Below are 57,671 nucleotides of genomic sequence, written 5' to 3'. Positions count from 1 at the left end.
TGTTCATAAACCTTCTCCACAGAGGCTTTGGGAAATTCTTTCTCCAAATCTACCGTCAAAGCCAAAGGTACTCCATTATCCGTACTTGCTGTATTTTTATTATAGGGCTTAGCGTATAGGTTTACCAAATTGAAATGATTATAGGCTCTTAGAGCATAGGCCTCAGCAAGAATTTGTTGTTTTTGAGAGGATTCTGGCATTCGTTTTGCTCCCGAAATAAGGGTTTCGTTGGTATAAAAAATGGATTGGTAAAAAGCCTCGTAAGGGAACGTTTTAGTTTGCAAATCAGTAATTACATCTTCCCAAATATAAATGTTCTTGTATTGAGCGAAATCATCACTATTCTCATTGGCTTTCAGCTCATCAGTACGAAAGGCAACGTCTGACTTATAGGTGGGTACGGAACGGTATCCCGAATTGAGTAATTGGCGAAATTCTTCCGTAGACTGCGGAATGACTTTTCCTTTGGGTTCGATATCCAAAAATTTGTCACAACTTATCGCTGTAACTGACAAAGCTATTATAAAAAATATACGTTTCATAGTTTTATTTTTTTAAAATGAAAGATTAAGCCCAACGGTAAGCGATTTTGCCAATGGTTGTGCATAAATATTACCATAAGTTTCCGGGTCGAAGAATCCTGAATAATCGGTGCTGAGTACCATTAAATTACGACCCTCAATACTCAAACGGAAATTATCAAAACCAATTCTTTTGCTGAATTCTTGCGGAAGTGTATATCCTAATCGGATACTCGAAATACGCAAATAATTCATTTGTTTGACCCAAGTATCCAACGAAGCGATGGTATTCATTCCGTAGGTAGCATCACTACCAGAGAGCCACTTATAGGCCATCCAGTCATCACCTGTCAAGGTACTCTGACCGATAATGCGAGGCATATGGGTTTGCTGATCGTCAGACGTCCAAGCGTTCAAAACATCTCTAGAATAATTTAACCCTCTATCAATTTGTGCTGGATTATAAGGCGCTGTACGTACCATAGTTTGTTCCAGATTGAAGTTAGCATTTATGGTCAAGTCAATATTTCCGTAACGGAATGTATTGATAATTCCTCCGCTGAATTTGGGGTCTCGATCTCCCATAAAGGTATATAATTCACGTATTTCTTTGGGAGTGAGTTTACTCTCTGTCATCTCACCAGGTAGGAACAACTCCCAAGGATCGTACAATTTGAAATGCTCAATAATGGAGGTTGATTTGCCTTCTTTGTCAATAAATTGAGGCAATCCGTTAGCGTCTAATCCGTTGGTTTTTAGCGCAAAAATAGCATTTACTGGTAATCCTTCCCGTGAAGGCATTCTGTCGTTTTCTTTCACTTGTATTCTATCCACGTGGCTTTTATTGTGAGAGAAACTAATAGTTGTCTTCCAATCGAAATTATCGGTTTTTATATTTTGAGTAGATAACGATATCTCGTATCCTTTATTGCTTACTTGTGCCCAATTGACGTTAGTTGAGTTAAATCCATTTTCAAGTGGAAGCGCTCGTAATCCAATCAGGTCAGTACTTTTTCTTTGATACCAATCACCCGCCAAACGGATACGATTGTTGAAAAATCCGGCATCGAAACCAACGTTGTAATTTTCGGTTTTTTCCCAACGGAGTTTATTATTCGGCGGAGAAGTTACATTGATAGTACTTTGGTTGTACCCAGGCAAAAAGGCGTGATTTTGGTAGTTCCCAACTACAAAAGGCGAAGTATTTTTATCGATATTTCCTTGAAATCCGTAAGAGGCTCTCAAACGCAAGTACGGAACAAAGGTATTGTCTTTAAGAAAACTTTCTTCCGAAACTAACCAAGAGCCTGATAACGACCATAGTGGCAAGTAACGATACTTAGGGTCAACTCCAAAGAGGTTCGAGCCATCGGAACGTAAACTACCAAATATGGTGTACTTGCGATTGTACGTATAAGAGCCTGTTGCATAGAATGATACAAAAGCATTCTCGTTATCGTTTTTCAAATAAGTACGATATAGAGAGCTATTAGCATTGTCGCTATTGTTGAAAACAATGCCTTGTGTGGTTAGATTTTTTTCATTAAACCCGAACCCTTTGGTATGAACTCCAATTACTTGGTTATAACGAAGTTCTGACCCTACAAGCAAATCTATCTCGTGTAAGTTATTAAAAATCAACGCATATTGAAGCGTGTTTTTCCAATTGTATTGGAAGAAATCAGTGTTCCAGTTCTGGATAATTCCGCCCTCGGGTAAGAAGTATTTATAGGTTCGTGTACTTGAATCATAGTAACGTGATGATTCTCTGTATTTTCGAGTAAAATAGGTTTCCTTATTGGCAAATTTTTCAGTTTTATCTTGGTCTCTTTGCAATCCGAATTGAGAAACAAAAGTAAGGTTATTCCATATTTTGTACTCCAAATCTAAGATGGCTTTTAGCGACAAGTTTTTCAATGTATAAGCTGTATTTTGTCGCTCTTGAAGCAAGTTGAAAGGCACGTAACGGTCGCTATATCCCTGAATATCTTTATCAAAGGCAAAGTGTCCTTTTTCGTCATAAGGAAAGAAATACGGATTGACATCACGTGAGTAGTTCGACGGATTGGTAAAGCGGTCTGTATCTGACAAATACGATTCCTTGTCGGTTTGCGATGCTAATACTGAAGTACCGATTTTGAATTTATCCGTAATACGGAACGTATTGTTCAGCGACAAATTGTACCGCTGAAATCCTGTTCCTGTGGTGGTTCCTTCCTCATCGTAATATCCCAAAGAGAAGTAATAATCATTTTGGTCATTTCCTCCCGAAATACTTGCCGTATATTGTTTATTGAACGCATTTCGATATAATAATTTGTCCCAATGAGCATTGCCATCACGCAAAGCGTTTATTGCTTGTTGGGTTTGCGTAGGAAGAGCAGAAAATCCTTGATTTTGGTACGTATCGTAAGCGTTATCTTGTTTCAAAATACGTGCAATCGCTCCTTTATCGTTACGATAAGTTAAATCTTTTCGAGAAGCTAAGTAGAGTTCAAAATCTACTTTTTCGTTAGCGTTCATCAAGTTTAATTTATCAAAATCAGGGCGTTGTGTCACAAAGGTATTTGCCGAAATATTGATTTTCATATTTCCCTTTTTACCCTTTTTAGTTGTTACCACAATTACGCCATTGGCAGCCCTTGCTCCGTAAATGGCAGTAGCGGCAGCATCTTTGAGAATAGTAATATCTTGAATATCATCAGGATTTATCCCTGCTATGGAGTAATTTTTGAGTTCGTCAATGTTACCTTTGGTAAGGTCTGGGGCTTCGTTTCCTTCCAGAGGAAGTCCGTCAACCACCCAAAGAGGGTCTTGTGAGCCACTAAGTGAAGCTGTGCCACGGATACGTATTTTGGCAAGTTCGCCAGGGGCACCGCTTCCTACGGTGGTTACCATACCTGCAACTTGCCCTTGCAGAAGTTGATCAATACTAGCCACTCCGGCTTGTATAATGTCTTTGCTATCAACCTTTACTACTGCCGAAGTGAGTTTGCGTTTTTCAATTTTCTGATATCCCGTAACTACGACTTCTTGCAAGGCATTGGTTTCTTCTTCCAAAGCAATGTTATAATGATTTTTTGCTTCGGATAGGGTAATGATTTTAGTTTCAAACCCAATAAAACTTACTGCCAATTGTTTGGTTCCTTGGGGTACCGAAATGGTAAAGTTTCCATCAAAATCGGCAACTACACCAATTCCCACACTTTCCAGAATTCCTTTTACTGCCGTTTCGCTTGTAACGACCTTCGAAGGGATAAATACAGAGGCTCCTGGCAAAGGCATCTTATCGGAAGATGAAGTTACATTCCCAGTAATGATACGTTCGTTTTGTCCATAGGCTACACCTGCAAAAAGAACGATGGTACAAATAAAATGTTGAATAAATTTCATTATTATTTATGATTGACTTTATTAAAATTATTTTCCTAATTCTTGTTCAATGCGTATGATAAGATCTTGATAATGAGCTTTGGTAGATTTATCTCCTCCTTTCCCTTTGATCATTTTGAGAATGGTTCTCAGCTCTTGTCTTTTAAGGGAGGTCACTTCTGAAACTCTTTTCATTGAACTGAAATTGATTGCATTCAGGTGAGTATCATTGCAACTATGCCCACACCGATGTGCGTTATTTTCGGGTTCAATTAGTGTTTTTTTACTAGTTTTTTCAAATAGTTTTTGAATAGAAATGATAAGCCCATCAACGTAGTTCTTTTGTGTCATTCTTTCCAAAACCGAAAGTGATTTCCTTTTTCGAGTTTTGGCAAAAATGTGATTTCGGACATCCGCAAAAAGTTCCTCAACCGAATATGTTTTCTCCTGTTCAGAGGTTACCCATTCAGCCTCCATCAATCGTAACAGACGCTCATCATCAAAGACTTCGTATAGTATAGCATACTGATATTCACGAGCTAAAGCATAAGCCGAAGTCTCATAATTGCCTATCGGGGTATCTTTTATCGGATAGGTTTTTTCTAATATTTCTTTGTTGAAGAAAAGCCATTGCGGAATGCTAAAAACGTTTTTGTTCAAGTAATCTACGGCTTGTTTCTGCAAGTGATAAGGTACAGCTTGATAATTTTTTTGCCCATCTGCAAAAACCATATTGTTTAGATACATCCCTCCTATATTACTCAAAACGTGTCGGTTATACAATTGCCATTGGTTGATGATTTCCGTATAAAGTTTTCCAGTTTTGTAATAATTTTGGTTCTCTTGGGCGGTCCATTCCAATAGGTGATTTAGCACAAATTGCAAGTTTTTGAGTCCGTATTCACTTGCTTTTACTGAATTGTCTCCTAAGTCCTCCGATTGCGAACGAGGGTCTATTACATTTTGAGAATTTTGTTGTTCTCCGTAGAAGTATAGCGGATTTTGGCAATGCTCATCAACGAATTTGCGAAGGGTAGCGTAGGCTTTTTCTTCATCAGGAAACCACCGATACCCCCACTCAATAGCATACTTGTCGTATTCTCCTATTTCGGGATTGAGGGCTGGTACATTGTCCTGCGGTTGGGCTACGTAATTGTACCGAGCATAATCCATTATTGAGGTAGAAATTCCGTTTTTCTTGATGAAAGAAGCCGAGCGGAGCGAGTCCACGGCATAGGCATACGAGGCGCCCATATTGTGTTTCAGCCCAAGAGTATGCCCTATTTCGTGAGAAGATACAAATCGGATAGATTCTCCCATTTGCTCATCATCAAACTGATTGCTACGTACTTTGGGGTTAGAAGCTCCCGTTTGTACACGCATCCAATTATGCAAAATAGCCATAACGTTATGCCACCAAATAACATCTGATTCTATAATTTCGCCACTGCGAGGGTCAACCACCGAAGGTCCCATAGCATTAGCTTTGGGGGAGGCAACATAAGTTATACTAGAATAACGCACATCGTCGATATCAAAATTCGTATCGTTTTTGTCGACTTCTTTTGCCATAATCGCATTTTTGAACCCAGCTCTTTCAAAGGCTTTGTTCCAATCGTTCACCCCTTGTATGATGTATTTTCGCCATTTTTTTGGGGTAGCGGGGTCTATATAAAAAACAATAGGTTTTTGAGGTTCTACCAATTCGCCTCTAAGATAATTATCTATTTGATGCAGATGAGGTTCTATACGCCAACGAGTTACAATTTTTCTTTTTTCCAAAGCGTGTTGTTCGTCGTTGAAAAACCAACGTTTTTGAGTGAAATACCCTACGCGTTCGTCTTCAAAACGAGGTTTCATTGGCTCTTTGGGTAATAGTACCAAGTTGCTGGTAACACCTATTGTAATAGGCACATTACCACCTCCTTCGTTTACCGATGTACTAAGGTCGGCACGTACCACAATATTTTCAGGAAAACTTTTCATTGAGCGGATAAAAGAAAGGCTTGATTTGACGGCTCCTCCTAATCCTGTATGAGTTAGCACATCATTAAAACTTTTTTCTTTTCCGTCGAAGACTTTATTCACCTTAACCACAACTGCTGTAGAATCAGTATTATAGGTATGAATATCAAAAAACTCCAAAACCGAAAGACCAAAATTATCTTGAACTGATTGTGTAATAGCGTCTTCCTTCGGAGAAGAAATCATCGGTTCGTGTGTCTTTACCCAGAGTTTTTTTGATAAAGTATCTTTCTCAAAAACAATGATTTTGTTCTCAAAATTCATTCCTTTGTTTATCCCTGCTTCGTTGAGTTGCATCGGAACTTGCGATATTTTATTGACAATCATAAATTCCCTGTCGAGCAACGCATTGGGAATTTCAAAGTAATAGTCATTGCCTTTACGTATCACGTTGAACATTCCTTTACTTACCGAAGCTTTGTTTAACAAATCTTGATATGCCTTTTCTTTTTGGGTTTGTGTAGAATCCTTTTTTGAGAGTTCATTCTTTTGTACTCCACTTTTTTTAGCTACTTGAGCAAAAACAAAAAAATTAACAAAAAACAAAAAAAATGTTAACAAAAATCTTTTCCTTACAATCATTTTATTCTTACTACTTTTAAAAGACTGCAAAAATAGCAAATTAAACATACTTCAATGCAAAATAATTTCAAAAAAATACTTTTAGGTATGTTTTTTCGCTGTGATGCTTAAATTTATAACAAAAAACATATGATTACCCTTCTTTTAAAACAAAAAAATATCTTATTGAAAAGCATTTCTGTGATGTTTTAACATTTTTACTATCTTTGGCTTTGAATAAAAAACGTTTTATGAAAGCACTAATTTTAATTGATATTCAGAATGATTTTATGCCAGGAGGAGCTTTAGCTGTTAGCCAAGGCGATGAAATTATTCCTTTTGTTAATGACGCTATACAATCTGACTATGATTTGGTGGTAGCTACACAAGATTGGCATCCTTTAAGTCACAAGAGTTTTGCCTCAAATCATAAAGACAAAAAGGTATTCGATATCATTGATTTACACGGAATAAAACAGGTACTTTGGCCTAATCATTGCGTACAAGGAACTTCTGGTGCCGATTTGCATCCGCAATTGCAGACTGAAAAAATAGAGGCTATCTTCCGTAAGGGTACAAATTTAGAAATTGACAGCTACAGCGCTTTTTTTGATAACAATCGAAAAAATAGTACAGGACTACACGGCTATTTACAAGAAAAAGGTATAAAATCACTCACTTTTTGTGGTTTAGCTGGTGATTTTTGTGTTGCATACAGTGTAAATGACGCACTTTCGTTAGGATATGAAGTTCGTTTACTACAAGCCGCTATACGCTCTATTTCTGTGCAAACGTATGCTGAATATGTCAAAACTTGGAAATCAAAAGGCGTACAATTCATTTAACTAAACTTATTTTTCTGTTAAAATATCGTGACAAATTCATCTTTGGCTTATATTTTGATGCAGAAAATTCCGAATTAAAATAAGTTTAACTTGTAATTTTTTAAAGAAATATGAAGAAATATGTAGCAAGTGTATTCACTGCCGTTTTAGGAGGAATACTAACATTAGGAGGATACAAATTATTTCTTGAAAAAAAAGAAATACACTCCATCGAAAATTCAAATCAGCAACCGCAATTGGTAAGTACAAACTTCTCCAAAACAGCTGCTACGTTTGAATTTAGCGAAAATAGTTTTGTTGAAGCAGCTAACAAAACTGTTAATAGTGTGGTACACGTTAAAAATGTATCCACATCAAAAGGTCCAATGTCTCTTTTAGATTTGATGTACGGAGGAAGCGGAAAGCAAACACAAATAGGCACAGGCTCTGGAGTTATTATCACTCCTGACGGCTATATTGTTACTAATAATCACGTAATTGCAAACTCCACAAGTTTAGAAGTTACCCTAAATAACAACAAGTCGTACCCCGCAAAGTTAATAGGAACCGATGTTTCTTCGGATATTGCTTTATTGAAAATTGACACAGAGGAGCAACTTCCTTTTTTAACCTTTGCCGATTCGGACAATACTCAAATCGGTGAGTGGGTACTTGCTGTAGGAAATCCTTTTAACCTAAATTCAACAGTAACTGCTGGAATTATAAGTGCTAAAGCCCGAAATATCAGCCAAAACATTTCTGATAAAGTCGAATCTTTTATTCAAACAGATGCTGCTGTAAATCAAGGAAATAGCGGAGGTGCTTTAGTAAATTTGAAGGGCGACCTTATCGGAATAAACACTGCAATAACCTCTACCACAGGTTCTTACGTAGGATATTCTTTTGCTGTACCTAGTAACATTGCCAAAAAAGTAGTGGAAGACCTTATTGAGTACGGAAACGTTCAAAAAGGGGTTCTGGGTGTTCGAGGTACCGAATTAAACTCAGAAAGTGCTGAAAAATTAGGCATCAAACAAACTGAGGGCTTCTATGTAGATTCGGTTGAAGATGACTCGGGAGCCGCAAATGCTGGAATACAAAAAGGTGACGTAATTAAGCAAATTGATAACGTACGTATTCATAAATTTTCAGATTTGACGGGTTATATCGCCTCTAAACGTCCTGGAGATGTGCTTAAAGTATTGTTCGAACGTAATGCAAAAGAAAAAACAGTAAACATTACTTTGCAAAAAAATGCAACTTACATTATAAATTCATTAGGACTTGAAGTTAAAAATCTGTCCGATAAAGATAAATCCACTTTTAAAACCAAAAAAGGAGTAAAAATCACAGGTGCTTCCCAATTTTATGAATTCCATAATGTTAAAATGACAGGAAAAGTGCTTTTATCAGTAAACGGAAATACATTTAAAGATGTTGATGAACTTAAAAACATACTTTCTCAACTTTCCTCTAATCAGCGAAATTCGTTAGAATTGCTTAATGAAAAGGGCGAAAAAGAACGTTTTTTCTTCTAAAGTCAAGTAAAAATGTCAGAAAAAAGGAGTAGTTTTGTGCTACTCCTTTTTTTATTGTTAAAAATATGAATATCAAACTCATTGCTATTGGTAAGACTGATAACAAAATATTACAAGACCTCATCAATGATTACCAAAAACGACTTTCTTATTACATCAATTTTGATTTTCAAATCATATCCGACATTAAAAATAGTAAAACGCTATCGGAAACCCAGCAGAAAATTAAAGAAGGTGAGTTAATCTTAAAACAAATTGAAAATCAACACGATTTAATTCTTCTAGACGAACGTGGAAAAGAATTTTCTTCGGTGGGTTTTGCTGATTTCCTCCAAAAAAAGATGAATACGGGAACCAAACAGCTAACCTTCGTCATTGGTGGTCCTTACGGATTTTCGCAAGACGTGTACGCAAGGGCTAATGCTCAAATTTCGCTCTCTAAAATGACCTTTTCACACCAAATGATTCGTCCGTTTTTCATTGAACAACTCTATCGCGGATTTACCATTTTACGAGGAGAACCTTATCACCATCAGTAAATTAAAGTCATTAAGAATAAAACCAAAAATGAATATTCTTGAACTTACGCATTTTAAAAGCATTTTTTCTATATTTGTGATTCGTTAAAAAAGATTTAAAATTACAGCAATGGGGCAATGTATCAGCGTATTTGATATGCTAAAAATCGGAGTAGGACCTTCCAGTTCGCACACATTAGGACCGTGGCGAGCTGCCGAAGCCTTTTTAAGAGAGTTAAGAGAGAAACAATACTTTACAAAAACCCAAATCCTAAAAGTAGATTTGTTTGGTTCACTTTCCTTAACAGGGAAGGGACACGCAACCGATTTGGCTGTGATGCTCGGGCTAAGCGGAGCCGACCCCGAGTACGTACCTATTGAAAGCCTTAATGTTACCATTGCTGCAATTCATAACAATAAGGAAATTTATTTGGGTAACGAGCGTATTATTGCTTTTGACCCCGAAACGGATATTGTTTTCAATCGAAATTTTTTACCTTTCCACGCTAACGGAATTGCTTTTACTGCTTTTGGAAACGATTTTGAATATCATTCCACTTTTTATTCCATCGGGGGCGGATTTATCATAAAAGAAGACGATTCTTCACAGGAGGTTTTACATCAGCAAAAATCACATTTTCCCTTCCCTATTGAAAAAGCTACGGAGTTATTGGAATATTGCCGTTCGCAACAAAAGAAAATATCGGAAATTGTATTGGAAAACGAAAAATCGTTACGCAACGAATCGGAAATACACCACGAATTATTACGCATTTGGGAAACAATGCTTGAGTGTATGTACATTGGTTGTCATACTGAGGGCGTACTCCCTGGCGGATTAAATGTTCGCCGACGGGCATACGACATACACAAAAATCTCATCGGGGTAGTTACTTATCAAAACCCAAAAGAATGGATTGAATCCATCAAAAAAACGGAAGTAAAATTCCGACAAATCCTCAAATGGGTGAGTTGTTTTTCACTGGCAGTCAACGAAGTAAATGCTTCTTTAGGCAGGGTTGTTACTGCTCCGACCAATGGCAGTGCAGGAGTAATTCCTGCCGTGCTGATGTATTATCTGACCATTGAAAACCATAACGCTAATGAAAAGCAAATCAAACAATTCCTTTTAGTTGCTGGTGAAATAGGCAGTTTGTTTAAGAAAGGGGCTACCATTTCTGCCGCTATGGGCGGATGTCAGGCTGAAATTGGAGTTTCATCAGCTATGGCAGCTGCCGGATTATGTGAGCTAATGGGCGGCTCACCCGAACAAGTACTTATCGCTGCCGAAATTGCAATGGAACATCATCTAGGACTTACCTGCGACCCGATTGGCGGACTGGTACAAGTGCCCTGCATTGAACGTAATGCTATGGGCGCAATAAAAGCCATAAATGCAGCCGAATTGGCAGTCGAAACCGACCCTAAAAACGCTAAAGTACCCCTTGACAAAGTTATCAATACTATGTGGGAAACAGCCAAAGATATGCATTCCAAGTATAAAGAAACCTCAGAAGGCGGATTGGCAGTTGCAGTCAATCTTTCCGATTGTTAGACAACTTTTGCACTAAAATTCAAAAAATCACCCAAATTCAAAGCCCTTTTGTTTATTTTTTTATACTTTTGGGAAATCAATTAAAAAAACATAATTTCTATGAAAAGATTTTTAGTATTAGGACTCGTTTTTATGGCATTAGGTTGCAAACAAACCAAAAAGCAACCCAATAATGCTGAAATGATTTCGGATAGCCAAAAAATGGCTACAGAAAAAACCCTTACCGTAGCTTTGACTCCAAAAAGTGACTCAAATGTATCAGGAACAGCCGTATTCACACAAAAAGGCGACAAAGTGATGCTAACCGTTCACGTTTCGGGGTTAACCGCAGGCGAACACGCCATTCACTTACACGAAAAGGCAGATTGCTCCTCTGCCGACGGAACCTCTACCGGTGGGCATTGGAATCCTACCTTTGAAAATCACGGAAAATGGGGAGCTCCAGAAGGGTTTCATCGAGGTGATATTGGAAATTTAACCGCTGACGAAAACGGAAATGCACATTTAGAATTCGAAACCGATTTGTGGTGCATTGGCTGTGATGACGACACAAAAAACATTTTAGGTAAAGCAGTTATTATTCACGCAGCAACTGATGATTTTGTAACACAACCTACAGGAAACGCTGGCGGACGTGTAAGTTGTGGTGGAATCATTGAGTAATTCCTAAAAAAGAAGACTATGAAAAAAGGAATCATTATAGGGATATTTGTATTGATCGCTGCATTGGGCGGATACATTTATTACAATTACTATTTCGTTTTTGGTGAAGGCGTAAAATCTGGATATTTGAACTATGCCGTTCATAAGGGTAATGTTTTCAAAACTTATGAAGGAAAACTCATTCAAGAAGGGTTCGGACGTGGTTCCACGGGGGTAATTACTAGTCACGAATTTGAATTTTCAATTGAAAATGAAGCTATTTTTAGTCAGCTAAAAGCTAATAGCGGTAAAAAATTCGATTTGCACTACAAAGAATACCACGGTGTACTTCCTTGGCGGGGAAATTCACGTTATGTAGTAGATAGTATTGTCAGTATTAAAGAATAAAATCAAAAAAAAACATTAAATTATTTGTTTTTTACATACGGTTTACTATATTTGTATTGATTTTTTCATAGCATGGACGTACTTAATACATACTTCGGTTTCTTTTACTATTACTTTTATTTCAAAAAATAAGAGCGAGGTTTTTTTAAGTATGTTGTTTAAAGATTTAAGGTTTAATAATTCAAGAAAAGTCTCGGGTAATAGCGGGGCTTTTTTTTATGTTTTGATATCATCAATTAAGATATGCAACAAAAAATAGCAATTCAAGGAATAAAAGGGTCGTTTCATTATCAGGCAGCTCAGGAATATTTCGGCAATCAAATTACGATTATTGAATGCAACTCCTTTGACAAAGTAGCCCAAAGTTTGCTTAAGAATGAAGCCGATTTGGGGGTAATGGCTATCGAAAATAGCATAGCAGGTTCCATTTTGCCTAATTATGCTCTCATTGACCGATTGAAACTCAATATTGTTGGAGAGCATTACATTGACATTCAGCAAAATTTGATGGCTATTTCAGGACAAGACCTCAACGACCTTAAAGAAGTTCACTCTCACCCGATGGCTCTACTACAATGTAAACAATTCTTTGAAAATTACCCACATATCAAATTGGTTGAAGATACCGATACGGCAAGTACTGCCCAACGTATTCATCAAAAACAACTTTTAGGAATTGGTGCAATCGGCTCAAAATCAGCAGCAGAATTGTACAATTTGGAGATTATTCGCCATAGTATCCAAACGATGAAAATCAATGCCACTCGCTTTGTAATACTGACCACAAAAGAGGAAAAAATAGACCGAAATCAGGTTAATAAAGCCTCTTTAAAATTTCAAGTGCACCACAAACGCGGAAGCCTCGCCACTGTTCTGAATGTAATCAGTGATTGCCGAATCAATATGACTAAAATTCAGTCACTTCCTGTGATTGAAACTCCTTGGAAATACGCCTTTTTTGTGGATATTGTATTTGAAAATTATGAAGATTTTGAAAAAGCAGAGAAATTATTATCCATTATGGCAGAGGATTTTAAAGTTTTAGGAATTTATAAAAATGCATTGATATAATTCATTCTAAATAGAAAAATCAACCCATTTACAAAATATGAAAACAGCAGTCATTATCGGTTTAGGACTTATCGGAGGGTCAATGGCTCTTGAGCTTCGCAAACGTTGTGGATACCAAATTTGGGGAATTGATGCCAATGCCGAAAATGCACAAAAAGCATTGGCTTTGAACATCATAGATAAAATAGTCGATTACAATCATATCACAAATGCGGATATGGCAATTGTGGCCGTGCCAGTAGATATTATCCCCAAAGTATTACAAAAAGCCCTCGATTACGCAGGAGAACAGACGGTGATTATGGATATGGGGTCAGTGAAAGGAAGTATTTGCAAATCTATTGAAAATCACCCAAACAGAAAAAATTTTGTAGCAAGTCACCCAATGGCAGGAACGGAATTTTCAGGTCCAGAGGCAGCAATTTACAATCTGTTTGACCACAAAGTAATGGTTTTTTGTGAGACAGAAAAAAGCGATAAGCATCTGGTAGAAAAGGCAATAGAGTTCGCTCAAAAGCTGAATATGCGAATCAAAATACTATCGCCCGAAGCCCACGACCGCCACACGGCTTACGTGTCGCATCTATCACACGTGAGTTCGTTTATGCTCGGAAAAACCGTTCTGGAAATAGAAAAAGACGAACAAAACATTTTCGATTTGGCAAGTACAGGATTTGCCTCCACCGTAAGATTAGCCAAGAGCGATGCCGCAATGTGGTGCCCTATCTTTCTGGAAAACAGAGAGAACGTACTAAAATCCCTTGATGAATACATCAAAAATTTAGAAGAATTCAGAACGCTTATTCAAAACCAAGAAGACAAAAAAATCCGAAAAACAATCAAAGAAATCAATTATATCAAGAAAATTTTAAAATAGATTTTTCTTTTACTCTACTCATAAATAACTGAATTTCAAATTATAAAATAAATATTCAAAAACAACAATACATTTGAAACCTATGGAAATAACAACAGAAAATAAAAAATGGTTAACTGATTTGCAATTATCACATCCTCTGGTGATTGCAGGTCCTTGCAGTGCCGAAACCGAAGAACAAGTATTGAAAATTGCTCATCAACTGAAAGATACCGATGTGAATTATTTTCGAGCAGGAATTTGGAAACCTCGTACACGTCCAGGAATGTTTGAAGGTGTGGGAGCTTTGGGTTTGAAGTGGTTACAACGCGTAAAAGAAGAAACAGGAATGAAAGTTGCCACCGAAGTCGCCAACAAAGACCACGTAAAATTAGCGTTGGAACACGACATTGATATGCTTTGGATTGGAGCTCGTTCTACTGTAAGTCCGTTTATCATTCAGGAAATTGCCGACGAGTTGAAAAATACCGATAAAATCGTTTTGGTAAAAAATCCTGTAAACCCTGATTTGCCACTTTGGATTGGAGCTTTGGAGCGTCTGCAACGAGCGGGAATCAAAAATCTGGGCGTCATTCATCGTGGTTTTTCTACTTATGAAAAGACAAAATACCGAAATATTCCTGAATGGCAGTTAGTTATCGAACTTCAAAATAAATTTCCAGAATTACCGCTCATCTGCGACCCTTCACACATTACGGGCAAACGTGATATGATTTTTGACGTTTCGCAAACCGCTCTCGACCTAAATTTTGACGGCTTAATGATTGAAACGCATATTTCGCCCGACCAAGCGTGGAGCGATGCTGCTCAGCAAGTTACCCCCGAAACTTTAGTTCAGATAATGAAAGATTTGCGAATTCGTAAACAAACCACCTCGGAAGAAGATTACCAAAGTCAGCTTAGCGAATTGCGTTCAAAAATTGATCTTTTAGACGACCAACTTCTTGATTTACTAAAAAAGAGAATGACCGCTTCAGATAATATTGGAAAACTTAAAAAGGAGAAGAACGTTGCTGTACTTCAAAATTCACGTTGGTATGCCCTTTTAGGAAAAATGATTTTGGAAGGACAACAACGCGGACTCAGTGAAGAATTCGTAACACACCTGTTCAAAGCTATCCATCAAGAATCTATCAACCGACAAGAGAGAATTATAAAGGGATAATTAAAAAAGCTACCCTAAAAAGGTAGCTTTTTTTTTATCGAAATAATATCTTAATTAAACGTTTATTTTACTTTTTCTACAATAGCTTTGAAAGCTTCTGGATGATTCATTGCTAAATCAGCTAAAACTTTTCTGTTAAGTTCAATGTGATTTGCTTTTAGTTTCCCCATAAATTGAGAGTATGACAATCCGTGAAGTCTTGCTCCTGCGTTGATACGCGCAATCCACAAAGCACGGAATGTTCTCTTTTTATTACGGCGGTCTCTGTAAGCATATTGCATTGCTTTTTCAACAGCATTCTTAGCTACCGTCCAAACGTTTTTTCTGCGACCAAAGAAGCCTTTGGCTTGCTTCATTATTTTTTTTCTACGAGCTCTACGAGCTACTGCATTTACTGATCTTGGCATAAATTTTTAATTTTTTGTAGTAGGCGTTCATTTTTGAATGAATCTTTTGAATGAGCCCACTCCAGGGTTATTGAATTACCTTTTGAGCTAAAAGCAAAACTGCTTTGAAATACTCAAAATCAAGAACAAAAATGTTATTTTAAACCTAATTGTTCCTTGATACTGTTTTCATCGTGCTGATGTACCAGAGTTGTATGCGTTAATTTTAGCTTACGTTTTGTTGATTTTTTAGTCAAAATGTGGCTTTTGTAAGCGTGCTTCCTTTTGATTTTTCCTGAACCAGTAAGCTTAAAACGCTTTTTTGCTCCAGATTTAGTTTTAATTTTTGGCATTTTGCTTCTTAATTTATTGGATATTATTTCGATTTACTTACTTTTTTAAAAAGCGACGGCAAAAGTACAACTTTATTTCTTCTTAGACAAGGGAGCGATAAACATTGTCATTCTTTTACCCTCCAATTTTGGCATTTGTTCCACCTTTCCGAACTCTTCCAAGTCGGTTGCTAGACGCAATAAAAGTATTTCTCCTTGATCTTTATAAATGATAGAACGTCCTTTAAAGAAGACGTAAGCTTTCACTTTAGCACCTTCTTTTAAGAATTTTTCACCGTGTTTTTTCTTAAACTCATAATCGTGTTCATCGGTTTGAGGTCCGAATCGAATCTCTTTGATAACCACTTTAGTAGCTTTGGATTTTATTTCCTTTTCACGTTTTTTCTGCTCGTAAAGAAATTTTTTATAATCAATCACTTTACAAACAGGTGGGACTGCATTGGGTGAAATTTCCACCAAATCCAACTCTAATTCTTCAGCAATTTTTAATGCTTTTTGTATCGGATATACGCCCATTTCAACGTTATCCCCAACCAAACGCACCTCTGCAACTCGAATATCTCTATTTATTCGGTGAGGTTGTTTGTCATCTCTACCCGGAGTGTTAACTTTCTTACTAATAGCTATTTATTTTTTGATTATTTTTCTTTCACTACAAACCAAAAGCAACAATGCTTTATGATTTGAATTTCTTAATACTTTTATCAATCTCTGTTTGAACAATTTTAACAAAAGCTTCAACAGAAATACTTCCTAAGCTTTCTCCTCCGTGCTTTCTGACAGAAACTGTAGCTTCTTTTTCCTCATTTTCACCCACAATCAGCATAAACGGAATTTTTTGAGTTTCCGCCTCACGGATTTTTTTGCCAATGGTTTCATTACGATTATCAATCAGTGTGCGAATTTCGAAATTTTCTAACAAATTCAAAACTTTTTGAGCATATTTTTCATATTTTTCACTCAAAGAAAGAATTATCGCCTGATTTGGCATCAACCAAAGTGGGAAATTACCCGCTGTATGCTCCAGCAAAATCGCCACAAAACGCTCCATACTTCCGAAAGGTGCTCGGTGTATCATAACAGGCCTATGCAATTCATTATCAGAACCTTTATACCACAAATCGAAACGCTCTGGCAAGTTATAATCTACTTGGATTGTTCCAAGCTGCCAACTTCTTCCCAAAGCATCTTTCACCATAAAGTCTAACTTAGGTCCGTAGAAAGCCGCTTCGCCTGTTTCAATCACGTAATTCAACCCTTTTTCTTTAGCTGCGTTGATAATTGCCTGTTCTGCTTTTTGCCAATTTTCATCGGAACCAATGTATTTAGCTGGATTTTCGGGGTCACGCAACGATACTTGTGCTGTAAAATTCTCAAAACCAAGCGAACCAAATACATACAATACCAAGTCAATCACATTTTTAAACTCTTCGTCCAATTGTTCTGGTGTACAAAAAATGTGGGCATCGTCTTGAGTGAAGCAACGTACCCGAGTAAGTCCGTGAAGTTCACCACTTTGCTCGTAACGATACACCGTTCCAAACTCAGCAAAACGCTTAGGCAAATCGCGATAACTCCAAGGTTTTGAATTGTAAATTTCGCAGTGATGCGGACAGTTCATCGGTTTTAGTAAATATTCTTCACCTTCATTAGGCGTTGCAATAGGTTGAAAACTATCTTTACCATATTTTTCCCAATGCCCTGAAGTTACATACAAATCTTTATGCCCAATATGAGGAGAAACAACTTGCTCATATCCAGCTTGTTTTTGTGCTTTCCGCAAGAATTGTTCTAAACGCTCACGAAGTGCTGCTCCTTTGGGTAACCACAACGGAAGCCCTTGCCCAACCTTATTTGAAAAAGTAAACAATTCTAACTCTTTGCCTAATTTTCTGTGGTCTCTCTTTTTAGCTTCTTCCAAAAGGGCTAAATATTCCGTTAAATCTTTCTGTTTTGGGAACGAAATTCCGTAAACACGTGTTAGCTGTTTGTTTTTTTCATCACCACGCCAATACGCTCCTGCGATACTCAATATTTTCACCGCTTTTACAAAACCCGTATTAGGCAAATGCCCGCCACGGCAAAGATCTGTAAAAGTGGAATGATCACAGAATGTAATTGAGCCATCTTCCAGATTTTCAATCAATTCTGTTTTATATGGATTTTCTTTGTAAAGCTCTAATGCTTCTCTTTTACTTACAGAACGCATCGAAAAAGTATGCTTTCCTTTGGCAATTTCAAGCATTTTCTTCTCAATTTCTGGAATATCTTTTTCAGAAAAGCTATGTTGTCCAAAGTCTACATCATAATAGAATCCGTTATCAATAGCAGGACCGATAGTCAATTTGATACCCGAAAAAGTTTCTTCCAAAGCTTGAGCCAAAATATGGGCAGACGAATGCCAAAATGCTTTTTTGCCCTCAGCATCATTCCAAGTGTATAAAACTAAACTTCCATCGGTGGTCAGGGGGGTCGTCGTTTCAATCGTTTTTCCATCGTAACTTGCTGACAATATATTTCTTGCCAACCCTTCACTAATGCTCAAAGCAACTTCATAAGGAGTTGTTCCTTTAGCAACTTCCTTAACCGAACCATCTGGTAGCGTAATTTTAATCATATTGCAATAATTGTTTTTTACTATATAGACTGGCAAAGATACTAAAAAATCAATAAGATATCAATTTACAAATATTTATTCAAAACCAAAAGAATGTAAATATCTAAAAATCAATATTTAATAAAAAAAGAAATCTATTTTTAAAACCTTATTTATTGGTAAAAATTTCTAATTTTCGTAATAATTTTCATTTTAAAGCTATCTTTGCAACGGCAAATCAATTATTATGCGAACAAAATCCATCAAAAAAAATAAAATCAACGTAGTTACTTTGGGATGCTCCAAAAACGTTTACGACAGCGAAGTGCTTATGGGGCAACTTAAAGCAAGTGGCAAAGAAGTTGTTCACGAAGAAAAAGGTAACATAGTAGTTATCAATACTTGCGGTTTCATCGGAAGTGCCAAAGAGGAAAGCATAAATACCATTTTGGAATATGTAGAAAAAAAAGAGGCAGGAATTGTAGATAAAGTATTTGTAACAGGTTGTTTAAGCGAACGTTATAGACCCGATTTGCAGAAAGAAATTCCGAATGTTGACCAATATTTTGGCACTACCGAGCTTCCATCATTACTAAAAGCTTTAGGAGCAGATTATAAACACGAACTCATCGGTGAACGGCTTACAACCACCCCGAAAAACTACGCTTATCTAAAAATAGCTGAAGGATGCGATCGCCCTTGTAGCTTTTGTGCCATTCCACTAATGCGCGGAAAGCACAGAAGCACCCCTATTGAAGATTTGGTTATCGAAGCCGAAAAATTAGCTCAAAAAGGCGTTAAAGAACTCATCCTCATCGCTCAAGACTTAACGTATTACGGATTAGACCTTTACAAAGAGCGAAAACTTGCCGATCTACTACGCGCTTTGGTAAAAGTAGAAGGAATTGAGTGGATTCGGTTACATTACGCCTTCCCAACGGGGTTCCCGAAAGATGTATTAGAGGTAATGAAAGTAGAACCCAAAATTTGCAATTACATTGATATTCCTCTTCAACATATTTCAGACCCTATCCTGAAAAGTATGAAACGCGGAACAACTCAAGAGAAAACCACCAAACTCTTACAAGAATTCCGAGAAAAAGTACCTCAAATGGCTATTCGTACCACTCTAATCGTAGGATACCCAGGAGAAACTGAAGAAGATTTCGAGACTTTGAAAAACTTTGTAAAAACAACTCGTTTTGAACGTTTAGGATGTTTCACATACAGCCACGAAGAGAACACCACGGCTTACCAACTAGAAGACAATGTTCCTGAGCAAGTGAAGCAACAACGTGCCAACGAAATTATGGAAATTCAATCTCAAATTTCTTGGGAATTGAATCAGGAGAAAATAGGTAAAATTTTTCGCTGTTTAATTGATAGAAAAGAGGGACAATACTTTGTTGGACGTACCGAATTTGATTCCCCTGATGTAGATAATGAAGTACTTATTGACGCTTCGAAGCACTACGTCAAAACAGGTGATTTTGTAAATGTAAAAATTACAGATGCCGCCGATTATGATTTGTACGGAGAACCTGTAAAATAAAACATTAAAAAGAGGTTTATGTTTTTTCATAAACCTCTTTTTGTTTTACCACCTAATGATTGCGCTTCCCCAAGTGAATCCACTACCAAAAGCAGCTAACACAACCAAATCGCCATCTTTTATTTTGCCTTCTTGTACAGCTTCGGTCAAGGCAATGGGTATAGAAGCCGCTGTGGTATTTCCGTATTTCGAAATGTTGTTAAACACCTGATGATCAGAAAGTCCAAATTTTTGTTGTATAAATTGCGATATACGCAAATTAGCTTGATGTGGAATGAGCATATCAATATCAGAAGAAGATAATCCGTTGGCTTGTAAGCCCTCATTGATAACCTCACTAAATCGTATTACAGCGTGTTTAAAAACATATTGCCCATTCATATACGGAAAATAACTTGTGTCTTGTGGATCATTTTGAGCTACAATATCAGTAACCCAACGTTTTCCCATTCCTGGGGAAATCATAGTCAACTCTTCTGCGTGAGCGCCCTCGCTGTGTAAATGTGTAGAGAGTATTCCTTTTTGAGGATTATCTTCTCTGGAAACAAGTGCAGCTCCTGCACCATCACCAAAAATAACGGAAACGTTACGCCCTCTTGTGGTCATATCCAACCCTGGAGATTGTGATTCCGACCCAATCACCAAAATATTTTTGTACATCCCTGTTTTTATATATTGATCGGCTATAGAAAGGGCATAAATAAACCCAGAACACTGATTGCGAACATCTAAAGCTCCTACGGTTTTTAAGCCTAATTCTTTCTGTACCAAAACTCCTGAACCTGGAAAATAATAGTCAGGACTTAAAGTAGCAAAAATAATAAAATCTATTTCTTCCTTCTGAATTCCAGCGTGTTCAATGGCTTTTTCGGCTGCCTTAACACCCATCGAAGCAGTTGTATCTTGCCCTCTAATGATATGATGTCGTTGCTGTATTCCGGTACGCTCTTGAATCCAAGCATCACTGGTGTCGATTATCTTAGACAAATCATCGTTAGTTACTATATTTTCAGGAACATAAAATCCTAATCCTCTAATTTTGGAACGATACATATACATTGTGTTTAAATAAAAAAAATGTGAAAACTATTATTCAAATAGCAATGCAATTTAATGATTTTTTTTGATTATGAAAAGTGACAAAGCCCTTCAATTTTAAATAAGAAAATCATTAGAATAATAATCAGACCATTACATAAAAGATTTTAATTATAAAGAAAATTTCAGGTAAAAAAACTCAAAGAAATACAAACTTGTTTTTAAAGTTTTTATATCTTTGCATTTCGAAAGAAAAAGAGAGTATGAGTTTACAAGCAGAAATAATGGAAGCCTTAAAAGTTGCTATGAAAGCTAAAGATACAGTTTCTTTAGAAGCTTTACGAGCAATAAAATCGGTAATTTTATTAGCGAAAACAGAATCGGGAGCCTCAGAAGAGCTCTCTGAAGCCGACGAGATGAAACTCCTCCAAAAGTTAGTCAAACAACGTAAAGACAGTGCTTCACTATACAAAGAACAAGGTAGGGAAGATTTGGCTCAACCCGAATTAGCTCAAGCCGCTGTTATTGAAAAATTCTTGCCCAAGCAACTTTCTGAGGCTGAAATTGAAGCTGAAGTTACTCAAGTAATTACTTCATTAGGCGCTTCTGGAATGAAAGATATGGGTAAGGTAATGGCTCAAGCTACGGCTCAATTGGCTGGTAAAGCTGACGGGAAAGCCATTTCGACCATTGTAAAAAAATTATTGTCATAACAACAAATAAAGGCCGCGTAGTTCAACTGGATAGAATATCAGATTTCGGCTCTGAGGGTTAGGGGTTCGAATCCTCTCGCGGTCACAAAACACAAAATAACTCACTGTAAAACAGTGAGTTATTTTTTAAAGGATATTCAAAAGGGTAAGTTTTAAATTTCATAATTAGCTGTTAGTACAAGTTTATTTCTGATTGCAGATATAAAAAACAATTCTTTGGTAAAAAATAGTCTCTTTTAACTTTTTAAATCACCATCATTATTACTTTTTTCCAATAATTTTTCTCGCTGTTCTCTTCGTCTTAAAATGACTAAATACCAAATTTCAGGGATTATCCAAATTGTAAAAACTAAGTGCCATAAAAGTCCATTATAATCAATTCCCGTATGGTTTATGGAATACACTTCTTTCACTTTTGGATTGTACCAAACATTTATATATGTCCTTCCTTGTTCATCTTCTTCAAAAAATTGTCCATACCTATCTCCTGCCACAAAAATCTTTAAAATTCCCTCATATTTTTCAACCAATTTCTTTCTTAAATCATAATTATCTGGTGAAAAAAAATCATTAGTTACCTCAAAATCATTTGGTAAGTCATCTTCTATAATGCCATATAAGTAATAAGCAGTTGATTTTGTTGAATATGATTTATTTTCTATGTAATAAAATTTTTTTCGTACAAAATTCTTTTGAAAATTTAACGAATGATATGCCATCAAGGTGTTTTTAAATCCCGAAAAAGATTCTCCTAAAACTGTCAAAAACGATATAAACAGATGAATATAGATAATCCTCCTCCGTAAATAATATTTTTTTTCCATTTTTATTGTTTTCCATTTTGTTGTTGTTTTTTCATTAAAAGTATTCTTTGGTAAAAGGGAGCGGTTTCTAATTTAAAGCCTAAAAAACTTCCTGAAACATCTACCTTAAAATCTAAATTAACATTTTTAGGTAAATATTTTATTCCAAATTCGTTATTCTCCCAACGAATTTGTAAAAGTTTTGTATTTACTTTCCCTAAGGCGGTGGCATTAAAATGTAAATAATCATTCTTTTTTAAGAGTTTTGCATCTGCTCCTTCTACCCAACAACTATGTCAATCCTTATTATCTGAATAGGCAAAAAAATAAAAAACAAAAGCAACAAAACGTTATAGTTTTGTTGCTTTCTATTTTTTGTCTTTTAATTACTTTTCAAAATGAAAAATAATCGTCAGGCTACTTTTTCCCCTTAAATATCAAGTTAAGTAAAAATAAAATAACAATAGCCCCAGCAGCTCCTGTGAAAATAGCTCCAATCCAACCTCCTCCTAAAGAGATATTCAATACGGTTCCTAAAAGCCAATATCCAACAAAACTACCCAAAATACCAACAATGATATTCCCGATTAGTCCAAGTCCACTACCTTTATAGATAGTTCCTCCGAGCCAACCTGCAATGGCTCCAATGATAAGTGTTCCAATGATACCTGTTCCCATAAAAACAAAATTTAATTATTCTTTTTTAATTCTAGGCAAAGATAAGAAAAAAATATTCTAATCAATAAGCATAAATGTTATTTTTTAGTTAAAAAATAAAAAAACACTTATTTTTTTTCAAAAAAACTTTATTCTATAAAAAATGAAGGATAATATTTATAAATATTATCCTTCGTAATTAAATATTATCTTTTATTGATAAAGCAATTAAACCTTTAAAATTTCAGCTTCTTTGAGTACAAAAATTTCATCTACCTTCTTAATGTACTTATCGGTGAGCTGCTGAACACTCTCTTCTGCTCCTTTTTTTATATCCTCTGAAGTTTCGGTTTTTTTTATCTCTTTATTAGCATCTTGACGCGCGTTGCGAATACTTATTTTAGCATCTTCGCACTCTCCTTTGGCTTGTTTTACTAATTCCTTTCGGCGTTCTTCGGTTAGTGGTGGAACGCTAATTATCACCACATCACCATTATTCATAGGATTAAACCCCAAATTTGCCACCATAATGGCTTTTTCAATAGGCTGAATCATACTCCTTTCCCAAGGCTGAATGGTGATGGTTCTTGAGTCAGGAGCACTTACATTTGCCACCTGATTCAAAGGAGTTTGTGAACCATAATAATCCACAAAAACACTTCCTAACATTTGCGGACTTGCCTTTCCGGCACGAATATTTGACAATGACTTGTCTAAGTGAGCCAAAGCGGCTTGCATTGCCTCATCAGTGCTATCTAAAATAATATCTATTTCTTCATTCATATTTTATTGCGTTTTTATATTTTTTTATAAATCAACTATGGTTCCCACGTTTTCGCCTGTCACTACTTTTGATAGATTTCCTTTTTTGTTCATATCAAAAACAATTATAGGCAGTTTATTCTCCTGACTTAAAGTAAAAGCTGTCATATCCATCACTTTTAATCCTTTATCCATTACTTCATCAAAGGTGATACGTTCAAACTTGGTAGCATTTTTATCTTTTTCAGGGTCAGCGGTATAAATTCCATCCACACGAGTTCCTTTCAAAATAACATCTGCATTGATTTCGATAGCCCTTAACACCGCAGCTGAATCAGTAGTAAAATACGGATTTCCAGTACCTGCGCCGAAAATGACTACACGCCCTTTTTCTAGATGCCGTACAGCACGTCGGCGAATGAAGGGTTCTGCAATGGCTTCCATAGTGATAGCGGTTTGTAATCGGGTAAAAACACCTTCTTCTTCCAAAGCACTCTGCAAAGCCAGCGAGTTAATCACTGTTGCGAGCATCCCCATATAATCTCCTTGTACTCTGTCCATTCCGTTACTAGCACCTGCTACCCCGCGAAAAATATTTCCTCCGCCGATAACAATAGCTACCTCTACGCCTTGTTTTACAACTTCCTTGATTTCAATGGCATATTCTTTGAGCCGAGCAGGGTCTATCCCGTGCTGACGACTTCCCATTAGGGCTTCTCCACTGAGTTTCAACAGAATTCTTTTATATTTCATTTATATTTTATTTTTATTACTTTCAAACGAAACCTTCAACAAGCAAAGATATAAATTTTATCATAACCAATTGTACCGAAAAAATTTTTTTGTGTCGTTTTTTTATTATAATTTTGACCATTACAAGTATATAGTCTTAAATATTTTGGAATATGAAATACTCTTTTTGTTCAGTTCTAATCCCTTTTTTGATGGCTTCGTGCAACTTCAATGCCGATAATAAAGCCAAACAAGCCGAAGAAGCCAAAGCAAAATTGGACTCCATTGTACAAACACAATTGGCTGAAATTGATATGAATGAGGTTGATAGCTATCCACTATTTCCTCAGTGTAGCGATACCCTTACCCAAGAAGAACAAAAAAAATGCTTTGAAAATACATTCGCTAAAATATTTCAAGACATCTTTCAAAACGAAAAATTTGAGGTAGCCGAACCTATTAACGATACCCTAAAGGTTTTTGTAAAAATCAGCAATCAAGGAAATACCATTTTGGACTATATTGAAGCCAAAGACCAAACCAAAAATTTACTTCCGAATTTGGAAACTTCTTTGAAAAAACATTTTGAAGCATTTCCAAATATAAAACCTGCTGTAAAACAAGGTGTTGAAGTTAGCACCCAATTTACATTACCCATTGTGATTGATGTAAAATAACTATTTTGGAAAAAATCATTTTAGGTATCGACCCAGGAACTACCATTATGGGCTTTGGACTGATAAAAGTGGTTAAGCAACAAATCAGTTTGTTACAACTCAATGAATTGCAGCTCAAAAAATACGACAATCATTATTTGAAACTGCGTATTATTTTTGAAAGAACCCTTGAGCTAATTGATTCTTACCACCCTGATGAGTTGGCTATTGAAGCACCTTTTTTCGGGAAAAATGTGCAATCAATGTTAAAATTAGGGCGCGCTCAAGGTGTAGCTATGGCTGCAGGGCTCTCACGACAAATCCCCATCACCGAATATGAACCTAAAAAGGTGAAAATGGCTATCACAGGCAATGGTAATGCTTCCAAAGAACAAGTGGCTAAAATGTTACAACAAATGCTAAACATAGAGCAAATGCCCCAATTTTTAGATGCTACCGATGGCTTGGCTGTAGCAGTTTGCCATCATTTCAATTCGGGTAAAATTGTAGCGGGTAAATCGTACAGTAGTTGGGAATCATTCGTGAATCAGAATCAAGACCGTATAGGGTAATAAAAAGTAAGTATTTTGCACAGCCTTTACATTCATATTCCTTTTTGCAAACAAGCGTGTCATTATTGTGATTTTCACTTTTCTACCACTTTAAAACGAAAATCGGAAATGGTAGATAGCATTTGTAAAGAACTGTTTATAAGGCAGGAAGAAGCTAACAATCCTCTAAAAGCTATTTACTTGGGCGGTGGTACTCCAAGCATTTTATCGATTGATGAACTCAAACAGATTTTTGAAACCATCAATAAATATTATACGATTGCCTCTGATGCCGAAATTACCTTAGAGGCAAATCCTGATGATTTCTTTGAAAAAAAATGCAGTGGCAGAAAATTTCTATCTGAATTAAAAAGACTAAAAATCAACAGATTAAGCATCGGTGTGCAGTCTTTCTTTGAAGAAGATTTAAAATGGATGAATCGGGCTCATAACGCCAAACAAACAATAGAATTGTTAGAGGAAACTTCTGATTTTTTTGATAACATTAGCATTGACCTTATTTATGGACTTCCCAATATGTCGCAAGAGCGTTGGTTGGAAAACCTAAATAAAGTAATACAATATAAAATCCCTCACGTTTCAGCTTATGCACTGACGGTAGAGCCCAAAACCGCTCTTCATCAATTCATTGTTCGCGGAAAATACCCTGATGTTGACGAAAATAAATCACACGCTCAATTTATGACTATGGTTGATTTTTTAGAAAAAGAAAATTTCATACATTATGAGCTTTCCAATTTCGGAAAAACGGGGTATTTCAGTAAAAATAATACTGCATATTGGGAAGGTAAAAAGTATATGGGAATAGGACCTTCAGCACATAGCTTCAATGGCGTTGAACGAAGTTGGAACATTTCAAACAACATCAAATACATTCAACAAATTAACGCAGGAATTTTGCCTTCACAACGTGAAGTTCTAAGCTTAAATGACCAGTATAACGAACTTATTATGACTGGAATACGAACTCAAAAAGGAATTTCATTAAAGGCTGTGGAACAACGTTTTGGTGAAAAAATGTCAGATTATTTACAAAAACAAGCCAATAAGTTTATCCAGCAACAATTGTTAGAGATTTCTGATAACTGCCTAAAAACGACACGCAACGGAAAGTTTTTATCCGATGGGATAGCCTCCGACCTATTTTTTGTTTGACGCTGATTATCAGAATTCTGATTTCAAACAAAAATTAGGGTGGAATTATCTACCAAAACCTTCAAAAATACCCAATCCGAAAAGAGCAAAATCATACTTGGCTGGGTCTTCAGGGTCGAATTGTCTTAGGTAACTATCTAATTCAGTTAATGCTTTGGCATCGTTTTGTTTTCGTGTAATTAAACCCAATGCACGTCCCACATTTCCGGTGTGCACATCAAGCGGACAAGAAAGTTGTGCAGGTCTTATTTTCTTCCAAATTCCAAAATCAACCCCAGCCTTATCATTGCGAACCATCCAACGTAAAAACATATTGATACGCTTGGCTGAAGAACCTTTACGAGGGTCGGAAAGATGTTTGAGGCTTCTTGGATACTTAACATCAGTAAAAAATAAACTCTTAAAGTTGGAAATACCCAATTGTAGGTCATCATTTTCAATACTTTGGGCGAAAGCATTTTCAAGTCCTCCGTGATGCAAGTAAATGTTTTTCAGACTAATTATGAACTGCTCTAAATCCGTAGCGTTAAAAGTGCGGTGTACAAATCCCTCAAAATGCTTCAAATCAGAAGAGGTATGTTGTAAAACAAATTCATAAGGCGAATTATCCATCAATTGCATTATTTTCAGTCCGTTACTTATGATTGTTTTGCGTTGCCCCCAAGCTATGGCTGCCGATAAAAATGCTGCGATCTCGATATCTTCTTTAACAGAAAACATCTTCGGAATTTGCATAGGGTCTTTTTCCACAAATTCAGGGCGGTTATATTGTCTTACCTTTTCATCAAGAAAAGATTTTATTTCGGCAAGCTCCATCATTTTAATAGTTTATTTTACAGAAACTTACCGTCAGACATTGTGAGCTTTCTGTCTGCCATATTGGCTAAATCTTCATTATGAGTTACAATTACGAAAGTTTGCCCAAAGGTTTTTCGCAATTCGAAAAAAAGCTGATGCAGGTTTTCAGCACTTTCCGAATCCAAATTACCACTGGGTTCATCGGCAAAAACCACCGCTGGACGATTCATCAAAGCACGTGCCACAGCCACACGCTGTTGCTCTCCACCTGAGAGTGCTTCAGGTTTATGCCCTGCACGTTGAGTAAGATTCAAAAAGGATAACAATTCCATAGCGCGATTTTCGGCTTCTTTTTTAGAAATTCCTTTGATATATGCAGGAATGCAAATATTTTCCAAAGCTGTAAATTCAGGCAATAATTGATGAAATTGAAAAATAAATCCAATATGTTCATTACGGAATTTTGCCAATTTATTAGAAGATAACGATTTAATATCTACATCGTTTATAAAAAGAGTAGCATCGGGTAATGGATTCATCGCCTCAAGAGTACCGAGAATTTGCAAAAGTGTAGTTTTTCCTGCTCCAGAAGCACCTACGATGGAAATAACCTCACCTTTTTTTACTTCAATATCTACCCCTTTGAGAACTTCTAATCCTCCGTAGGTTTTGTGTATATTTTTCGCTTTTATCATAATTGTATTTGTTTTCGTGCCAAATCAACAATGGTTTTCACCATTTGGGCTATGGTGGTTTGTGAATTATCCAACTCAATAGCATCTTGGGCTTTACGCAGAGGAGATTCGGTGCGATTTGTATCCATTTCATCGCGTTCTTGTATATTCTTAAGTACCTGATGAAGTTGTACTTGCTCTCCTTTGGCAAGAAGTTCATCATATCGGCGTTGAGCTCGAATGCTTTCGGAAGCAGTCATAAATATTTTCAGCTCAGCATCGGGGAAAACTACCGTTCCAATATCCCTTCCGTCCATCACCACTCCTTTTTTTTCAGCCATTTTCCGTTGTAATTCCACCAGATAGGAACGCACCTCAGGAATTTTGGCTACCTTGCTGACGTGATTAGCAATTGTAATGCTTCGAATCTCTTTTTCAATATTCTTTCCATTCAGATGCATTTGAGAAGCTCCAGAAATAGGGTCGGTCATAAAGCTTAAATCACTGTTTTTAATAACTTCTAAAAGTGATTTTTTATCAATAATTTCGTGAGATTCAAATTTTCCTTCAGAATTTTGAACTCTGGCTACAGCTATAAGTCCTTGCTGATAAGCCAAATAAGCTACGGCACGATACATCGCCCCTGTATCTACATAAATGTATCCTAATTCTTGCGCAACCCCTTTGGCAATAGTGCTTTTACCCGTACCCGAAAAGCCATCAATGGCAATGATTATCTTTTTCAATTCCTTATTCTTGTTACTCAAATTTCCCTTTTTTTTAAATTAAAGAAGATATTTCACCTTCTTTTACTTCTTTATCAGAAGTACAAAAGTAGCAAAAATAACCATTTCAACAACGAATTTCTATTAGCTTTACCCACAAAATGGGAATAAACTCAAGTAAAGACTCCTTCTGCAATTCATCATTATTTTTAAACAATAAAAAAACACTTCTTTCAACATTATTTCGTAATTTAGTCCGAAAATTTTAAACTACGATGAAAGTAAAACCCAATATTACACAAAAACCTTTTGGAAAACACCACGATAAACAGGTAACACTCTTTACCTTAACCAATAAAAACACGATGGAAGTATCAGTAACCAACTTTGGCGGTATCATCACTTCCATTAAATTCCCAAAAGACGGGAAACACATACAAACCGTTCTCGGATTTGACACGTTGGAAGAATACCTAAGTGCAGATTATCGCAAAGAATATCCGTATTTTGGAGCAATCATTGGGAGAAACGCCGGACGCATCAAAAATGGAAAAACAACCCTCAACGGACAGACAATCCAACTAAGCGTAAACCACAACCAAGCACAACTACACGGCGGTTTTGAAGGTTTTGACAGCAAAGTTTGGGAAGTCGTTTCGGTACAAGATGAACCAATTCCGTCTGTAACTTTCCGATATATTTCTGCCGATGGCGAAGAAGGCTTCCCAGGCGAAGTTACCGCAGAAGTAACCTATTCACTTACTAATGAAAACGAACTCCGAGTGGATTATTACGGAACTACCAACAAACCTACTATCCTGAACCTAACCCAACACGCTTATTTTAACCTGAACACCGATTCCAGCAATATTTTAAATCATCATTTACAGATTAATGGCGACAGAGTTTCTCCATTAAATCCTGATTATTCCCCAACAGGTGAACTACGCTTGGTGGAAGGCACACAATGGGATTATCGTAAGCCTACCCTTGTACACTCCGATATTGACAATGCCTTTCCACGTCAGGTTTCGGAGGAAGAAACCGTTGGGTCGCTCATTTGCAACGAAAGTGGTATTCGTATGGACGTGCGTACCAATCACCCCGTACTCCACATCTATGGCGGATACTATGTACCTGAACTACACCCCAAAAACAGAAAAGCTACTGGGCAGAATGCAGGAATATGTTTTGAATGCCAAGGTTTTGCCGATGCGTTGAATTATCCGCAGTTTCAATCCACGCAGTTAAATCCGCAGGAGGAATACAAACATTTTACTATTTTTAAGTTCATTGAAATAGCATAAATTTTCAGAATTAAAAACGAAAGTTTTTACCTTTCGGACATTTATTCGAAATAAGAAAACACGCGTTGTAAAAGCTCGGGGTTTTCCCGAATGAAGAAAACAAACGTTTTAAGGCTTCGGGGTTTTCCCGAATGAAGAAAGCACACGTTTTAGGACTTCGGGGTTTTCCCGATTGGAGAAAACACACGTTTTGGAGCTTCGGGCATTTAGCCGTTTGAAGAAAACACACGTTTTGGGACTTCGAGCATTTAGGCAAACGAAGAAAACAAGCGTTTTGAGGCTTCAAGCATTTAGGCGAACGAAGAAAACAAGCGTTTTGGGGCTTCGAGCATTTAGGTGAATGAAGGAAACACGCGTTTTGGAGCTTCGAGCATTTGTCAGAAGTAAAAAACATAAAATAAAACTATAAAAAAGATTTCAGATTACCTATAATTGGTAATACGGGAATAAAGATATATATTTAATTAGTACAAAAACAGAAAAAAATATTTCAAAAAATGAAAAAATATATACAAGAAGAATTTCAGAAAAGCTATGGGCAACCTTGTGATAAGGTTTTCTTTGCTCCGGCTCGTGTCAATTTGATTGGCGAACACATCGACTACAACGGCGGACTGGTGATGCCTTGTGCTCTTGAGAATGGAACGTATTTGGCGGTTCGCAAAACAAACGACAACACATTTACGTTCAAGAGCTTAAACTTTCCAGAATCAACACATCAGGTAACCATCAATCACGAAGGATATACCAAAAATGGAAGTCTTTGGATAAATTATCCGCTGGGTTGTATTGACTATTTTACACGTGAGGGTGCGAAATTCAGTGGAATGGAATTTCTCTTCTACGGAAATATTCCTAACGGTGGCGGACTTTCCTCTTCAGCTTCTATCGAACTTGTAACTTCCTTTGCTTTGAATTCTCTTTTCGGACTGGGAAAAGACCAAATTGAACTGGTGAAAATTTCACAAAACGTAGAAAACGAATTTGTGGGGGTAAATTGTGGTATTATGGACCAATTCGCTATCGGAATGGGAAAAAAAGAACACGCCATCATTTTGGATTGCCAAACGTTGGATTATACCTATACGCCTTTCAGCTTAAAAGATGATACCCTACTGATTATCAATACTAATAAAGAAAGAAAATTGGCAGATTCCAAATACAATGAGCGTCGTGCTACTTGCGAAGCAGCGTTGGAAATCTTCAACAAAAATGCCGATTTCAAAGACCTTTGTTCTATCCCTGCTGAGTACTTCGAGGCTCACAAAAACGAACTTACCGAAGAGATGCAAAAACGAGTTAAACACGTAATTTATGAGAACTTACGTGTAAAAGAAAGCGAAAAAGCCTTAAAATCAGGTGACGTGAAGCGTTTCGGAGAGTTGATGTCTGCCTCACACAAATCCTTAATGGAAGATTATGAAGTTACAGGCAAAGAACTGGATACCATCTATTTGGAAAGTATCAATTTTGATGGCGTTACGGGCGTTCGTATGACTGGAGCTGGTTTCGGAGGTTGTGCCATTGCACTGGTTAAAAACGACCGTGTAGAAGCCTACAAAAAGCACATTACTGAACGCTATACAGAAAAAATTGGGTACGCCCCATCGGTGTATGACGTGAGCATCGGCGAGGGAACTCGTGAACTATAATCATCAGAAAGCCAAGTGAAACCATTATTTCATTTGGCTTTTATTTTTTTTACAAATGAAAAAAGTATATAAATCCAAAGTAGATAAATTCCTTTTTGGAATTGTTATCGTAATTACATTCTTTCCGCTTATATTCTTGTTATATGAGCTTACTTCTTTTGGAGATAGAATAATTGTGGCAACAATACTTTTGCTTTTGGCTTTAGTATTTGGAAATTGTATTTGGGGCATTCGATATAGTATTGACCAAGAATTCCTGACTTTAAAAGGAGGTTTCTTTTTCAAGAAAAAAATAGCTATTAAAAGTATCCGAAAAATAGAAAAAGTAGGCTTTATAGCAGAACTTGGACTGGGAGCATCACTTGAGCGTATCGGAGTTTTTTACAATAAATATGACTGCTTTCTGATTTCTCCAAAAGATAGAACTGCATTTATCGCTGATTTGTTGGAAATTAACCCTAATATTCAAGTAATTGTTTAAATTAAACTATGAAGTCATATAAAGCTAAAATTAGTTGTAAACCATATTTGGTCACCCAGTTACCAATTATAATAATAGCCTTGAGCTTTATAGTAATAACTCAAGGTTTTAATTGGTATTTAGTTTTGACTATTATTATCTTTTATACGATACTTTTATGGATGACTTTACGGTTTCACGAGAAAACAAACTACTCTATCTCAGGTCAAGATTTATTGGTTTCATTTACATTTGTAATCAGTTTCTGTGAAATAATTAATATCCAAACTATTCGGAAAATATCTAAGTGTAATAACATTATGCCTTTAGGAACAATGGACAGAGTAACCGCTCCAGATAGTAAAGCACTTGAAATTTTTTACAATAAATACGAGACTATTAAAGTTTCTCCTAAGAATGAGTCCGAATTTATCAAAGATTTATTAGAAATAAACCCTAATATTGAAGTAGTTTTTTGAATTGGATTTGTTCAGACCGAAGTGATGCGTTTACTTCTTTTTTTAATCGTTATCATATAAACTACGGTAGAAATCAGTAATAAATGCAGATAGAAAGCGTATTTAAAAAGGTCGGAATACTGCATTTGGTCGTCACTGAATTTTATTAGAGCTAATACTTGTGCACCGTAGGGTACCAATCCTTGTACATAACAAGAAAATATGTCCAATATTGAAGCGCCATTGCGAGGGGCAATATGGTATTTATCGGCAATTTTCTTACTGATTTTCCCTGTAATAAGGATAGAAACTGTATTGTTTGCCACACAAGTATTTACAGTACTGACCAAAGCCGCAATACCAAAACTAGCCGAACGTTCACTACGAATGAGTCGTTGAATTTTATTCATCAAAAATCGGATACCACCAAAATGCTCTGCCAAAGCCGCCAATCCACCCAAGAAGAGCGATAAAAAGAAAATTTCGGACATCGAGGTGAACCCTTCATAAGTGGTATTGAGTAAAGCAAGTATATCAAACTTGCCGAACCATAGTCCCAACAGCCCTGCGTATAATATCCCCACAAAAAGTGTTACAAAAACATTCAATCCGAAAAGTGAAAGTACAACTACCAATAGATAAGGAGTCATCAATATCCATTCATAAGGACGATGCACCACTTCAAAAACTTGAGAAGTGGTCGTTTTTCCAAAAATAAAAAGGATTATTAAAGTAAGAATTGCTGCTGGAAGTGCTATTCGGAAATTGGCTTTCATTTTTTCATTCATCGCACATTGCATACTTTGAGTTGCGGCAATGGTGGTATCGGAAATTAAGGAAAGATTATCACCAAACATCGCCCCCGAAAGTAAACAGGCTCCCACAAGCCCCAAATTCGTATCGCTTTGCAATGCCAAATCCACCACAATAGAACCTAAAGCGGTGATTGAACCTACCGAAGTCCCTGAAGCAAAGGATAAAAAGGAAGCCAATACGAAAATAACTATCGGAAAATAATTTGGGTGAATATGGCTTAGACCAAAATTTACAATACTATCCACACTTCCTATTTCTTTGGAAACGGTGGCAAATCCTCCTGCTAACAAATATATAATACACATTGTCAGCACACTTGGCTCACCACATCCTTTTAAGAAAGTATTTATTTTATCTCGCAACGGGGCGCGAAACATCAGCATTGCTACCACTACTCCTACAAGCGCAATAAGCGGCGAAGGAAGTACGTAAAAATTATTAAAATACAATCCTCCCCCTAAAAAAATAATTACGAAAACCAATAGCGGAACAATAGCCCAAAAGCCAAAATCTTTCTTTAATTCCATTTTTTTATTTTGAGCGCAAAAATAGTATTTTAACCTGACATAAAAAGACAAAACAGAAAAAAAAATTAAATCAACAAAAAACAACAAAATAATCATATTAAAAACAATTACAAATCACCTCAAGATTGATCTCAAACCTTGTGAGGACTAAAATCGTTTTACTTATCTTTGCTTAAAAACAAATATGACAGATTTTATAATACTGTTTATTGCCTCCATTTCGGCAGGTATGCTGGGCGCTTTAACAGGGCTTGGTGGAGGTGCAATTATTGTACCCTTGCTTTCGATAGGCTTTGGAGTACCTATGCATCAAGCCGTTGGGGCTTCCCTAATCTGCATCATTGGGACTTCATCGGGGGCGGCTTCGGCTTACGTTCGGGAAGGATTTACTAACTTAAGAGTTGGCATCTTTTTAGAAGTAGCTACCACTTTGGGTGCCATTGGCGGAGCAATGCTTGCCGGATTATTACCCGAAAATCTACTTGCCATTATTTTTGGAGCGATTCTTATCCTAACCGTGTTATTGAATTTACGTCCGAAACCCAATTACGAATATCCTCGGATAAAAGGCTCTTGGTCAGAACGTTTAAAACTATACGGAAGTTATCCTAATGCCAATAACGAAATTTCGTATGCCGCACGAAACGTTCTTGCTGGTTTTTCAATGATGGGTTTTGCTGGTATGATTTCTGGACTGCTAGGACTAGGTGGTGGTGCTTTTAAAGTACTAGCAATGGACAATATTATGAAACTCCCCTTTAAGGTATCTACCACAACTAGCAATTTTATGATTGGCGTAACGGCTGCCGCAAGTGCTTTAATTTACTTCCAAAGAGGGGATATCCTTCCTCAGTTGGCAGCCCCAGTATTGCTGGGTGTAGTGGTAGGTTCGGTTACAGGAGCTAGAATATTTATGAAAGCAAAAGTAAAATCATTAAAGATTCTTTTTGCTTTTGTGGTATCTTCCATATCTATATATATGATTTATAATGCCCTAAAAAACATACTTTAATATGGATACGAATACTGAAAAAACTAATCAAATCATTGGAAATGTACTGCGCATCGGAGTAATTTTATCGGTGGTCACTGTAATTATGGGGTTGTTTTTAAATTTTTCAGAAAATAATTTTAAGCAAATTGCTTTTCAAGAGAATGATGCAATCAATCAAAATTATTTTCAGCATTTTTACTCATTACTTATACAAGGAGAAAGTTTGGGCATCGTAGCCTTAGGCGTATTGCTAATGTTGGCAACTCCCATTTTACGGCTAATCTTATCATTACTTCTCTTTTTAAAAGAAAAAGATTTTTTATACGTAGGGATTACTCTTTTGGTTATTGGCATTTTGATATGGAGCATTCTTTTAGGAAGTTAGTCGTTTTAAGGCAAAAAAAGAATAAAAATAACATTAAAAAAGAGAGATGGTTCAAAAAACTTATTTTTTTTGATTTTTTTACATCAGAAATGCTTAATTTCGTAACCTGATTATATTTTTGACTTCAAAGTAAAATATTTTAATGATGAGTAAATACGATATTATTGTTTTAGGAAGTGGACCAGGTGGTTACGTTACAGCCATCAGAGCTTCGCAATTGGGCTTTAAAACGGCGGTTGTTGAGAAAGAAAATTTGGGAGGTGTATGCCTAAATTGGGGGTGTATTCCTACCAAAGCGCTTTTAAAATCAGCCCAAGTATTTGAATATTTAAAGCACGCCTCTGATTATGGGCTTTCAGTAAAAGAATTTGATAAAGATTTCTCTGCTGTTGTAAAACGAAGCCGTAATGTAGCCGAAGGAATGAGTAAAGGCGTTCAGTTTTTGATGAAAAAAAATAAAATTGACGTTATCGAAGGATACGGAAAGGTGCAACCAGGCAAAAAAGTTGCTGTTACCGATAAAGACGGAAACACTACGGAATACACAGCTGAGCATATCATTATCGCCACAGGAGCACGTTCACGCGAATTACCTGCACTTCCGCAAGATGGTAAAAAAGTAATCGGTTACCGTCAAGCACTTACTCTACCTGAACAACCTAAAAAAATGATTGTGGTAGGAAGTGGCGCCATCGGAATTGAATTTGCTTACTTTTACAATTCAATGGGAACAGAGGTTACCATCGTAGAATATATGCCGAATATCGTTCCTGTGGAAGACGAAGAGGTGTCCAAACAATTGGAACGCAGCTTCAAGAAAAATGGCATCAAAATTATGACCTCTGCCGAAGTTACAAAGGTAGACACTTCAGGTGATGGCGTAAAAGCTTACGTTAAAACAGCCAAAGGCGAAGAAATACTTGAAGCTGACGTGTTATTATCTGCGGTGGGTATTAAAACCAACATTGAAAACATTGGTTTGGAAGATGTGGGAATCGCTACTGACAGAGATAAAATTTTAGTAGATAAATTCTATCAAACCAACGTTCCAGGTTATTATGCTATTGGCGACGTTACTCCTGGTCAGGCGTTGGCTCACGTGGCTTCTGCTGAAGGTATTTTATGTGTAGAAAAAATCAAAGGATTACACGTTGAACCGCTTGACTACGGAAATATCCCTGGATGTACATATTGTACCCCTGAAATTGCTTCGGTAGGACTTACTGAAAAACAAGCTCGCGAAAAAGGATATGATATCAAAGTTGGTAAATTCCCTTTCTCGGCATCAGGTAAGGCAAAAGCTGGTGGTAATGCCGACGGATTTGTAAAAGTAATTTTCGATGCTAAATACGGAGAGTGGTTAGGTTGTCATATGATTGGTGCTGGTGTTACTGATATGATTGCTGAAGCTGTAGTTGCCAGAAAACTGGAAACCACAGGTCACGAAGTGTTAAAAGCGGTTCACCCCCACCCTACTATGAGTGAAGCCGTTATGGAGGCCGTTGCTGCTGCCTATGGAGAAGTAATTCACATTTAAATATCAGTTTATAATTCAAAATAATGAAAATAAGCACCCAAACAAGTTGGGTGCCTATTTTTGTTCTTATTACTATTGTCTGATAGTAGTAAGGTATCAAAATCTAAAATTATCAAATAAATTGGTAGATATTTACTGATTGTTGCAACAAAATAAAAAGAAACGCTTTTGAGTAGCTTTATTTTACAGAAAGAATATTTGTTCGATACAAATTTTTAAGCCATTTACTTAAAAAACAAACAAATGTTGTTGCTATTTTGGGCGTTGTGCCTCGTAAAAGGCACGATACACTCTGGAGTTTTGATAAAGTTCTTGATGCGAACCCATTGCTGATACTTTTCCAGCTTCAAGCATTATGATAAGATCAGCATTTTGAGTGGCTGAAATACGATGACTGACGATAATACGTGTTTTCCCTTGAATAACCGTGTCCAAATTGTGCAATATCTTCTCCTCAGTATCCGTATCAACCGCCGATAGGCTATCATCAAACAGATAAACCTGTGCCGGTTTAAGCAAAGCCCTTGCAATGCACAAACGTTGTTTCTGACCTCCGCTGAGCGACACCCCACGCTCCCCTAAAATAGTGTCGTATTGTTTAGGAAACTCCAAAATGTTTTGATGCACTACTGCATTTTGGCTCATCGCAATCATTTGCGCTTCTGTGGCTTGAGCATTCCCAAAAAGCAGATTGTTTCTAATCGAATCGGAGAATAAAAAGGATTCCTGTGGCACCACTGAAATTGCCTCACGAAGTTGTTTTAAATCCAGCTGTTTTATGGAATAACCATCAATGAAAATTTCGCCAGAAGTAGCATCAAAGGTACGAGTAATCAAATCTAAAATAGTTGATTTTCCACTTCCTGTTTTACCTATTATGGCTATGTTTTGTCCTTTTTTAAGGGTAAAAGAAACATTTTTGAGTGCTTCAATTCCCGTATCGGGATAGGTAAAACTTACATTTTCAAAGCGAATATCTCCTTGAATATTTATTTTATGAGCATTGGGTGCATTTTGTATTTCAGGAACCTCAGCTAAAAACTCATTGATGCGTTTTTGTGAAGCTTCGGCTTGTTGTACTATTGAACTTACCCAACCCACTGTTGCCACAGGCCAAGTAAGCATCATCACATAGATACTGAATTTGACAATAACTCCAATAGACTCAATCTCTCCTTGATAATATAATTTTCCTCCTATAAACACCACAAAAATCAAACTTAATCCAATCATCAGTATCATTGTAGGAAAGAAAATGGCTTGTATTTTTGCTAATTTGATGCTTTTCTGTCTGCCTGATTCCGCCAAATCAGCTAATTGAGCATTCACACGAGCCTCATCGGCATAGGCTTTAATAACACTTATACCTGAAAATGTTTCCTGCGAAAAGGTAGAGAGTTGTGATAGGTATTGTTGTACGACCAGCGTTTGCCGATGAATTTTCTTACTCACTATATAAATCAAAATAGAGAGAATAGGAAGTGGGATAAGGGTATAAAGAGTTAATTTCGCTGAAGTGTAAAACATTAAAGGCACTACGCAAACAAAAAGCGTAATGGTTTGAACGCTATACATAATGGCAGGACCTACATACATACGTACTTTGCTAACATCTTCACTGATACGATTCATCAAGTCGCCTGTGCGATTACGTTTATAGAAATTAAGCGAAAGTTGTTGGTACTTCACAAAGATTTCATTCTTCAAATCGTATTCAATGTAGCGAGATACGTTAATAATAAGCTGACGCATAAAAAACGTAAACAGAGCCGAAAGCAATGTAGCTCCAATGATAATAAGCACGTATTGCAATAATATCTGTTTAATTTGATTACCCTCTTTTTCGGGCAATGTGGCGTACTGCTCAATGGCGGTTATTGAGTTCTGTACGTATTCGGGCATTACCAATGAAAATATACGTGCAATAATGGTGATAAATATTCCTAATATTAAGTAATACCGATACTTATAAAAATATTTTCTTAAGTAGCGTAATTCGGTCATAAAAAGGTTTTGAGCGTACAAAGATAATCAATTCTGAGCAACAAACGACTACTTTTCTTTTTTATAAATAGCCCTCATACTTAAAAAATGTATTAAAATTCTTTTGTACCTACATCTCAATCAACTCATTACACAAAAAGATTTAAAAAAAATACTCTGAAATATACCTCACTGCAATGATTTTCATTAAGCATCTGTATCCTATTTTGAAACATACTAACCAATGAAAGTACATTTCTCCTTTACAAGATTGATCGACAAAAGAATTTTAGTAAAAAAACAAGCAGATTGCTCATCTCAAACAAACAAGACAAGCAACCTGCTATCATAACTTATAAATTTTCTATTTCACACCGTGCATCCAACGGGTAATGAATGGACCCATTAGGAAGAGCACTATACCACAACCAATGGCAATAAAGCCTAACATTGTGAATACAGAAAGTCCTTTGTTGAGTGACTCTCCTTTGATGACGTTAACAATTGCCATTTCGGGAGATTTTTCAACTAAGCTCTCGTAGTCAGCAAAAGTAGCCACTTGAGTATTAACCTCATTTCCTTTGAAGGATAAAAACTCTTGTGTTGCCGATTTTACAATATTATCTTTCTTAGTTCCGCTGTAGTTTTCAGCATCTTCCAAAGTTTCTTTAATGGTTACTACCGACTTGGCATATTGCCGTTGCGGATTTAATTTGTTTAATCGCTCAATAAACGCATCGGAAACTAAGATTGATTCCACAGAGGATTTTTCCAATTTGTCTTTAAACGTTTTTTCAGATAAAACCGCCTTGATATCTTTATCAATGTCAGCGTTTTGGAAAGAAGCACCCTCTACAATAGACTTTTCATTTACGGTAGTGAGTTTAGCAATGTGTTTTCCACCTTGATGAGCAATGGAAGAAGATAAAAACCAAATCCCCATCATAAACGCTACCATATGTTTGGGTGAAAGTTTCGTTACTAAAGACAAACCTACGGGTGAAAGCGCCAATTCCCCAAGCGTATGTAATAAGTACAAAAGTGCCATAAATATAGCAGGTACCATTCCTAATTTGGCGTAGCTACCACCGAATTTAAGCACTAAGAAACCAAGCCCGAGCAATAGCAAACCTGTTCCGAACTTATACGGAGCAGCCGGTTCTTTGTTTAAATGGGATAATTTTATCCATATCCAAGAGAAAACGGGGGCGAAAAGCATAATATATAACGGATTGAATGATTGGAAATACGTAGTTTTCATTTCAAATCCGAATAGCATTTTATCTACGTTACGTGCTGTAAATAGATTTAGTGCTGAACCTGCCAACTCGAAGAACGTCCAAAATATAGTAGTGAATAAAAGTAATAACACTACCACCCAAATACGTTGTTTTGCTACCAATTCCATTTTGCTGGCTTGGAATAATAGATATCCGATGATAATAACTGCCAAAGCACCGAGCATATAATCTACTACGGTTTCGTGTTGAATTAACAACAATGAACAACCTACCATCACAGCAGCTGCTACATACGGAAGTATGCTGTTAGGAACAAAACTGACTACATTTTTAGCAGGTTTCTCATCTGGGGCTAATCCAATATTCTGAAAAACACTTGTTCTGCTGGCAAGGAAGAATATAATAAACCCTAATAGCATTCCTATACCGGCAGTTAAGAATCCGTATTGCCAACCTTCATTCTCCCCAATGGCGCCACAAGTTAAAGGCGCTAAGAATGCACCCATATTGATTCCCATATAAAATAGAGTGAAGGCTCCGTCACGTCTTTTATCTCCGTCGGCATAAAAACGACCAATCATTGAAGAGATATTTGGCTTGAAGAAACCATTTCCTACCACCAATAAAGCTAATCCGATAAAGAAAGTAGTTTGATTATTAGCAAATAAAGTAAATTGCCCCGCTGCCATCAGTATTGCACCGAAGGCAATAGCTCGGCGAAACCCAATAAGTTTATCAGCAAAGTATCCACCAAGTATTGGCGTAAGGTAAACTAATGCACCGTAAGCTCCGTAAATTCCGAAAGCTTTTGCATCATCAAACTGGAACCCACCATCAACTAAGTTCGCAGTCATATAAAGGATAAGAAGTGCCCGCATACCGTAGTAGCTGAAGCGTTCCCATAGCTCCACCATAAAAAGAGTAAAAAGGGCTTTCGGATGTATTTTACGATTGGAGAAAATAACAAACCCCACCCACAGCGCAACACCAAGCCACGCTATCAACATCAATTTGTAATCTGGATTTAACATAGTATTTATTTAATATTTAATTTATCATTTCTTTTTTAATAGAAAAACCACTCCAATTACTCCCCTCAATCAAAGGGTTTAGCTTTTAGCTGCTTTTACAAATTCATTCAAGTTATTGTACAACGAAATCCACTCTTCAGCATCAAACATCAGAGTAACTAAGCTTAAAAATCGACGTAAATCACGCTCCAATTCTTTGCGTTGCTTAGTAGCAGAGGTTATTTCACGAAGTTCGGCATTGGCTTGAGCTTGTTCGTTGTAATACATTTTAAACTCCTCGTGCTTGGCTTTCAAATTCTCAAAAGCAGCTTCAAGCGACAACTTTTTGATATGATTTTGATTCTCTTCTTCTAAAAGTGCCTGAATGAGCTTTCCTAACTGAACGGTTTGTTCGGCATACGAGTGCTGGTCTTGTTTGAGTCCGTGTATTTTAAACTGTTCGTAAAGCGCTACAGCGGCTTCAATATTAGGTGCAGATGACACACGCACGTAGCCCGAAAGGAACACCTTAATGTCTGAAAAAGCCTTATCGCGTTCTTTATCAGCCTGTGCTACTTGCTTCCCTTTTCCGCTAAAGGCTTGTTTAGAAAGTACAGCATAATACTTCTGATACGAGGCTTCCAGTTTCTTCATAAACAGATGTGTTTTTGCCTCATTGCTATCCGATTGTTTTACGGCTTCAATAACTCGCTCGGTAAGAGCGGCTAAGTCTTTCGTTGATAGTTTTCTGTAATTTACCTTCATTTTACCCTATTTTTTAGTTGTTATCTGTTGTTCTTTTCAAGATTTCATTTATTTATAGATAATTATACATAAATGCAGCTATACCATCTATATACTTTATCTATCTTAAAATCTGGTTTTTATATTGTGTTAGCGTATTTTAGCAATACCCTACTGCCTTCACACCGCAAATTACCTCCCAAAGGTATAAAAAAATCATTTTGATTACACAAGAAGCATTATTTTTTTTATCTATTTTTAACTTTTACCCCTTATGCTATTTATATCCCCTCCCCTACACGCTTCAAAAAGAAAAAACGAAGTGTACAAGCCATATATATTTTTGTTTCAAAACGTTTGTTTTCTATTTATAGGGCTGTATTATTGTTTTCAAAAAAGATTGAACTATCTATCCATTTCAATAGCTTGTTTCTTTTAAAGAGCTAAGAGGATATGTATGTTATCTATTCAATTCCTCTAAAATTTTATAACTTTTCAAGCAGATATTCCGTCATCTTTTGGTAAAGTTGTAATCTTGTGTATCCACCATAAATGCCGTGGTCTCTGTCTGGATATATCAACCAATTAAAATTCTTATTCAGCTGAACGAGTTTGTTAATCAACACCATTGCGTTTTGAACGTGCACATTGTCATCAGCTGTTCCGTGAATAAGTAAATAGTTTCCTTTAAGATTTTTAGCGTGTGTAAGGGGTGAATTATCATCATATCCGTAAGGGTTTTCTTCTGGAGTCTGCATAAATCGTTCTGTATAAATAGTATCATAGAAACGCCACGAAGTTACTGGAGCAACTGCAATGGCTGTTTTAAATACGTCACCAGCTTGAAACAAACAGTTGGAAGACATAAATCCGCCAAAGCTCCAACCCCAAATTCCGATGCGATTTGCATCAACGTACGATTGATTTGCAAAAAAACGTGCTGCAATTATTTGGTCTTCTACCTCATATTTTCCCAATTCCTTGTAAGTACATTTCTTGAAGTCACTACCTTTATATCCCGTTCCGCGTCCGTCCACACAAGCTACTAAATAACCTTGTTGCACTAAAAGAAAATGCCAAAAGTCGTTAGTATCAAGCCATTTGTTGCTGACTTCTTGTGAACCTGGTCCCGAATATTGATACATCAGTAACGGATATTTTTTATTAGGGTCAAAATCATTAGGTTTGATGATGTAAGCATTTAATTTTCCATTAGGAGAATCCAATTCAAAGAATTCTTTTTTAGCAAGACGATATTCTGAAATAACTTTCTCATATTCTGAATTATCTAAGATGTCTTTTATAATTTTCCCGTCCTTGCTATTATTAAGTGTATAGTGTGTTGGCTTTGTTACACTTGAAAATTCATTAATATATAACGAAAAGTCAGGACTAAATATAGCGACGTTAGTTCCTTTATTAGCAGAAAGCTGTTTTTTGTTTTTTCCATTGATTGAAATGCTGTAAACACCTCTATTTATTGAGCCATTTTCAGTAGATTGGTAGAAAATACGTTCAGTTTTAGAATCATATCCATAGAATTTAGTAACTTCCCAATTACCTTTTGTGATTTGTTTTTTTAATTTACCATTTTTATCATAATGATAGATGTGATTAAATCCATCTTTCTCTGATGTAATTAAAAAACTATTGTCTTTTAAGAAAATTAGGTTATCTGTAATTTCTACATAAGTGTTGTTTTGTTCATTTACTACTGAATGAACTTGATGTGTCTGTGAGTTTATTAAATTTAGGTTGAAATTATTTTGATGTCTATTGAGAGTTTGTACACTTAGAGTGTTTTTATCATTTGTCCACCGAATGCGAGGTATGTAATAGTATAAATTATCTTGTGCATCGGATGAAGTTTGTTTACTGACTTGTTTTTTATTCGTTGCAACGGGTGTGTCGAATATCTTTTGGGTCGAAATATCATAAATGTGCACTGAAACTTCTGAATTTGTCTGTCCAGCTTTTGGATATTTGAAAACTTGTTGTGTGGGATAGAGTCCTATTCCATAAACGTCCATTGAAAACTCTGGAACTTGGCTTTCGTCAAATCGAATGTAAGCTAATTTTGTTCCATCAGCGTTCCAATCAAATGCTCTCACAAAGCCGAATTCTTCTTCATACACCCAATCAGTTATCCCGTTGATGATTTTGTTTTTCTTTCCATCAAAAGTAATTTGCGTGGTTTTGTTGGTGTTTATCTCGTAGATGTATAAATTGTTATTGTAGGCGTATGCGATTTTGTTTCCGTCTGGTGAAAAGGTTGGTTCTTGAATTTTATTTGTGCTAATTCGGATTCCTTTGTTTGTTTGTAAATTGTAAAGATAATAGTTTGCTACAAACGAATGTCGGTAAATTTGTTCAGACTCCGAAGCGATAAGTAACCATTTCTCATCAGGACTGAATGTATAATCATTGATAAACAACGAAAACTCGCTCTCATTTGAAGTGTCAAATAGTGTTTTTACCTTTTTGAGTGTAGTGAAATCATATAAATCAATCTGCTGTGAACCTGCTTCTCGATTGTAATTTAGTGTTGTATACTGATTTGTATTCTTCATCGCCGATAGGTGAGATATCTGCTCCGGATAAAACACACCCTTTGCCCAAATATCTTCCAAAGTAATGGCTTTGTTTTGAGCGAACACAACATTTACAAAAATAACTAACCCTAAAAACAAAACATAATTTTTCAGCTTCATCTCCTAAAAATTTATAAATTCAAACGGACAATGATACTAAAAAATTAAATACTAATACACTTTTTTTAGTTAAATGTGCTATTTACAATCTAAAAATAGTTTTAAACTCTTTTGACAAATCATTAAAAATACCAACCAAAACACTAAATTTCGACGTATTTTTAAGTCTTTTTCTACTCTTTATTTTTATCCATAGCAAAAATGGCATAGTAGTTGTTATTCCATAAATAACAAATTAAAAACAAATATATTATGAAAGTAAAGAAAATCGTTTTAACTTTTCTATTTGCTTTAGCAGTCATAGCGGTAGAAAACTTACAGGCACAAGTACATTTAGGATTTAAAGGCGGTGCCAACTTAGGAAAAATTGAAGGTGTTGCTTACAAAGACCAATTTATGTTGGGGTATCACTTAGGAGGTTATATTGGTTTTGATTTTTCAAAACATATCGGGCTACAAACCGAAGTGCTTTTCAATCAAAGTAATACTAAAATGCGTGATTCATACACTGATGTTTGGAAAGAAGCCTTCGAGAAAAGTAAAAAACTGGATTATGTGAGCGTTCCTGTGCTTTTAAAAGTCAATCCGAAAGGTACTTTTTCAGTAGTTGCCGGACCTCAATTCAGTATTTTGGTAAATCGTGATGAAAATCTGTGGCAAAACGGAGAAAAACTATTCAAATCTGCTGATTTCTCATTGGTTGCAGGGGCTGAACTTAACATCAATCCTTTGGTTATCTATGCCCGATACGGTTGGGGATTTGCCGATATTAGCAATTTAAAAGAAAAAGCAAACAGCCAACAAATACAAGTAGGTGTAGGGCTGCGCCTGTTTTAAAGAAAGATGTTTGATTGATTGTGTTGTTAGAAGACAACTACTTAAATTATAAGCAGTTGGCTTCATCTTTTTATAAAAGGGCTTTTACATACGGATAATATACCAAACACAACGCTACAAAAGCCGAAATAGTAGCAAAGGCAACCGCTCCGGCAGCAATATCTTTTATTTCTCCTATTTTTTTATGATAATTTGGATGTACAAAGTCACAAACCTTTTCAATTGCCGTATTCAAACTTTCAGTGGCTAAAACTGCCCCCATACATAAAATTTGTATGATCCAATGTGCTGAGGATAAGCCCACACAAAAGCCTAAAACCACTAAAACACAACAAACCATACTATGGAATATAATAGCATTTTCGTTTCGCAATAAATACAACATACCACGCAGTACAAATTTTAAACTTCTGATTCTATTTAATATAAAACGCATCTGTAAATCTTATAAAATCTTTTAAAAGGGCTAAATTATATCTTTTTTAATTGCTGTACAAATCATTTGAAAAGTAAAAAACCACCTTCTATACGCATAAAAAGTGGTTTTTAATGTTGGATAAGTTTTCAAAAACATTTATTTTTTAACATAAGTGTCCAAAAAATAACTATCAGGGTCACTTGTGTTTTCTTGCTTGATTACTATTTCTTTATCTGTTTTTTTAGCTATTTCATATTTCACTTTAGATTTATTGAAAGCAATTTCCAGCATTTTGTCTGTTAGTTGATAAATGCCTTGAATTCGACTTAGTTGTTTGCAAGAATTTCCTACCACAGGAATATACCCTTGAAAAATACACACTCCCTTTTGAAAAGTAATCGTACTTTTTTTTAGGCATTCCAATATTTGCGGACTCTCTTCTTTTCCTTGAGAAATACCTTTGTGAAACATCTCCTGACTATCGAAGTGCCAAACCCCGTCAACAGAAGTTGGATTGTTGTTATCTCCGTTTCCAGTAGCTTTACCGTTATCTTTCTCGCAGGCAACTACAAAAACAGCAAATAAAACAATCATAGTTAAATAAATTCTTTTCATCTTATTTTTTGATTTTAAATTCGCGTGGTAAAGGTATGTATCAAATGGTAAATTAAAATCATTCAATAAGATAAATTATAGCTAAAGAAACGTTAATTATACTTTATTTTCTTAACTAATATCATTTTTTTGTAACTTATTAAACCTGCAACAAGCAACCACACACACAGTAGCACATTACCTACAAGAGTAATTTTACTCCCGATTTGAACCACGGGTGGTTGAAACTCAAAAACAATATTGTGCTTCCCTTTCGGAATATATAATCCTCGTAGCAAAAAATTCACACGATACTCTTGTGTAGGATTTTCATCAATAGTTACTTGCCAACCTTTAGGATAATGAGCCTCAGAAAAAACAGCAAATCCCTCATTTTCATTAACGGATTCATAAATCAACTTATTGGGTTGGTAACTTTTAAGTGTAATTGTAGCTGTACTATCTACAACAAAATTCGTTTTTATTTGTTGTGCATCTTTAGCTAAAATGAAAGCTTCTGTTTTTGGAACAAATTGGGTTAACGATTGTATCATTTGATCATCATCTTCTACCGTTTTCAAATCAGTAACAAACCAAGCATTTCCCAAAGCATTTGGATTTTGAATGGGAACAGTCTGTCCTTTTTCATCTTTAGTGAGTATATATTTCACATTGAGCATATCCAACACTTTAGTATTCCCTTGAGAAACCTGATAATCAAATAACTCCTGCAAACGCCGAGGTTTGGCGGCGTGATACCCTCCCACCGAATGATGAAAATAAGAGGTTCTTGCCCCATTAAGCCCCACCGAAGGTTCATAAACTCGATATACAGAATCATCCTTAAGTAGGGTTAAGTCAGCTTTACTAGCTTCAAACGGTTGAGTCAATTTACGCTTATCGGTAAAATCGGAATTATTTACATAACGTTTAGCAACTCCAGCTAAATCCAAAACTATAAGCACAAAGAGAAATACATAGGCTATATTTTGTGATATTTTGCGTATTTGAAACAAAATAAGTGTCACAAGTACAGCCAAAGCAAAACCTGCCGTACGAAGTAAATCGGAAATGTACATTGACTTGCGGTCTTCTATCAATTGGGTAAGAATTTCACTACCATAATATTGTGTGATTAAAGCATCGCTACCGCCAGAAAAAGAGAAAAATTCTTTACTGATAAAAAGCAAAAATAATAGTCCGAAAACAACGTAAGTAGTGTACAAAAGTGGTTTCTTATTAGCCTCTGGAGTATTTTTTATAAAACGGTAAAACCCAAGCATTGCCAGTAATGGTACGCACAATTCCAAAATGACTTGAATGGAAGAAACGGCTCGAAACTTGTTGTACATCGGGAAATAATCAATCATAAAATCGGTAAGTGCATCGAAATTCTTCCCCCACGAGAGCAGTAAAGCTAAAATACTTCCGCTGAGTAGCCACCATTTTATACGTCCTTCAACCAAAAACAAAGCTAAAACAAACAAAAAGAAAACCACCGCCCCAACGTAAGCTGGAGCTGCTACGATGGGCTGTTGCCCCCAATAAGTAGGCAAGGCATTTGAAAAATCAAGTGCTTGAGAGGTAGGCACTCCTTGATTTACTAAAAACTGATAGGTATGCGAATCCTTCCCTAAAGCCTCGTGATTGGAGCCACCAAACAATCGGGGCGCAATTAGATTTAAGGACTCGGAAATACCATAGCTATACTCTGTAATGTATTCTTTGGAAAGCCCATCAGAGGTAACCTTTGGGAGTCCTTTGGGGGTAAGGGTCAATTCGGATTTTGAACGAGTACTCCACTGAGCATATTCTTGAGTAGCCAACAAGGAAGTAGCATTAGTTATCCCTCCTAAAAATAAAGCCACAGCTATAACGCCCACCGATTTTAAAAGAGATTTAAACTCCGTTTCCCTCCAAGCATAAATGGTTTGAAAAGCACCTAGAACCAAAATCAATAGTAATAAATAATACGTCATCTGATAGTGATTCGCACTGATTTCCAAGGCAAACGCAACCGCCGTTAGCAAACCACCCCAGAGATATTTTCCCCTGAAAGTGAGCAACAATCCAGCTAATACAGGAGCAAAATAACCAATAGCGTGAGCTTTGGCATTATGCCCAACACCTATAATGATAATTAAATAAGTTGAAAAACCAAAAGCCACAGCACCGAGAAAAGCCGTTTTGTAATCAACTTTTAAAACCAAAAGTAGCAGGTAGAAACCAACAAAATACAAAAACAAATAATCGGCAGGACGAGGCAAAAAACGTATTGTTTTATCCACTTTTTTAACCATATCATAAGGATAGTTCGCCCCTAACTGATAAGTAGGCATTCCCACAAAAGCGCTATTGGTCCAATACGACTCTTGGCCAAAGTCCTCCCTAAAATCGTTACGCTCCTTGACCATACCACTATACTGAACAATATCACTCTGCCAAATGGCTTTTCCTTGCAAAACGGGATAAAAGAATGCTAATGAAATGGTTATAAAAAGCCCCAATACCACAAAATGTGGCAACATTTTCTGTAAATACGTTTTCATTGTTTTATTCTATTTCTTCGTAATCAATATATTCGCCCACTTTTTTGGTAGATTTCGGATTGGTATATTTGGCATTTGCGCTATCAATTTTATTATCTTGGTTTTGTTTTTGTTGCGCTTGTTGAAATTTTCGTTGTATGTTTTGCTGTAATTTTTGTGCAAAAAAACGGAGCATATACGGCATCAAAAATCGCAACAATAATCGTAACCCAAATATTACTAATATAACAACAATCAATGTCTTTATAAATCCTGTAAGAGAAGCTTCTGCAATCATTATTTCTTTAAGTTTTTTTCAAAAATACAATTCTAATTTATTCAAGAGGTAAAAATAAGAAAATTATTATACCTCCAAACGAAATCTTTCAAAAGATATGTGTTATATTTGCCATAGGCTTTCTTTTTTAAAAAAGAATACATAAAAGTTCATCTTTTATTCATTTTGACAGAAAAACCGACAATAAAGCAAATAACACACAGAGATATGCGAAAACTCTTCTTTTCTATTTTTTTAATAGGCTTTTCCACGAGTATTTTCGGGCAATATACCGATATTATCAACTCCAACCAACCTGGAAACTCGCAAAGCGCTTATGCGCTGGGTAAGAAAGTATTACAATTTGAAGGCGGACTTTGGGTAGAGAACCGAAAACATACCCCCACACACACCAATATGTTCATCAGTGGATTGAATTATACTGTACGTTACGGATATTTTTCTAATAAATTGGAATTTATGCTTCAAGGAGCACTGATTTATGATTACACCCAACAAAACCGATTTATTACAACAACACAGTCTCATATGGGGTTCTATAATCATACCTTAGGTGCTAAATACTTAATATACAACCCTTATTTTGAAAACAAACCTAATTTATATAGTTGGAAAGCCAATCATTCCTTCAATTGGAATAATATGATTCCAGCGGTAGCAATATACGCTGGCGTGAATGCCTTTCCTAACGAACGCTATTTTTACTCAGGCATTGCTCCTTTTTCTCCAAAAGTAGTTTTAGCCTTACAAAGTCATCCCACCCCTCGTACCGCACTGATAGGCAATATTATAGCCAATCGATTTACTACCCAATACCCTGAATGGGGTTATGTATTAACCTTGACACATAATCTTGATAATGGTCGTTTTAGTATCTTTGCCGAATCGGAAGGAATTCAAAGTCATTGGTATAGCGACCACATCATACGCCTTGGTGGAGCATACCTTTTCACCAAAGATATTCAGGTAAATATAGATTTAGGTGCCAGTTGGAAAGACACGCCAAGCCGATACATCGCACTTTTAGGTTTCTCTTATCGGATAGACAAATACGACAAATTCCTTCCTCAAGAGAAAAAATAAACCAAAAAAAATCAAATACAGCAAGAAAAAGATGGTGACCGTCAAAGAAATACATTCCTTAAAAGACATTAAAACCTTTGTAAAATTTCCGTTTTCACTTTATAAAAATCATCCGTATTGGGTACCTCCTATTATTAGTGCCGAAGTGGATTCGTTCAATAAGGCGAAAAATCCGGTATTTGAAAATGCAGAAGCTTTCTTATACCTAGCTTACAACGATAAAAATGAAATTGTTGGGCGAGTAGCCGCAATTATCAATAATCACGATTTGAAATCTGCTGAAACCCAAAAAATACGTTTTGGCTGGTTCGATGTAATAGATGATATTGAAGTAACCCGAGCTTTATTGCAAAAAGTAGCTGAAAAGGGAAAAGAATATCAGTTGGAATATATGGAAGGTCCTATGGGGTTTTCAAATATGGATAAAGTAGGTGTGCTTACCAGCGGATACGACCACATTGCCAATATGATGACTTGGTACCATCATCCGTATCACAATGAACATCTACAAAAATTAGGTTTTACAAAAGAAAAAGGATACCGTGAGTCTTATTTCTTGATTGAAAACGTGAACCACGATATTTTTAAAAGAACTGCTGCTTCGGTAAAAGCACGTTACGGACTACGTATCGTTCCTGCCAACACTACCAAAGAAATTCTCAAACACGTAGATGCTATGTTTGAGCTTTTCAATACCACATACGCCAAATTAGCCTCGTTTGTCCCCATTTCAAAAAAACAACAACAGCACTTTAAGGATAAATACATTCCTTTTGTAAATCCAGAATACATTCGTTTCATTGAAGATGCTGACGGAAATCTGATTTGTTTTGCTATTGTTCTTCCTTCTTTTTCAAAGGCTTTACAAAAAGCAAAGGGCAGACTATTTCCTTGCGGATTTTGGCATATGCTTAAAGCCAAACAAAAAAACGACACGGTAGAATTTTATCTGATTGGGGTATTGCCCGAATATCAAAGTAAGGGAGTTCCCGCCATTTTATTCGATTACTACTATCCCATTTTCAAAAAAAATGGTATAAAAAAATGTGTAGTTACCCCAGAATTGGAAGATAATATTGCTATCAAACAGCTGTGGAAGAATTTCGCCCCAGTAGATTATGCTACTCGCGCCACTTTCCGAAAAGAATTGGATTCAAAATAAAAAAGAGGTTTGATTTTAAGAAAAAGTCAAACCTCTTAAACCTCTTTATTTCATCACTTCTTTCAAGTATTTAGCTGTGTAGCTCTGTTTGTTTCGGATAATTTCTTCGGGAGTGCCTTGTGCGATGATGGTTCCGCCTTTGTCGCCTCCGTCCAATCCTAAGTCAATTACGTAATCGGCTGATTTTATCATCTCCAAGTTATGCTCAATTACGATAATGGAATGCCCTTTTTCTATAAGTGCCTGAAAGGAAGCCAATAACTTGCGAATATCGTGAAAATGCAATCCTGTGGTAGGTTCGTCAAAGATGAATAGTACCTTCTCTTTACTTTCGGACTTCGCCAAGAAAGAAGCCAACTTAATGCGTTGTGCCTCTCCTCCCGACAACGTGGAAGATGACTGCCCAAGTGTAACATAACCCAGCCCAACATCTTGAAGCGGTTTTAGTTTCGAGCTGATTTTTGGTTGCTTATGTTGTTCAAAAAAAGCAACGGCATCATCAATAGTGGTGTTTAGTAAATCGTCGATGGACTTGCCTTCAAAAGTTACTTCTAACACTTCCTTTTTGAAACGTTTTCCGCCACAAGCCTCGCAAGGAAGATGTACATCAGCCATAAATTGCATTTCGATGGTAACTTCGCCTTCGCCTTTACAAACCTCACAACGCCCACCATCTACATTGAATGAAAAGTGTTTTGGCTGAAAGTTCCGCAACTTTGAAAGTTTTTGTGCGGCATACAAATTCCGAATATCGTCGTAGGCTTTTATGTAAGTTATTGGGTTTGAGCGTGAGGACTTGCCTATCGGGTTTTGGTCAACGAACTCCACAGACTGAATGTGCTTGTACTTTCCGTCAAGTTTTGAGAACTGCCCTGCTTTGTCGCTATTGATGTCCAATTCTTTAAGCATCGCAGGATATAAAATTCGCTTGATAAGTGTTGATTTTCCGCTTCCAGAAACGCCCGTAACTACCGTAAGCATATCCAACGGAAGCGTAACATCTATGTTTTTTAAGTTATTTTCACGACAGCCTATAAGCGTGATGTAATGCGGAGAGGTGCGTCTTTCTTTCGGAAGTTCGATTTGCATTCGTTTGCTGAGGTACTTACCCGTTAGCGAATCTGCCGTAAGAATTTCGTCATAAGTGCCTTGTGCAACTACCTCACCACCGTGCGTTCCAGCTTCAGGACCAATATCAATGATGTAATCGGCAGCTTTCATAATGTCTTCATCGTGCTCAACTACAATCACCGTGTTGCCCAAATCACGTAACGATTTGAGTACTCCGATGAGTTTTTCAGTGTCTTTCGGGTGCAAACCAATACTGGGTTCGTCCAAAATATACATTGAGCCTACCAAACTGCTTCCTAATGAAGTTGCCAAATTGATACGTTGGCTTTCTCCGCCTGACAGCGTGTTTGACTTACGATTGAGGGTCAAATAGTTCAATCCTACGTCCGAAAGGAATTGCAATCGATTTTCAATCTCCACAAGTAAGCGTTTGGCTATACTTCTTTCGTAGTCAGAAAGTTTCAGCTCTTTAAAGAAAGTTTGTAATTCTTCTATGGAAATATCAACTAAATCTGAAATACTTTTGCCGTTAATCTTTACGTAATCAGCCTCTTTTCGTAAGCGTTTCCCATCGCATTCGTTGCATTTGGTTTTTCCGCGATAACGTGCAAGTAGTACTCGATTTTGTATTTTATAACTTTTTTCTTCAAGTTCTTTGAAAAAATCTGTCAGTCCGGTGAAAAATTTATTGCCTTTCCAAACCAATTGTTTTTGCTCTTTGGTGAGTTCAAACCACGGCTTGTGAATGGGAAAATCGAACTTGTAAGCATTCAAAACCAGCTGATCGCGATACCAACTCATCGTTTCGCCTCGCCACGGAAAGATGCAATTATCGTACACGGAAAGAGCTGTGTTCGGAATGATTAACTCTTCATCAAGCCCAATGGTATCGCCATATCCGTCGCACTTGGGACAAGCTCCGTACGGATTGTTGAAGCTAAACAAATGAACATTGGGTTCAAAAAACTCAATGCCGTCCAATTCAAATCGGTTACTGAACGTTTGTTTGTTCTGATTTTCAACCTCTTCGATGATGCATTCGCCTTTTCCTTCAAAGAAAGCAGTATCAACGGCATCTGCTAATCGATGTTTAAAATCTTCATCGTGTTGTACAATAATTCGGTCGATAACAAGCAGAAAATCAGAACTTATACTATTCAGGTCGGCTTCGTCAATGCGAATAATTTCGCCTTTATGCTGAATACGTGCATAACCCTGCTGTAATAAAATTTGAAGCACTTGGGGCGTTTTCCTACCTTCGGCAATATGCACGGGAGCTAAAAGCAGTAATTTTGTTCGCTCAGGATAGTTCAAAACGGCATCAACTACATCAGTAACAGAATGTTTTTTCACTTCTTTGCCAGAAATGGGCGAGTACGTTTTTCCGATACGAGCGAAGAGTAATTTTAAATAGTCATAGATTTCTGTGGACGTCCCTACGGTAGAACGCGGATTAGAAGTATTGACTTTCTGTTCAATAGCTATAGCGGGAGCAATTCCCACGATGTTATCCACTTTGGGTTTGTCGAGTCTTCCTAAAAACTGACGTGCGTAAGACGAAAGGCTTTCCACGTAACGGCGTTGCCCCTCGGCATAAAGTGTGTCGAACGCCAAGCTGGACTTTCCCGAACCCGATAAGCCCGTAATCACTACCAATTGATTACGCGGAATGCCAACCGTAATGTCTTTTAAATTGTGGAGCTTAGCTCCTTTTATAAGTATTTCTTTGGTTTTCATTTCTTAATAGAAGAATAAGGCACAAAGATATGTATTTATCAAGGAAACAAAAAGCACTAAAAATGAAAGACAATAAACAAAATGAAAAATTAAGACTGATTTATCGCATTTATTTTTAACAAATCTATCACATTATATTTTTTGTAAAATTAACTTGAAATATTAGTTTTGCCCCAATTACGTGTGCAACTTAACATTTAAACATTACGGACTTCATTATGTTATCTGTAAACGAAAATATCACAGAAAAATACAAAACGGCTACTTTTGGGGCAGGTTGTTTTTGGTGTGTGGAAGCTATTTTCGAGCTTTTGAAAGGTGTAATACACGTAAAATCAGGATATACAGGAGGGCACACCCCTAACCCTACTTACGAAGAAGTGTGTGATGGAGTAACTGGACACGCCGAAGTTGTACAAATCACCTATGACCCTAATGTTATTTCTTTCGAAAATTTACTAGCTGTTTTTTGGAACATCCACAACCCCACCACTTTAAATCAACAAGGAATTGACTATGGTACACAATATCGCTCTGCTATATTCTATCATAATGATTATCAACGAAAAGCAGCTCTGAAATCAAAACAATTTTTTGAGGATTCGGATTTATGGCCCCACAAGTACGTTACCGAAATATCCAAATTAGATGTTTTTTACCCAGCGGAGTCTTACCACGACAATTTCTATTCGCAGAATATGGAGGAATTTTATTGTAGTCAAATCATCACTCCTAAAATCAACAAATTCAAACGGATTTTCACTCAATGGCTCAAACAATAGTTTTATAGAAAAGCCTCTTACTTTCTTTTCAACCGAAAAAAGATTTTTTTGTTTTTTAATTTGTTATAAAAATGTTATTTTTGTGGCTAGTATAATTAACCTCAAACATAAACTATTATGTATAAAAAATTAAGAAATCTTATCATTGTGGCAGCCATCTCTTTAGGAGTTGCAAGTTGTAACTGCAATTCAGGCTGCAAAACAGAAGGTGGTTCAAAAGGAGAAATTCAACCCATTAAGGTGTTTGCACCTGAGCGTCCTGCAGGTCAAAAAGATGTTGTAGGGCTAGTTACTCCGAAGTTAGAAACTGTTCGTGTAGGCTTTATCGGGTTGGGAATGCGCGGTCCGTCAGCAGTAAAACGGTTTACACATATCCCTGGAACAAAAATAACCGCTCTGTGTGATGTGGTTCCTGAAAGAGTAGAAAAAACCCAAAAAATACTAGATGAAGCTCAAGTACCCCGTGCAGCGGAATATAGTGGTTCTTTAGATGCTTGGAAAGGGCTTTGTGAGCGAGACGACGTTGATTTGGTGTACATTGTTACCGATTGGAAACACCACGTTCCGATGGCTCTCTACGCTATGGAACACGGAAAACACGTTGCCATTGAAGTACCAGGAGCTATGAGCTTAGAAGATATTTGGGCACTTATCAACAAAGCCGAAGAAAAACAATTGCATTGTATGATGCTCGAAAATTGTGTTTACGACTTTTTTGAACTAACGACCCTTAATATGGCTCAAAAAGGCTTATTCGGAGAGGTTATCCACGCAGAAGGTGCTTACATTCATAGTTTAGAAGATTTCTGGGGTGCTTATTGGGAAAATTGGCGCTTGGAATACAATAGAGAAAATCGTGGAGATGTTTATCCTACACACGGCATAGGTCCTGCTTGTCAAGCACTTAATATCCATCGTGGTGATAAAATGAATTATTTGGTTTCCATAGACACCAAACCTTTTAACGGACCAAAATACTACAAAAAACTTACTGGAAAAGAAGCACCCGATTTCCAAAACGGAGATCATACAATGACCTTAATCAAAACTGAGAAAGGAAAAACAATGCAAATTCAACACAACGTAATGACTCCTCGTCCGTACTCAAGAATGTATCAATTAACAGGTACAGAAGGATTTGCTAATAAATATCCTATTGAAGGCTTTACTTTACGCCCTGAAAATGTATCTGCAGATGAGGTGCCTAACCACGAAAACTTAAACGCACACGGTTTTGTTTCTGCTGAAATTAAAAAAGCTTTAATGGAAAAATACAAGCATCCTATCCATAAAGAATTGGAAGAACAAGCTAAAAAGGTAGGCGGACACGGAGGAATGGATTTCATTATGGATTATCGATTGATATACTGCTTACAAAATGGTTTACCTTTGGATATGGACGTTTATGATTTGGCAGAATGGTCTTGCCTAGTTCCGCTTTCTAAAATTTCTCTTGAAAACGGAAGTGCTCCTGTTGAAATTCCTGATTTTACACGAGGTGCGTGGAACAAGGTTCAAAAGTACGAACACGCCTTTGCTAAATAATTTTAACTTTATAGAAGAATTAAAAAAACCGGATTTTTCAAATCCGGTTTTTTTTGATGATTTTTTAATCTATGCCTTGAAGGTAGTTTATAATATATCATTAGTGAAAAATCTGGAGACAAATACGATGAAGCTATCGAACAATTAAGAGATTGGTATAAGAAAAATGGAAAATTTTAATAATTAAATTATGAGAAATATAATTAAACCGTTTGAAAAGGTAGGTGAATTAAAATTTGGAATGGATAGAAATTCGATTAACAATCAACTAAACACTAAATTTGAACCTGTTTTTGAGAAAACATTAGGAGGGGTGGAGTTTGTAACAGATCATTATGACAATCTTGGAGTAATGTTAGGATATTTTACCAAAAACTTCAAGTTATCTTATGTAGTATTATCAGAAGTGATGGAAAAACAAAACAAATGTCCGATACTTGGATAAATGGAAGAAATAGATTGGAAAAAGCAGTAGGAGAAGATATAGCGAGAGATATAGAAAAAGCTATGAGTAGAGGTGAAGTAGATAGAGTGTTAAGTAA

Annotated in this window: 53 protein-coding genes and 1 tRNA gene (2 of these 54 running past the window's edge); 29 read left to right on the top strand and 25 right to left on the bottom strand. The window is 36.4% G+C overall.

Going from position 1 to position 57,671, the window contains the following annotated elements:
- The 3 genes in view from CGC47_RS09730 to CGC47_RS09720 are tightly spaced (at most 27 nt apart) and all read right to left on the bottom strand, a layout consistent with a single transcriptional unit that may run on beyond the window.
- A protein-coding gene (locus tag CGC47_RS09730) for a RagB/SusD family nutrient uptake outer membrane protein (protein ID WP_042001464.1) crosses the window boundary here: on the bottom strand, nt 1-542 show its 5' end (the start). Its footprint begins 769 nt before the window's first position; 542 of the gene's 1,311 nt are visible here — the first part of the coding sequence; its start codon is at nt 540-542; its stop codon lies off the left edge, out of view.
- Nucleotides 543-554: 12 nt separating this feature from the next.
- Nucleotides 555-3,914, bottom strand: coding sequence for a SusC/RagA family TonB-linked outer membrane protein (locus tag CGC47_RS09725; RefSeq protein ID WP_042001462.1), 3,360 nt, complete (start codon nt 3,912-3,914; stop codon nt 555-557).
- Nucleotides 3,915-3,941: 27 nt separating this feature from the next.
- Nucleotides 3,942-6,548, bottom strand: coding sequence for a zinc-dependent metalloprotease (locus tag CGC47_RS09720; protein ID WP_082025340.1), 2,607 nt, complete (start codon nt 6,546-6,548; stop codon nt 3,942-3,944).
- 182 nt (nt 6,549-6,730) lie between these two features.
- Between CGC47_RS09720 and pncA the strand changes: the two genes are divergently transcribed.
- The 9 genes from pncA (at nt 6,731) to CGC47_RS09675 (ending at nt 15,077) form a co-directional block, all read left to right on the top strand.
- The gene (gene pncA / locus CGC47_RS09715) at nt 6,731-7,324 is read left to right on the top strand and encodes a bifunctional nicotinamidase/pyrazinamidase (protein WP_041988327.1); all 594 of its coding nucleotides are present in this window, start codon (nt 6,731-6,733) and stop codon (nt 7,322-7,324) included.
- A 110-nt stretch (nt 7,325-7,434) separates the two neighbouring features.
- The gene (locus CGC47_RS09710; RefSeq protein WP_042001457.1) at nt 7,435-8,841 is read left to right on the top strand and encodes a S1C family serine protease; all 1,407 of its coding nucleotides are present in this window, start codon (nt 7,435-7,437) and stop codon (nt 8,839-8,841) included.
- A 65-nt stretch (nt 8,842-8,906) separates the two neighbouring features.
- A complete protein-coding gene (rlmH, locus tag CGC47_RS09705; RefSeq protein ID WP_042001454.1) occupies nt 8,907-9,380 on the top strand; it encodes a 23S rRNA (pseudouridine(1915)-N(3))-methyltransferase RlmH in 474 nt (157 codons plus the stop codon).
- Between the two features lie 109 nt (nt 9,381-9,489).
- Nucleotides 9,490-10,914, top strand: coding sequence for an L-serine ammonia-lyase (locus CGC47_RS09700; protein ID WP_042001451.1), 1,425 nt, complete (start codon nt 9,490-9,492; stop codon nt 10,912-10,914).
- Nucleotides 10,915-11,013: 99 nt separating this feature from the next.
- Complete coding sequence (locus CGC47_RS09695) at nt 11,014-11,577, top strand: superoxide dismutase family protein (protein WP_042001448.1); 564 nt, start codon at nt 11,014-11,016, stop codon at nt 11,575-11,577.
- Between the two features lie 18 nt (nt 11,578-11,595).
- Entirely contained in the window at nt 11,596-11,964 is a 369-nt protein-coding gene (locus CGC47_RS09690; protein WP_013996646.1) for a hypothetical protein, read from the top strand.
- Between the two features lie 243 nt (nt 11,965-12,207).
- Complete coding sequence (locus tag CGC47_RS09685; RefSeq protein WP_042001445.1) at nt 12,208-13,035, top strand: prephenate dehydratase; 828 nt, start codon at nt 12,208-12,210, stop codon at nt 13,033-13,035.
- Between the two features lie 37 nt (nt 13,036-13,072).
- A complete protein-coding gene (locus tag CGC47_RS09680) occupies nt 13,073-13,912 on the top strand; it encodes a prephenate dehydrogenase (protein ID WP_042001442.1) in 840 nt (279 codons plus the stop codon).
- An 82-nt stretch (nt 13,913-13,994) separates the two neighbouring features.
- On the top strand, nt 13,995-15,077 hold the full coding sequence (locus tag CGC47_RS09675) for a bifunctional 3-deoxy-7-phosphoheptulonate synthase/chorismate mutase type II (protein WP_095900297.1): 1,083 nt from the start codon (nt 13,995-13,997) through the stop codon (nt 15,075-15,077).
- Between the two features lie 62 nt (nt 15,078-15,139).
- Here CGC47_RS09675 and rplT read toward each other — a convergent pair whose 3' ends face one another.
- The 4 genes from rplT to thrS all read right to left on the bottom strand — a co-directional run bounded on the left by rplT (nt 15,140) and on the right by thrS (nt 18,433).
- Entirely contained in the window at nt 15,140-15,484 is a 345-nt protein-coding gene (gene rplT / locus CGC47_RS09670; protein ID WP_013996650.1) for a 50S ribosomal protein L20, read from the bottom strand.
- A gap of 134 nt (nt 15,485-15,618) precedes the next feature.
- A complete protein-coding gene (gene rpmI / locus CGC47_RS09665; RefSeq protein WP_095900296.1) occupies nt 15,619-15,816 on the bottom strand; it encodes a 50S ribosomal protein L35 in 198 nt (65 codons plus the stop codon).
- Between the two features lie 72 nt (nt 15,817-15,888).
- The gene (gene infC / locus CGC47_RS09660; RefSeq protein WP_109861910.1) at nt 15,889-16,386 is read right to left on the bottom strand and encodes a translation initiation factor IF-3; all 498 of its coding nucleotides are present in this window, start codon (nt 16,384-16,386) and stop codon (nt 15,889-15,891) included.
- 106 nt (nt 16,387-16,492) lie between these two features.
- Nucleotides 16,493-18,433: a threonine--tRNA ligase gene (thrS, locus tag CGC47_RS09655; protein ID WP_042001439.1), complete on the bottom strand. Its 1,941-nt coding sequence runs from the start codon at nt 18,431-18,433 to the stop codon at nt 16,493-16,495.
- 226 nt (nt 18,434-18,659) lie between these two features.
- On the opposite strand from thrS, the gene rimO reads away from it, so the two are divergent.
- Nucleotides 18,660-19,964, top strand: a complete 1,305-nt coding sequence (gene rimO, locus CGC47_RS09650) for a 30S ribosomal protein S12 methylthiotransferase RimO (protein WP_095900295.1) — start codon at nt 18,660-18,662, stop codon at nt 19,962-19,964.
- Nucleotides 19,965-20,009: 45 nt separating this feature from the next.
- Here rimO and CGC47_RS09645 read toward each other — a convergent pair whose 3' ends face one another.
- Complete coding sequence (locus tag CGC47_RS09645) at nt 20,010-21,017, bottom strand: 3-oxoacyl-ACP synthase III family protein (protein WP_042001436.1); 1,008 nt, start codon at nt 21,015-21,017, stop codon at nt 20,010-20,012.
- Nucleotides 21,018-21,265: 248 nt separating this feature from the next.
- On the opposite strand from CGC47_RS09645, the gene CGC47_RS09640 reads away from it, so the two are divergent.
- Complete coding sequence (locus CGC47_RS09640) at nt 21,266-21,715, top strand: GatB/YqeY domain-containing protein (RefSeq protein WP_042001433.1); 450 nt, start codon at nt 21,266-21,268, stop codon at nt 21,713-21,715.
- 11 nt (nt 21,716-21,726) lie between these two features.
- A tRNA-Arg gene (locus CGC47_RS09635) sits at nt 21,727-21,800 on the top strand.
- A 151-nt stretch (nt 21,801-21,951) separates the two neighbouring features.
- Here CGC47_RS09635 and CGC47_RS09630 read toward each other — a convergent pair.
- The 4 genes from CGC47_RS09630 to pyrH form a co-directional block, all read right to left on the bottom strand.
- On the bottom strand, nt 21,952-22,539 hold the full coding sequence (locus CGC47_RS09630; protein ID WP_095900294.1) for a hypothetical protein: 588 nt from the start codon (nt 22,537-22,539) through the stop codon (nt 21,952-21,954).
- 396 nt (nt 22,540-22,935) lie between these two features.
- A complete protein-coding gene (locus CGC47_RS09625; RefSeq protein WP_095900293.1) occupies nt 22,936-23,196 on the bottom strand; it encodes a GlsB/YeaQ/YmgE family stress response membrane protein in 261 nt (86 codons plus the stop codon).
- 207 nt (nt 23,197-23,403) lie between these two features.
- The gene (gene frr / locus CGC47_RS09620; RefSeq protein WP_041986037.1) at nt 23,404-23,958 is read right to left on the bottom strand and encodes a ribosome recycling factor; all 555 of its coding nucleotides are present in this window, start codon (nt 23,956-23,958) and stop codon (nt 23,404-23,406) included.
- Nucleotides 23,959-23,982: 24 nt separating this feature from the next.
- The gene (gene pyrH, locus CGC47_RS09615; protein WP_013996662.1) at nt 23,983-24,690 is read right to left on the bottom strand and encodes a UMP kinase; all 708 of its coding nucleotides are present in this window, start codon (nt 24,688-24,690) and stop codon (nt 23,983-23,985) included.
- Between the two features lie 152 nt (nt 24,691-24,842).
- Here pyrH and CGC47_RS09610 point away from each other — a divergent pair, with 152 nt between their 5' ends.
- From CGC47_RS09610 to hemW, 3 genes are read left to right on the top strand one after another with little or no spacing between them, the layout of a single operon-like run.
- On the top strand, nt 24,843-25,346 hold the full coding sequence (locus CGC47_RS09610; protein ID WP_041986040.1) for a hypothetical protein: 504 nt from the start codon (nt 24,843-24,845) through the stop codon (nt 25,344-25,346).
- Between the two features lie 5 nt (nt 25,347-25,351).
- Entirely contained in the window at nt 25,352-25,897 is a 546-nt protein-coding gene (gene ruvC, locus CGC47_RS09605; RefSeq protein WP_095900292.1) for a crossover junction endodeoxyribonuclease RuvC, read from the top strand.
- 15 nt (nt 25,898-25,912) lie between these two features.
- Complete coding sequence (hemW, locus tag CGC47_RS09600) at nt 25,913-27,052, top strand: radical SAM family heme chaperone HemW (protein ID WP_082025338.1); 1,140 nt, start codon at nt 25,913-25,915, stop codon at nt 27,050-27,052.
- Between the two features lie 45 nt (nt 27,053-27,097).
- Here the strand turns inward: hemW and CGC47_RS09595 are convergent, their stop codons facing one another.
- The 3 genes from CGC47_RS09595 to cmk are packed head-to-tail and all read right to left on the bottom strand — an operon-like array spanning nt 27,098 to nt 29,291.
- The gene (locus tag CGC47_RS09595; RefSeq protein ID WP_169922922.1) at nt 27,098-27,868 is read right to left on the bottom strand and encodes a TIGR02757 family protein; all 771 of its coding nucleotides are present in this window, start codon (nt 27,866-27,868) and stop codon (nt 27,098-27,100) included.
- Nucleotides 27,869-27,885: 17 nt separating this feature from the next.
- Complete coding sequence (locus tag CGC47_RS09590) at nt 27,886-28,545, bottom strand: ABC transporter ATP-binding protein (RefSeq protein WP_044729913.1); 660 nt, start codon at nt 28,543-28,545, stop codon at nt 27,886-27,888.
- Entirely contained in the window at nt 28,542-29,291 is a 750-nt protein-coding gene (gene cmk / locus CGC47_RS09585) for a (d)CMP kinase (protein WP_095900290.1), read from the bottom strand. The genes CGC47_RS09590 and cmk overlap by 4 nt, the downstream gene beginning before the upstream one ends.
- Before the next feature lie 233 nt (nt 29,292-29,524).
- Between cmk and CGC47_RS09580 the strand changes: the two genes are divergently transcribed.
- The 4 genes from CGC47_RS09580 (at nt 29,525) to CGC47_RS09565 (ending at nt 33,147) form a co-directional block, all read left to right on the top strand.
- Entirely contained in the window at nt 29,525-30,556 is a 1,032-nt protein-coding gene (locus CGC47_RS09580) for an aldose epimerase family protein (RefSeq protein ID WP_042001421.1), read from the top strand.
- Nucleotides 30,557-31,053: 497 nt separating this feature from the next.
- Nucleotides 31,054-32,208 (top strand): galactokinase, encoded by a 1,155-nt coding sequence (locus CGC47_RS09575; protein WP_042001418.1) that lies wholly within the window; start codon nt 31,054-31,056, stop codon nt 32,206-32,208.
- Nucleotides 32,209-32,263: 55 nt separating this feature from the next.
- A complete protein-coding gene (locus CGC47_RS09570) occupies nt 32,264-32,689 on the top strand; it encodes a PH domain-containing protein (RefSeq protein WP_095900289.1) in 426 nt (141 codons plus the stop codon).
- Between the two features lie 8 nt (nt 32,690-32,697).
- The gene (locus tag CGC47_RS09565; protein WP_095900288.1) at nt 32,698-33,147 is read left to right on the top strand and encodes a PH domain-containing protein; all 450 of its coding nucleotides are present in this window, start codon (nt 32,698-32,700) and stop codon (nt 33,145-33,147) included.
- A gap of 11 nt (nt 33,148-33,158) precedes the next feature.
- Here CGC47_RS09565 and CGC47_RS09560 read toward each other — a convergent pair whose 3' ends face one another.
- Complete coding sequence (locus CGC47_RS09560; protein ID WP_042001525.1) at nt 33,159-34,469, bottom strand: Na+/H+ antiporter NhaC family protein; 1,311 nt, start codon at nt 34,467-34,469, stop codon at nt 33,159-33,161.
- A gap of 184 nt (nt 34,470-34,653) precedes the next feature.
- On the opposite strand from CGC47_RS09560, the gene CGC47_RS09555 reads away from it, so the two are divergent.
- The 3 genes from CGC47_RS09555 to lpdA all read left to right on the top strand — a co-directional run bounded on the left by CGC47_RS09555 (nt 34,654) and on the right by lpdA (nt 37,385).
- On the top strand, nt 34,654-35,481 hold the full coding sequence (locus CGC47_RS09555) for a sulfite exporter TauE/SafE family protein (RefSeq protein WP_095900287.1): 828 nt from the start codon (nt 34,654-34,656) through the stop codon (nt 35,479-35,481).
- 1 nt (nt 35,482) lies between these two features.
- The gene (locus CGC47_RS09550; protein ID WP_095900286.1) at nt 35,483-35,848 is read left to right on the top strand and encodes a DUF1634 domain-containing protein; all 366 of its coding nucleotides are present in this window, start codon (nt 35,483-35,485) and stop codon (nt 35,846-35,848) included.
- A gap of 145 nt (nt 35,849-35,993) precedes the next feature.
- On the top strand, nt 35,994-37,385 hold the full coding sequence (lpdA, locus tag CGC47_RS09545) for a dihydrolipoyl dehydrogenase (RefSeq protein ID WP_082048272.1): 1,392 nt from the start codon (nt 35,994-35,996) through the stop codon (nt 37,383-37,385).
- Between the two features lie 252 nt (nt 37,386-37,637).
- Here lpdA and CGC47_RS09540 read toward each other — a convergent pair whose 3' ends face one another.
- From CGC47_RS09540 to CGC47_RS09525, 4 genes are all read right to left on the bottom strand, one after another.
- Nucleotides 37,638-39,389 carry an ABC transporter ATP-binding protein gene (locus CGC47_RS09540; RefSeq protein WP_082025335.1) on the bottom strand — a complete coding sequence of 584 codons (1,752 nt, stop codon included), beginning with the start codon at nt 39,387-39,389 and terminating at the stop codon, nt 37,638-37,640.
- A 343-nt stretch (nt 39,390-39,732) separates the two neighbouring features.
- Entirely contained in the window at nt 39,733-41,640 is a 1,908-nt protein-coding gene (locus CGC47_RS09535; RefSeq protein ID WP_042001410.1) for a peptide MFS transporter, read from the bottom strand.
- 78 nt (nt 41,641-41,718) lie between these two features.
- Nucleotides 41,719-42,384, bottom strand: coding sequence for a DUF6261 family protein (locus tag CGC47_RS09530; RefSeq protein WP_013996627.1), 666 nt, complete (start codon nt 42,382-42,384; stop codon nt 41,719-41,721).
- A gap of 464 nt (nt 42,385-42,848) precedes the next feature.
- A complete protein-coding gene (locus CGC47_RS09525; protein ID WP_042001408.1) occupies nt 42,849-45,074 on the bottom strand; it encodes a S9 family peptidase in 2,226 nt (741 codons plus the stop codon).
- A 252-nt stretch (nt 45,075-45,326) separates the two neighbouring features.
- Between CGC47_RS09525 and CGC47_RS09520 the strand changes: the two genes are divergently transcribed.
- The gene (locus CGC47_RS09520; RefSeq protein ID WP_041998485.1) at nt 45,327-45,911 is read left to right on the top strand and encodes a porin family protein; all 585 of its coding nucleotides are present in this window, start codon (nt 45,327-45,329) and stop codon (nt 45,909-45,911) included.
- 70 nt (nt 45,912-45,981) lie between these two features.
- On the opposite strand, the gene CGC47_RS09515 is transcribed toward CGC47_RS09520, so the two are convergent.
- The 4 genes from CGC47_RS09515 to CGC47_RS09500 form a co-directional block, all read right to left on the bottom strand.
- Entirely contained in the window at nt 45,982-46,347 is a 366-nt protein-coding gene (locus tag CGC47_RS09515; RefSeq protein WP_041913517.1) for a diacylglycerol kinase, read from the bottom strand.
- 138 nt (nt 46,348-46,485) lie between these two features.
- Entirely contained in the window at nt 46,486-46,944 is a 459-nt protein-coding gene (locus CGC47_RS09510) for a hypothetical protein (protein ID WP_041998488.1), read from the bottom strand.
- A 92-nt stretch (nt 46,945-47,036) separates the two neighbouring features.
- The gene (locus tag CGC47_RS09505) at nt 47,037-49,472 is read right to left on the bottom strand and encodes a YfhO family protein (protein ID WP_095900285.1); all 2,436 of its coding nucleotides are present in this window, start codon (nt 49,470-49,472) and stop codon (nt 47,037-47,039) included.
- 4 nt (nt 49,473-49,476) lie between these two features.
- The gene (locus CGC47_RS09500) at nt 49,477-49,749 is read right to left on the bottom strand and encodes a DUF4834 family protein (protein WP_041999939.1); all 273 of its coding nucleotides are present in this window, start codon (nt 49,747-49,749) and stop codon (nt 49,477-49,479) included.
- A gap of 207 nt (nt 49,750-49,956) precedes the next feature.
- On the opposite strand from CGC47_RS09500, the gene CGC47_RS09495 reads away from it, so the two are divergent.
- Nucleotides 49,957-50,832 carry a transporter gene (locus CGC47_RS09495; RefSeq protein WP_232779661.1) on the top strand — a complete coding sequence of 292 codons (876 nt, stop codon included), beginning with the start codon at nt 49,957-49,959 and terminating at the stop codon, nt 50,830-50,832.
- 31 nt (nt 50,833-50,863) lie between these two features.
- Complete coding sequence (locus CGC47_RS09490; RefSeq protein WP_095900283.1) at nt 50,864-51,994, top strand: GTP cyclohydrolase; 1,131 nt, start codon at nt 50,864-50,866, stop codon at nt 51,992-51,994.
- A 45-nt stretch (nt 51,995-52,039) separates the two neighbouring features.
- On the opposite strand, the gene uvrA is transcribed toward CGC47_RS09490, so the two are convergent.
- Entirely contained in the window at nt 52,040-54,802 is a 2,763-nt protein-coding gene (uvrA, locus tag CGC47_RS09485; protein WP_041999942.1) for an excinuclease ABC subunit UvrA, read from the bottom strand.
- Nucleotides 54,803-55,020: 218 nt separating this feature from the next.
- On the opposite strand from uvrA, the gene msrA reads away from it, so the two are divergent.
- The 4 genes from msrA to CGC47_RS09465 all read left to right on the top strand — a co-directional run.
- The gene (msrA, locus tag CGC47_RS09480; RefSeq protein ID WP_041999945.1) at nt 55,021-55,584 is read left to right on the top strand and encodes a peptide-methionine (S)-S-oxide reductase MsrA; all 564 of its coding nucleotides are present in this window, start codon (nt 55,021-55,023) and stop codon (nt 55,582-55,584) included.
- A gap of 117 nt (nt 55,585-55,701) precedes the next feature.
- On the top strand, nt 55,702-57,129 hold the full coding sequence (locus tag CGC47_RS09475) for a Gfo/Idh/MocA family protein (protein WP_041999948.1): 1,428 nt from the start codon (nt 55,702-55,704) through the stop codon (nt 57,127-57,129).
- A gap of 190 nt (nt 57,130-57,319) precedes the next feature.
- Nucleotides 57,320-57,574: a hypothetical protein gene (locus tag CGC47_RS09470; RefSeq protein ID WP_041999951.1), complete on the top strand. Its 255-nt coding sequence runs from the start codon at nt 57,320-57,322 to the stop codon at nt 57,572-57,574.
- Nucleotides 57,556-57,671, top strand: partial view of a hypothetical protein gene (locus tag CGC47_RS09465; protein ID WP_041999954.1) — the 5' portion only. Its footprint extends 73 nt past the window's final position; the window shows 116 of its 189 coding nt (coding positions 1-116); the start codon lies at nt 57,556-57,558; its stop codon lies off the right edge, out of view. The genes CGC47_RS09470 and CGC47_RS09465 overlap by 19 nt, the downstream gene beginning before the upstream one ends.

This window comes from Capnocytophaga canimorsus, assembly GCF_002302565.1.
In the GTDB taxonomy this organism is placed as follows: Bacteria; Bacteroidota; Bacteroidia; order Flavobacteriales; family Flavobacteriaceae; genus Capnocytophaga; species Capnocytophaga canimorsus.
Note: the sequence above shows the minus strand (reverse complement) of the source record. Positions and strands in the feature narration are given on the sequence as shown.

Coding starts and splice junctions, on each gene's coding strand:
- frr (WP_041986037.1), bottom strand. CDS start 23,958: ATGAATGAAGAAATAGATATTATTTTAGATAGCACTGATGAGGCAATG.
- CGC47_RS09560 (WP_042001525.1), bottom strand. CDS start 34,469: ATGGAATTAAAGAAAGATTTTGGCTTTTGGGCTATTGTTCCGCTATTG.
- rpmI (WP_095900296.1), bottom strand. CDS start 15,816: ATGCCAAAAATTAAAACTAAATCTGGAGCAAAAAAGCGTTTTAAGCTT.
- CGC47_RS09590 (WP_044729913.1), bottom strand. CDS start 28,545: ATGATAAAAGCGAAAAATATACACAAAACCTACGGAGGATTAGAAGTT.
- rlmH (WP_042001454.1), top strand. CDS start 8,907: ATGAATATCAAACTCATTGCTATTGGTAAGACTGATAACAAAATATTA.
- CGC47_RS09470 (WP_041999951.1), top strand. CDS start 57,320: ATGAGAAATATAATTAAACCGTTTGAAAAGGTAGGTGAATTAAAATTT.
- CGC47_RS09630 (WP_095900294.1), bottom strand. CDS start 22,539: ATGGAAAAAAAATATTATTTACGGAGGAGGATTATCTATATTCATCTG.
- CGC47_RS09475 (WP_041999948.1), top strand. CDS start 55,702: ATGTATAAAAAATTAAGAAATCTTATCATTGTGGCAGCCATCTCTTTA.
- uvrA (WP_041999942.1), bottom strand. CDS start 54,802: ATGAAAACCAAAGAAATACTTATAAAAGGAGCTAAGCTCCACAATTTA.
- CGC47_RS09495 (WP_232779661.1), top strand. CDS start 49,957: ATGCGAAAACTCTTCTTTTCTATTTTTTTAATAGGCTTTTCCACGAGT.
- rplT (WP_013996650.1), bottom strand. CDS start 15,484: ATGCCAAGATCAGTAAATGCAGTAGCTCGTAGAGCTCGTAGAAAAAAA.
- CGC47_RS09700 (WP_042001451.1), top strand. CDS start 9,490: ATGGGGCAATGTATCAGCGTATTTGATATGCTAAAAATCGGAGTAGGA.
- pncA (WP_041988327.1), top strand. CDS start 6,731: ATGAAAGCACTAATTTTAATTGATATTCAGAATGATTTTATGCCAGGA.
- thrS (WP_042001439.1), bottom strand. CDS start 18,433: ATGATTAAAATTACGCTACCAGATGGTTCGGTTAAGGAAGTTGCTAAA.
- CGC47_RS09505 (WP_095900285.1), bottom strand. CDS start 49,472: ATGAAAACGTATTTACAGAAAATGTTGCCACATTTTGTGGTATTGGGG.
- CGC47_RS09500 (WP_041999939.1), bottom strand. CDS start 49,749: ATGATTGCAGAAGCTTCTCTTACAGGATTTATAAAGACATTGATTGTT.
- CGC47_RS09645 (WP_042001436.1), bottom strand. CDS start 21,017: ATGTATCGTTCCAAAATTAGAGGATTAGGATTTTATGTTCCTGAAAAT.
- CGC47_RS09580 (WP_042001421.1), top strand. CDS start 29,525: ATGAAAGTAAAACCCAATATTACACAAAAACCTTTTGGAAAACACCAC.
- CGC47_RS09550 (WP_095900286.1), top strand. CDS start 35,483: ATGGATACGAATACTGAAAAAACTAATCAAATCATTGGAAATGTACTG.
- CGC47_RS09540 (WP_082025335.1), bottom strand. CDS start 39,389: ATGACCGAATTACGCTACTTAAGAAAATATTTTTATAAGTATCGGTAT.
- lpdA (WP_082048272.1), top strand. CDS start 35,994: ATGAGTAAATACGATATTATTGTTTTAGGAAGTGGACCAGGTGGTTAC.
- CGC47_RS09625 (WP_095900293.1), bottom strand. CDS start 23,196: ATGGGAACAGGTATCATTGGAACACTTATCATTGGAGCCATTGCAGGT.
- CGC47_RS09530 (WP_013996627.1), bottom strand. CDS start 42,384: ATGAAGGTAAATTACAGAAAACTATCAACGAAAGACTTAGCCGCTCTT.
- pyrH (WP_013996662.1), bottom strand. CDS start 24,690: ATGAAATATAAAAGAATTCTGTTGAAACTCAGTGGAGAAGCCCTAATG.
- CGC47_RS09685 (WP_042001445.1), top strand. CDS start 12,208: ATGCAACAAAAAATAGCAATTCAAGGAATAAAAGGGTCGTTTCATTAT.
- CGC47_RS09695 (WP_042001448.1), top strand. CDS start 11,014: ATGAAAAGATTTTTAGTATTAGGACTCGTTTTTATGGCATTAGGTTGC.
- msrA (WP_041999945.1), top strand. CDS start 55,021: ATGTTATCTGTAAACGAAAATATCACAGAAAAATACAAAACGGCTACT.
- CGC47_RS09515 (WP_041913517.1), bottom strand. CDS start 46,347: ATGCGTTTTATATTAAATAGAATCAGAAGTTTAAAATTTGTACTGCGT.
- rimO (WP_095900295.1), top strand. CDS start 18,660: ATGCGAACAAAATCCATCAAAAAAAATAAAATCAACGTAGTTACTTTG.
- CGC47_RS09525 (WP_042001408.1), bottom strand. CDS start 45,074: ATGAAGCTGAAAAATTATGTTTTGTTTTTAGGGTTAGTTATTTTTGTA.
- CGC47_RS09725 (WP_042001462.1), bottom strand. CDS start 3,914: ATGAAATTTATTCAACATTTTATTTGTACCATCGTTCTTTTTGCAGGT.
- CGC47_RS09675 (WP_095900297.1), top strand. CDS start 13,995: ATGGAAATAACAACAGAAAATAAAAAATGGTTAACTGATTTGCAATTA.
- CGC47_RS09690 (WP_013996646.1), top strand. CDS start 11,596: ATGAAAAAAGGAATCATTATAGGGATATTTGTATTGATCGCTGCATTG.
- CGC47_RS09610 (WP_041986040.1), top strand. CDS start 24,843: ATGAAATACTCTTTTTGTTCAGTTCTAATCCCTTTTTTGATGGCTTCG.
- CGC47_RS09720 (WP_082025340.1), bottom strand. CDS start 6,548: ATGTTTAATTTGCTATTTTTGCAGTCTTTTAAAAGTAGTAAGAATAAA.
- CGC47_RS09535 (WP_042001410.1), bottom strand. CDS start 41,640: ATGTTAAATCCAGATTACAAATTGATGTTGATAGCGTGGCTTGGTGTT.
- CGC47_RS09575 (WP_042001418.1), top strand. CDS start 31,054: ATGAAAAAATATATACAAGAAGAATTTCAGAAAAGCTATGGGCAACCT.
- CGC47_RS09710 (WP_042001457.1), top strand. CDS start 7,435: ATGAAGAAATATGTAGCAAGTGTATTCACTGCCGTTTTAGGAGGAATA.
- CGC47_RS09555 (WP_095900287.1), top strand. CDS start 34,654: ATGACAGATTTTATAATACTGTTTATTGCCTCCATTTCGGCAGGTATG.
- CGC47_RS09595 (WP_169922922.1), bottom strand. CDS start 27,868: ATGGAGCTTGCCGAAATAAAATCTTTTCTTGATGAAAAGGTAAGACAA.
- CGC47_RS09565 (WP_095900288.1), top strand. CDS start 32,698: ATGAAGTCATATAAAGCTAAAATTAGTTGTAAACCATATTTGGTCACC.
- CGC47_RS09520 (WP_041998485.1), top strand. CDS start 45,327: ATGAAAGTAAAGAAAATCGTTTTAACTTTTCTATTTGCTTTAGCAGTC.
- CGC47_RS09570 (WP_095900289.1), top strand. CDS start 32,264: ATGAAAAAAGTATATAAATCCAAAGTAGATAAATTCCTTTTTGGAATT.
- CGC47_RS09510 (WP_041998488.1), bottom strand. CDS start 46,944: ATGAAAAGAATTTATTTAACTATGATTGTTTTATTTGCTGTTTTTGTA.
- CGC47_RS09680 (WP_042001442.1), top strand. CDS start 13,073: ATGAAAACAGCAGTCATTATCGGTTTAGGACTTATCGGAGGGTCAATG.
- CGC47_RS09640 (WP_042001433.1), top strand. CDS start 21,266: ATGAGTTTACAAGCAGAAATAATGGAAGCCTTAAAAGTTGCTATGAAA.
- CGC47_RS09490 (WP_095900283.1), top strand. CDS start 50,864: ATGGTGACCGTCAAAGAAATACATTCCTTAAAAGACATTAAAACCTTT.